60 protein-coding genes, 3 tRNA genes and 1 other annotated feature are annotated in these 50,294 nt (G+C 55.4%); of the genes, 51 read left to right on the forward strand and 12 right to left on the reverse strand.

The window, feature by feature from the left end; all coding sequences use genetic code 11:
* The 33 genes from H5T67_09920 to rpsI form a co-directional block, all read left to right on the forward strand.
* On the forward strand, positions 1-96 hold a 96-nt coding region (locus H5T67_09920), incomplete at its 5' end, for a hypothetical protein (protein MBC7245630.1).
* Positions 97-165: 69 nt separating this feature from the next.
* On the forward strand, positions 166-477 hold the full coding sequence (gene rpsJ / locus H5T67_09925; GenBank protein ID MBC7245631.1) for a 30S ribosomal protein S10: 312 nt from the start codon (positions 166-168) through the stop codon (positions 475-477).
* 140 nt (positions 478-617) lie between these two features.
* Positions 618-1,244 (forward strand): 50S ribosomal protein L3, encoded by a 627-nt coding sequence (gene rplC, locus H5T67_09930; GenBank protein ID MBC7245632.1) that lies wholly within the window; start codon positions 618-620, stop codon positions 1,242-1,244.
* 44 nt (positions 1,245-1,288) lie between these two features.
* On the forward strand, positions 1,289-1,909 hold the full coding sequence (rplD, locus tag H5T67_09935) for a 50S ribosomal protein L4 (protein MBC7245633.1): 621 nt from the start codon (positions 1,289-1,291) through the stop codon (positions 1,907-1,909).
* Positions 1,910-1,944: 35 nt separating this feature from the next.
* Positions 1,945-2,232: a 50S ribosomal protein L23 gene (rplW, locus tag H5T67_09940; protein MBC7245634.1), complete on the forward strand. Its 288-nt coding sequence runs from the start codon at positions 1,945-1,947 to the stop codon at positions 2,230-2,232.
* A gap of 58 nt (positions 2,233-2,290) precedes the next feature.
* Entirely contained in the window at positions 2,291-3,130 is an 840-nt protein-coding gene (gene rplB, locus H5T67_09945) for a 50S ribosomal protein L2 (GenBank protein ID MBC7245635.1), read from the forward strand.
* A gap of 51 nt (positions 3,131-3,181) precedes the next feature.
* The gene (gene rpsS / locus H5T67_09950) at positions 3,182-3,460 is read left to right on the forward strand and encodes a 30S ribosomal protein S19 (GenBank protein ID MBC7245636.1); all 279 of its coding nucleotides are present in this window, start codon (positions 3,182-3,184) and stop codon (positions 3,458-3,460) included.
* Between the two features lie 69 nt (positions 3,461-3,529).
* Positions 3,530-3,883 (forward strand): 50S ribosomal protein L22, encoded by a 354-nt coding sequence (gene rplV, locus H5T67_09955; GenBank protein ID MBC7245637.1) that lies wholly within the window; start codon positions 3,530-3,532, stop codon positions 3,881-3,883.
* A gap of 36 nt (positions 3,884-3,919) precedes the next feature.
* Positions 3,920-4,597, forward strand: coding sequence for a 30S ribosomal protein S3 (gene rpsC, locus H5T67_09960; protein MBC7245638.1), 678 nt, complete (start codon positions 3,920-3,922; stop codon positions 4,595-4,597).
* Positions 4,598-4,639: 42 nt separating this feature from the next.
* The gene (gene rplP, locus H5T67_09965; GenBank protein MBC7245639.1) at positions 4,640-5,074 is read left to right on the forward strand and encodes a 50S ribosomal protein L16; all 435 of its coding nucleotides are present in this window, start codon (positions 4,640-4,642) and stop codon (positions 5,072-5,074) included.
* A complete protein-coding gene (rpmC, locus tag H5T67_09970; protein ID MBC7245640.1) occupies positions 5,074-5,280 on the forward strand; it encodes a 50S ribosomal protein L29 in 207 nt (68 codons plus the stop codon). The genes rplP and rpmC overlap by 1 nt, the downstream gene beginning before the upstream one ends.
* Before the next feature lie 5 nt (positions 5,281-5,285).
* Positions 5,286-5,537, forward strand: coding sequence for a 30S ribosomal protein S17 (gene rpsQ / locus H5T67_09975; protein ID MBC7245641.1), 252 nt, complete (start codon positions 5,286-5,288; stop codon positions 5,535-5,537).
* A complete protein-coding gene (gene rplN / locus H5T67_09980) occupies positions 5,534-5,902 on the forward strand; it encodes a 50S ribosomal protein L14 (protein ID MBC7245642.1) in 369 nt (122 codons plus the stop codon). The genes rpsQ and rplN overlap by 4 nt, the downstream gene beginning before the upstream one ends.
* Before the next feature lie 52 nt (positions 5,903-5,954).
* A complete protein-coding gene (gene rplX, locus H5T67_09985; protein ID MBC7245643.1) occupies positions 5,955-6,329 on the forward strand; it encodes a 50S ribosomal protein L24 in 375 nt (124 codons plus the stop codon).
* Positions 6,330-6,362: 33 nt separating this feature from the next.
* A complete protein-coding gene (gene rplE, locus H5T67_09990; protein ID MBC7245644.1) occupies positions 6,363-6,905 on the forward strand; it encodes a 50S ribosomal protein L5 in 543 nt (180 codons plus the stop codon).
* A gap of 39 nt (positions 6,906-6,944) precedes the next feature.
* On the forward strand, positions 6,945-7,127 hold the full coding sequence (locus H5T67_09995) for a type Z 30S ribosomal protein S14 (protein MBC7245645.1): 183 nt from the start codon (positions 6,945-6,947) through the stop codon (positions 7,125-7,127).
* Positions 7,128-7,167: 40 nt separating this feature from the next.
* On the forward strand, positions 7,168-7,566 hold the full coding sequence (gene rpsH, locus H5T67_10000; protein MBC7245646.1) for a 30S ribosomal protein S8: 399 nt from the start codon (positions 7,168-7,170) through the stop codon (positions 7,564-7,566).
* A 75-nt stretch (positions 7,567-7,641) separates the two neighbouring features.
* Positions 7,642-8,193, forward strand: a complete 552-nt coding sequence (rplF, locus tag H5T67_10005) for a 50S ribosomal protein L6 (GenBank protein ID MBC7245647.1) — start codon at positions 7,642-7,644, stop codon at positions 8,191-8,193.
* A gap of 42 nt (positions 8,194-8,235) precedes the next feature.
* On the forward strand, positions 8,236-8,604 hold the full coding sequence (locus tag H5T67_10010; protein ID MBC7245648.1) for a 50S ribosomal protein L18: 369 nt from the start codon (positions 8,236-8,238) through the stop codon (positions 8,602-8,604).
* An 88-nt stretch (positions 8,605-8,692) separates the two neighbouring features.
* Complete coding sequence (gene rpsE / locus H5T67_10015) at positions 8,693-9,253, forward strand: 30S ribosomal protein S5 (GenBank protein MBC7245649.1); 561 nt, start codon at positions 8,693-8,695, stop codon at positions 9,251-9,253.
* Entirely contained in the window at positions 9,246-9,452 is a 207-nt protein-coding gene (gene rpmD, locus H5T67_10020; GenBank protein MBC7245650.1) for a 50S ribosomal protein L30, read from the forward strand. The genes rpsE and rpmD overlap by 8 nt, the downstream gene beginning before the upstream one ends.
* A gap of 24 nt (positions 9,453-9,476) precedes the next feature.
* The gene (gene rplO, locus H5T67_10025) at positions 9,477-9,923 is read left to right on the forward strand and encodes a 50S ribosomal protein L15 (protein MBC7245651.1); all 447 of its coding nucleotides are present in this window, start codon (positions 9,477-9,479) and stop codon (positions 9,921-9,923) included.
* A 71-nt stretch (positions 9,924-9,994) separates the two neighbouring features.
* Positions 9,995-11,278, forward strand: coding sequence for a preprotein translocase subunit SecY (secY, locus tag H5T67_10030; protein ID MBC7245652.1), 1,284 nt, complete (start codon positions 9,995-9,997; stop codon positions 11,276-11,278).
* 25 nt (positions 11,279-11,303) lie between these two features.
* On the forward strand, positions 11,304-11,954 hold the full coding sequence (locus tag H5T67_10035) for an adenylate kinase (protein MBC7245653.1): 651 nt from the start codon (positions 11,304-11,306) through the stop codon (positions 11,952-11,954).
* Between the two features lie 45 nt (positions 11,955-11,999).
* Entirely contained in the window at positions 12,000-12,113 is a 114-nt protein-coding gene (gene rpmJ, locus H5T67_10040; protein MBC7245654.1) for a 50S ribosomal protein L36, read from the forward strand.
* 49 nt (positions 12,114-12,162) lie between these two features.
* Positions 12,163-12,546 (forward strand): 30S ribosomal protein S13, encoded by a 384-nt coding sequence (gene rpsM, locus H5T67_10045; protein ID MBC7245655.1) that lies wholly within the window; start codon positions 12,163-12,165, stop codon positions 12,544-12,546.
* Positions 12,547-12,578: 32 nt separating this feature from the next.
* Positions 12,579-12,986, forward strand: coding sequence for a 30S ribosomal protein S11 (gene rpsK / locus H5T67_10050; protein MBC7245656.1), 408 nt, complete (start codon positions 12,579-12,581; stop codon positions 12,984-12,986).
* 60 nt (positions 12,987-13,046) lie between these two features.
* Positions 13,047-13,682 (forward strand): 30S ribosomal protein S4, encoded by a 636-nt coding sequence (gene rpsD, locus H5T67_10055; protein MBC7245657.1) that lies wholly within the window; start codon positions 13,047-13,049, stop codon positions 13,680-13,682.
* 94 nt (positions 13,683-13,776) lie between these two features.
* Complete coding sequence (locus H5T67_10060; GenBank protein ID MBC7245658.1) at positions 13,777-14,784, forward strand: DNA-directed RNA polymerase subunit alpha; 1,008 nt, start codon at positions 13,777-13,779, stop codon at positions 14,782-14,784.
* A 62-nt stretch (positions 14,785-14,846) separates the two neighbouring features.
* Entirely contained in the window at positions 14,847-15,188 is a 342-nt protein-coding gene (rplQ, locus tag H5T67_10065) for a 50S ribosomal protein L17 (GenBank protein ID MBC7245659.1), read from the forward strand.
* On the forward strand, positions 15,185-15,985 hold the full coding sequence (gene truA / locus H5T67_10070) for a tRNA pseudouridine(38-40) synthase TruA (GenBank protein MBC7245660.1): 801 nt from the start codon (positions 15,185-15,187) through the stop codon (positions 15,983-15,985). The genes rplQ and truA overlap by 4 nt, the downstream gene beginning before the upstream one ends.
* Positions 15,986-16,048: 63 nt before the next feature.
* Positions 16,049-16,477, forward strand: a complete 429-nt coding sequence (gene rplM, locus H5T67_10075) for a 50S ribosomal protein L13 (GenBank protein ID MBC7245661.1) — start codon at positions 16,049-16,051, stop codon at positions 16,475-16,477.
* Between the two features lie 119 nt (positions 16,478-16,596).
* Positions 16,597-16,989 carry a 30S ribosomal protein S9 gene (gene rpsI / locus H5T67_10080; GenBank protein ID MBC7245662.1) on the forward strand — a complete coding sequence of 131 codons (393 nt, stop codon included), beginning with the start codon at positions 16,597-16,599 and terminating at the stop codon, positions 16,987-16,989.
* Between the two features lie 238 nt (positions 16,990-17,227).
* Here rpsI and H5T67_10085 read toward each other — a convergent pair whose 3' ends face one another.
* From H5T67_10085 to argF, 3 genes are all read right to left on the reverse strand, one after another.
* The gene (locus H5T67_10085; GenBank protein ID MBC7245663.1) at positions 17,228-18,463 is read right to left on the reverse strand and encodes a hypothetical protein; all 1,236 of its coding nucleotides are present in this window, start codon (positions 18,461-18,463) and stop codon (positions 17,228-17,230) included.
* Positions 18,460-19,314, reverse strand: a complete 855-nt coding sequence (locus tag H5T67_10090) for a TIGR00159 family protein (GenBank protein MBC7245664.1) — start codon at positions 19,312-19,314, stop codon at positions 18,460-18,462. The genes H5T67_10085 and H5T67_10090 overlap by 4 nt, the downstream gene beginning before the upstream one ends.
* A 67-nt stretch (positions 19,315-19,381) precedes the next feature.
* Positions 19,382-20,308 carry an ornithine carbamoyltransferase gene (argF, locus tag H5T67_10095; protein ID MBC7245665.1) on the reverse strand — a complete coding sequence of 309 codons (927 nt, stop codon included), beginning with the start codon at positions 20,306-20,308 and terminating at the stop codon, positions 19,382-19,384.
* 263 nt (positions 20,309-20,571) lie between these two features.
* Positions 20,572-20,819: a binding site (T-box leader), on the forward strand.
* Between the two features lie 40 nt (positions 20,820-20,859).
* On the opposite strand from argF, the gene serS reads away from it, so the two are divergent.
* The 4 genes from serS (at position 20,860) to H5T67_10115 (ending at position 22,561) form a co-directional block, all read left to right on the forward strand.
* Entirely contained in the window at positions 20,860-22,128 is a 1,269-nt protein-coding gene (gene serS, locus H5T67_10100; protein ID MBC7245666.1) for a serine--tRNA ligase, read from the forward strand.
* 103 nt (positions 22,129-22,231) lie between these two features.
* Positions 22,232-22,317, forward strand: a tRNA-Ser gene (locus tag H5T67_10105).
* A 23-nt stretch (positions 22,318-22,340) separates the two neighbouring features.
* A tRNA-Ser gene (locus H5T67_10110) sits at positions 22,341-22,432 on the forward strand.
* Positions 22,433-22,485: 53 nt separating this feature from the next.
* Positions 22,486-22,561: transfer RNA gene (locus tag H5T67_10115), tRNA-Arg, on the forward strand.
* Positions 22,562-23,177: 616 nt separating this feature from the next.
* On the opposite strand, the gene H5T67_10120 is transcribed toward H5T67_10115, so the two are convergent.
* A complete protein-coding gene (locus H5T67_10120; protein MBC7245667.1) occupies positions 23,178-23,678 on the reverse strand; it encodes a rubrerythrin family protein in 501 nt (166 codons plus the stop codon).
* Positions 23,679-24,133: 455 nt separating this feature from the next.
* Between H5T67_10120 and H5T67_10125 the strand changes: the two genes are divergently transcribed.
* Positions 24,134-25,975 (forward strand): DNRLRE domain-containing protein, encoded by a 1,842-nt coding sequence (locus H5T67_10125; protein MBC7245668.1) that lies wholly within the window; start codon positions 24,134-24,136, stop codon positions 25,973-25,975.
* Between the two features lie 132 nt (positions 25,976-26,107).
* On the forward strand, positions 26,108-27,859 hold the full coding sequence (locus H5T67_10130) for a DNRLRE domain-containing protein (GenBank protein MBC7245669.1): 1,752 nt from the start codon (positions 26,108-26,110) through the stop codon (positions 27,857-27,859).
* Between the two features lie 114 nt (positions 27,860-27,973).
* Here H5T67_10130 and H5T67_10135 read toward each other — a convergent pair whose 3' ends face one another.
* Positions 27,974-28,915 (reverse strand): DUF1028 domain-containing protein, encoded by a 942-nt coding sequence (locus tag H5T67_10135; GenBank protein MBC7245670.1) that lies wholly within the window; start codon positions 28,913-28,915, stop codon positions 27,974-27,976.
* 280 nt (positions 28,916-29,195) lie between these two features.
* Here H5T67_10135 and H5T67_10140 point away from each other — a divergent pair, with 280 nt between their 5' ends.
* Together H5T67_10140 and H5T67_10145 are read left to right on the forward strand one after the other, a co-directional pair.
* Entirely contained in the window at positions 29,196-30,353 is a 1,158-nt protein-coding gene (locus tag H5T67_10140) for a putative C-S lyase (protein MBC7245671.1), read from the forward strand.
* An 11-nt stretch (positions 30,354-30,364) separates the two neighbouring features.
* A complete protein-coding gene (locus H5T67_10145) occupies positions 30,365-31,015 on the forward strand; it encodes a YdcF family protein (GenBank protein ID MBC7245672.1) in 651 nt (216 codons plus the stop codon).
* On the opposite strand, the gene H5T67_10150 is transcribed toward H5T67_10145, so the two are convergent.
* The 3 genes from H5T67_10150 to H5T67_10160 form a co-directional block, all read right to left on the reverse strand.
* Complete coding sequence (locus tag H5T67_10150; protein MBC7245673.1) at positions 31,012-31,884, reverse strand: ABC transporter permease; 873 nt, start codon at positions 31,882-31,884, stop codon at positions 31,012-31,014. The genes H5T67_10145 and H5T67_10150 overlap by 4 nt on opposite strands.
* A gap of 53 nt (positions 31,885-31,937) precedes the next feature.
* Positions 31,938-32,957 carry an ABC transporter permease gene (locus tag H5T67_10155; GenBank protein MBC7245674.1) on the reverse strand — a complete coding sequence of 340 codons (1,020 nt, stop codon included), beginning with the start codon at positions 32,955-32,957 and terminating at the stop codon, positions 31,938-31,940.
* Between the two features lie 72 nt (positions 32,958-33,029).
* Positions 33,030-34,610: an ABC transporter substrate-binding protein gene (locus H5T67_10160; GenBank protein MBC7245675.1), complete on the reverse strand. Its 1,581-nt coding sequence runs from the start codon at positions 34,608-34,610 to the stop codon at positions 33,030-33,032.
* Between the two features lie 434 nt (positions 34,611-35,044).
* On the opposite strand from H5T67_10160, the gene H5T67_10165 reads away from it, so the two are divergent.
* The 5 genes from H5T67_10165 to H5T67_10185 all read left to right on the forward strand — a co-directional run bounded on the left by H5T67_10165 (position 35,045) and on the right by H5T67_10185 (position 39,494).
* The gene (locus H5T67_10165) at positions 35,045-35,752 is read left to right on the forward strand and encodes a DUF5058 family protein (GenBank protein MBC7245676.1); all 708 of its coding nucleotides are present in this window, start codon (positions 35,045-35,047) and stop codon (positions 35,750-35,752) included.
* Positions 35,753-35,766: 14 nt separating this feature from the next.
* Entirely contained in the window at positions 35,767-36,468 is a 702-nt protein-coding gene (locus tag H5T67_10170) for a hypothetical protein (protein MBC7245677.1), read from the forward strand.
* Positions 36,469-36,546: 78 nt separating this feature from the next.
* A complete protein-coding gene (locus H5T67_10175; GenBank protein ID MBC7245678.1) occupies positions 36,547-37,722 on the forward strand; it encodes a M20 family metallopeptidase in 1,176 nt (391 codons plus the stop codon).
* Positions 37,723-37,851: 129 nt separating this feature from the next.
* Positions 37,852-39,252, forward strand: coding sequence for an amidohydrolase (locus H5T67_10180; protein ID MBC7245679.1), 1,401 nt, complete (start codon positions 37,852-37,854; stop codon positions 39,250-39,252).
* 74 nt (positions 39,253-39,326) lie between these two features.
* The gene (locus H5T67_10185; GenBank protein MBC7245680.1) at positions 39,327-39,494 is read left to right on the forward strand and encodes a hypothetical protein; all 168 of its coding nucleotides are present in this window, start codon (positions 39,327-39,329) and stop codon (positions 39,492-39,494) included.
* A gap of 139 nt (positions 39,495-39,633) precedes the next feature.
* On the opposite strand, the gene H5T67_10190 is transcribed toward H5T67_10185, so the two are convergent.
* The gene (locus H5T67_10190; GenBank protein ID MBC7245681.1) at positions 39,634-40,173 is read right to left on the reverse strand and encodes a peptidylprolyl isomerase; all 540 of its coding nucleotides are present in this window, start codon (positions 40,171-40,173) and stop codon (positions 39,634-39,636) included.
* Positions 40,174-40,868: 695 nt separating this feature from the next.
* Here H5T67_10190 and H5T67_10195 point away from each other — a divergent pair.
* The 4 genes from H5T67_10195 to H5T67_10210 are packed head-to-tail and all read left to right on the forward strand — an operon-like array spanning position 40,869 to position 47,008.
* Positions 40,869-41,795, forward strand: a complete 927-nt coding sequence (locus H5T67_10195) for an ATP-binding cassette domain-containing protein (GenBank protein ID MBC7245682.1) — start codon at positions 40,869-40,871, stop codon at positions 41,793-41,795.
* Between the two features lie 59 nt (positions 41,796-41,854).
* Positions 41,855-44,746: a Gldg family protein gene (locus tag H5T67_10200; protein MBC7245683.1), complete on the forward strand. Its 2,892-nt coding sequence runs from the start codon at positions 41,855-41,857 to the stop codon at positions 44,744-44,746.
* Positions 44,743-45,696 carry a DUF4340 domain-containing protein gene (locus H5T67_10205; GenBank protein MBC7245684.1) on the forward strand — a complete coding sequence of 318 codons (954 nt, stop codon included), beginning with the start codon at positions 44,743-44,745 and terminating at the stop codon, positions 45,694-45,696. Before H5T67_10200 ends, H5T67_10205 begins: the two co-directional genes overlap by 4 nt.
* Before the next feature lie 34 nt (positions 45,697-45,730).
* Positions 45,731-47,008 carry a hypothetical protein gene (locus tag H5T67_10210; protein ID MBC7245685.1) on the forward strand — a complete coding sequence of 426 codons (1,278 nt, stop codon included), beginning with the start codon at positions 45,731-45,733 and terminating at the stop codon, positions 47,006-47,008.
* Here the strand turns inward: H5T67_10210 and amrS are convergent.
* Positions 46,986-48,005, reverse strand: coding sequence for an AmmeMemoRadiSam system radical SAM enzyme (amrS, locus tag H5T67_10215; protein ID MBC7245686.1), 1,020 nt, complete (start codon positions 48,003-48,005; stop codon positions 46,986-46,988). The two genes, H5T67_10210 and amrS, sit on opposite strands and share 23 nt — an antisense overlap.
* Positions 48,006-48,421: 416 nt before the next feature.
* On the reverse strand, positions 48,422-48,775 hold the full coding sequence (locus H5T67_10220) for a hypothetical protein (GenBank protein MBC7245687.1): 354 nt from the start codon (positions 48,773-48,775) through the stop codon (positions 48,422-48,424).
* Positions 48,776-49,294: 519 nt separating this feature from the next.
* Here H5T67_10220 and H5T67_10225 point away from each other — a divergent pair.
* Positions 49,295-49,789, forward strand: a complete 495-nt coding sequence (locus tag H5T67_10225; protein ID MBC7245688.1) for a permease — start codon at positions 49,295-49,297, stop codon at positions 49,787-49,789.
* Positions 49,790-49,844: 55 nt separating this feature from the next.
* Here H5T67_10225 and H5T67_10230 read toward each other — a convergent pair whose 3' ends face one another.
* Positions 49,845-50,183, reverse strand: coding sequence for a hypothetical protein (locus H5T67_10230; protein MBC7245689.1), 339 nt, complete (start codon positions 50,181-50,183; stop codon positions 49,845-49,847).
* Positions 50,184-50,294 lie beyond the last annotated feature (111 nt).

The following is a 50,294-nucleotide window of genomic DNA, read 5'->3' on the forward strand; positions in this document are numbered from 1 at the left end:
ATCGTGCCTGTGGCATTGGAAGCGGGATCACACTTTGCCATCCGCGAGGGTGGGCGCACCGTTGGTGCTGGTGTGGTCACCAAGATTCTGGGGTAGGAAGTGATGGGTAATGAGTGAGGAGTGAGGACCACTCGTCGCTCATTACTCGTCACTCACGGAGGTTTTATGGCCAAGCGACAGCGAATCAGGATCAAGCTCAAAGCATACGATCATCGGCTTTTGGATCAATCAGCGCGGCGTATTGTGGAGACGGCAGAGCAGACGGGGGCTGCAGTAATCGGCCCGGTGCCCTTGCCGACCAAAATCGAAAAGTTCTGCGTGATGCGTTCGACTTTCATTGACAAAGACTCGCGCGAGCAATTTGAGATTCGAACCCATCGGCGTCTGATTGATGTGCTTGAGCCGAATACCAAGACCATTGAGACTTTGATGAAGCTCAATCTGCCGGCTGGTGTGGACATCGAGATCAAGATCTAGCCGAAAGCCTGATTTAGCTGTAGACAGATCTCGGATCTATGAGAAATGACCTGGATTGCAAGTGATGGCATGTGCGTAAAGTGCCTTAGCATTGGTATGGTTCGAGACGGTAGACCGAGTTTCGTATTTCTGGAGTGAACATGGCAACAAGAGAAGGATTATTGGGACGGAAAATCGGCATGAGCCGCATTTTTGATGAGCGTGGCGAGGTCGTGCCCGTGACCGTGATTGAGGCCGGACCTTGCTATGTGACGCAAATCAAAACTGTGGAAAAAGATGGCTACAATGCCATTCAGTTAGGGTTTGGCACAGCCAAGGGCTTGAACGAGCCAAGCCGTGGCCACCTAAAGAACCTGCCGCCCTTGCGGCACTTGCGCGAATTGCGCACAGATGACATCGCTCGGTATAAGGTTGGTCAGGTGCTGGATGTCAGCTTGTTCAAAGTGGGCGAGCGGGTGGACGTGATTGGCATCTCGAAGGGCCGAGGCTTTGCCGGCGTGATGAAACGCCATGGATTCAAGGGTGGGCCTGCAACTCGAGGACAATCGGACCGACAGCGTCACCCTGGGGCCATTGGTGCCAGCAATACGCCCGGATGGGTGGAAAAAGGCCGGCGTATGGCTGGGCACATGGGCAATGCGCGGGTTACGGTGCAGAATCTCCGTGTGGTGATGGTTGACCCGGAGCGCAACGTGTTGGCGGTTGAAGGAGGAGTACCGGGTGCACCAAAAGGTCTGTTGTTCATCCGAAAGGCTATCAAGCAATAGGCCATGGCAATTTGACCATGCATCCGTCTTTGAGGAGACACGAAATGCAAGTCAGTGTGCGCAATATGGCCGGTGAAACGGTCAGTCAAATTGAATTACGGGATGATATTTTTGGTCTAGAGCCGCATGAAGCGGTTATGCACCAAGCAGTGCTGCGGCAACTGGCCAATGCACGTTTGGGCACTGCGGATACCAAGACCAGGGGAGAGGTCAGCGGCGGTGGCAGGAAGCCATGGCGGCAAAAGCATACGGGTCGCGCCAGACAGGGCAGCATCCGTGCCCCCCATTGGAAGGGTGGTGGGGTGGTTTTTGGCCCACATCCACGTTCCTATCGCATGCGTATGCCGCGCAAAATGCGCCGCTTGGCCTTGAAATCGGCTCTCTCGGTCAAGGCAGCGGAGAACAACATTGTCTTGCTGGATGAGTTGGCCATGGAGGCACCCAGCACCAAAGACATGCTGGCCCTTCTGGACAATCTGCAAGTTGAATCCAGCGCATTGATTCTGCTGCCGGAACGAGACGAGAACGTGGAAAAATCTGCCCGCAACATCCCTGATGTGAAGACTTTGCATGCTGGCTGTCTCAACGTGATGGATATCCTGAAGTACGATACGTTGATCCTGCCAGTAAAGGCCCTCAAGCTCATCGAGCAGCATCTGGGCTGATACGGGCAGAAGCGATAAGGAGAGTTGGAGCCAAGATGGACATTTATGAAGTGCTCAAGCGTCCCATTGTGACAGAGAAATCGGGCAAACAATCGGAGTATCACCATCGCTACACCTTTGAAGTGGATGCTCGGGCGAACAAGCAGCAAATCAAGGAAGCGGTGGAGCAGATCTTTAACGTGCAGGTCCTGGACGTGAATGTCATCAACATCCGCGGCAAACAACGTCGCTGGGGTAGGATTATCGGACGCACGAAGGATTGGAAGAAGGCGATCGTGACCCTGGCTCCGGGTCAGACCATCCAATTCTTCGAAGGCGTGTAGTTGGTTGTGGTAGGAGCGCTGTCTTGAGGTACAGACGAGTTTTGAGGAATGGCGTATCATGGCAATAAAGACGTATAAACCCACTTCGCCCGGTCGCCGGGGGATGACCGGCTATCTTTTTGAAGAGATTACTTCTACGGAACCAGAGGAGTCGTTGCTTGTTCCGCTGCGCAAAAAAGCAGGACGCAATGTGCGTGGCGTTGTTACCGTTCGTCACCAAGGCGGCGGACATAAGCGTATGTACCGTATTATTGATTTCAAGCGCGACAAGATCAACATACCGGCGCGGGTGGAATCCATTCAATATGACCCGAACCGTTCCGCGCGCATTGCATTGCTCACGTATGCAGATGGCGAGAAGCGTTATATCATCGCTCCGCTGGAGGTGAAAGTGGGCGATGTGTTGATGTCTGGGCCATCTGCCGAAATTCGGCCAGGCAATGCCATGCCCATTGAGCGCATCCCGCTGGGCACGTTGATCCATAACATTGAACTACAACCCGGTCGGGGTGGACAGTTGGTGCGTGCTGCTGGTGCATCCGCGCAGTTACTGGCAAAGGAAGGCGACTATGCTCAAGTGCGCATGCCTTCTGGTGAGGTGCGGCTGATTTCCATCCGTTGTATGGCCACAATTGGCCAGGTTGGCAATACAGATCATGGCAATATCAAACTGGGGAAGGCTGGTCGTTCCCGTTGGTTGGGCATTCGTCCATCCGTGCGGGGTTCGGCGATGACGCCCCGTGACCACCCTCATGGTGGAGGGGAAGGGAAGGCGCCTATTGGCATGCCTTCGCCCAAGAGTCCATGGGGCAAGCCGACCTTGGGCGCGAAAACCCGCCGCCGCAAACAAACGGATAAGATGATCATCCGCCACCGGCAGAAGAAGAAACGCCAGTAAAGTCATGCCGCTGTGGCAGATTATTCATGTGTGAGGTGAGGAGTCTGAGACATGTCCAGATCACTCAAAAAAGGACCTTATGTAGATCAGAAGCTTTTGCGGAAGATCGAAGCCATGAACCGCTCTGGAGAGAAGCGCGTTATCAAAACGTGGTCGCGTGCTTCGACCATCTTTCCGCAGATGGTTGGGCATACCATTGCCGTGCACGATGGAAGGCGGCATGTGCCTATCTACATTACGGAGAACATGGTTGGGCATAAACTGGGGGAGTTTGCTCCCACGCGCTATTTCCGCGGGCACACCACTAAGGAGAAAAAAGTCAGAGCATAAGGCAAGAGACGGCACGGTTGCTCTGGGCATTGCTCCATTGTGGCAAGCATTGTTTGGGGAGAGTTGTGGATGGATCTTCAAGTGAGAGCTGTGGCGAAGTATATCCGTATGTCGCCGCGAAAAGTGAAACTAGTAGTGGACTTGGTGCGTGGCAAGCAGGTAGCTGAGGCATTGACCCTGTTGAAGTACTCCACCAAGGCAGCCGCGCGCCCTGTGGCGAAGGCGATCCAATCGGCAGCGGCCAATGCTGAGGACAAGTTTGGCCTTTCGCCGCAAGAATTGTACATTGCGGAGATCTATGCGGACGAGGGGCCTACTTACAAAAGAGGTCGCTTTGGCGCGCGAGGCCGGTTCAAACCGATCTTGAAACGGAGCACGCACATTACCGTCGTCCTAGGTGGTCTGGGACAGGGCTCGGAGTAATGTCTGGTAAGAGCGAATGGGATCAAGGAGGCATTAGTGGGGCGAAAGGTACACCCGTTAGGCTTTAGGCTTGGTTACAACAAAGAATGGTACGCACGCTGGTATGCAGAAGGCAAAAACTATGTGGATTTGTTGCACGAGGATCTAGCCATTCGGCGCATGATCCACGAAACCCTGGGACAGCAAGCCGCTATCTCGAAGATCGAGATCGAGCGCTATCCCAAACAGATCCGCATCACTATTCACTCTGCCAAGCCAGGCGTCGTCATCGGGCACAAAGGTAGAAATGTGGGCATCTTGCGCGACCAATTGGAGGAATTGACGAAGAAAAAGGCCTGGGTGGAGGTTTCGGAAATCGAGCACCCAGAGCTAGAAGCAGCATTGATAGCGGATAGCATTGTCGAGCAGTTGGAAAAACGCGTTTCGCATAAGCGGGCGATGAAACAGGCCGTCATGCGTGCGATGAGAGCGGGCGCCAAGGGCATTAAGATCCTCTGCTCTGGGCGGTTGGCCGGCGCGGAAATGGCGCGCAGCGAATGGGTGCGCGAGGGTCGTGTGCCGCTGCAGACACTGCGTGCGGATATTGATTATGCTTGCCGCGAAGCCTTGACTGTGCTGGGACGCATTGGGGTTAAGGTTTGGGTGTACCGTGGAGACCTACTGCCCGAAGGCAAGGAAAAAGTAGAGGTACCAGCATTTGTCGCTGAGGCCTAAAGGCTTACACCAGGCAGTCATTTTAGTTCAGGAGATTGCACTATGTTGATGCCCAAGAGGGTGAAATATCGCAAAGCTCAACGAGGCCGGATGAAGGGCCGCGCAACAAGGGGGAATACCGTAGCCTTTGGTGAATACGGTTTGCAGGCTTTGGAGCCACATTGGATTACCAGCCGCCAACTCGAAGCAGCACGGCGGGCTATTGTGCGCTTCGTCCGTCGTGGTGGCAAGTTGTGGATACGCGTTTTCCCGGACAAACCGGTGACTGCCAAGCCGGCAGAGACCCGCATGGGCGGTGGCAAGGGCGCTTTGTCCCATTGGGTGGCGGTGGTCAAACCTGGCCGCATCCTGTTCGAAATTGCTGGTGTGCGGGAAGAGGTTGCGCGAGAGGCCTTTCGCTTGGCTGCGAACAAACTTCCCATTCGGACGCAATTTGTCAGCCGGGAGGACCTGGCTACGGGAGGTGAGTCATCGTGATCTCTGCCAAGGATTTGCGGACGCTGACGGATGCCGAGCTGAACCAAAAGCTGCGCGAGGCGTATCAAGAACTGTTCAACTTGCGCTTCCGTCACGCAACGAAACAGATTGAGAACACCAGCCGCATTCGCATCGTGCGGCGGGATATTGCACGTATCCGAACTATTATGCGCGAGCGCCAACTGCAAGCGGAACAGGAGGGATAGCCTAGATGAAAAGGCAACGGAAAAGCATGATTGGGCGTGTGGTGAGCGATAAAATGGATAAAACAGTCGTTGTCGCCGTGGAGACGCTCAAGCGTCACCGCTTGTATGGGAAAACGCTCAGGCAAGTAAAACGTTACAAAGCACATGATGAGAACAACGCCAGCCATAGCGGTGATCTCGTGCGCATTGAAGAGAGCAGACCGCTGAGCAGGGAAAAGCACTGGGTTGTGGTGGAAATATTGGAGCGGGCGCAATGATTCAGACATTTACCAGGTTGAAAGTTGCCGATAACACCGGCGCACGGGAAATCATGTGTATCAAAGTGCTTGGGGGCACCCGCAAGCGCTATGCACAGGTGGGCGACATCATTGTGGCTTCCGTTAAGGCAGCCACACCTGATAGTGTGGTCAAAAAGGGCGAAGTGGTCTATGCGGTGGTCGTGCGCACTGCCAAGGAATATGGTCGCCCGGATGGCTCTTATATCCGCTTTGATGAGAATGCGGCTGTGATTCTCGATAAAGAACGCAATCCCAGAGGGACGCGCATCTTCGGCCCTGTCGCTCGTGAGTTGCGCGAAAAGGGGTTTATGAAGATTGTTTCCCTTTCACCCGAAGTCCTATAGCGGACGAGCCAACAGTGGGATGCGTTGCCTGACTTTGTGAGGTAAGTAGAAGATGAAGATTCGCAAAGGTGATACAGTTGAAGTAATTGCTGGGGATGACAAAGGCTTGCGGGGAACGGTACGCCGCGTCATTCCGGGGCGCGAAGTGCTGCGCCGCCGGGCCCAAAAGGGTCAGCGGCGCGCCGGGATGGATCCCAATCGCACGCGCGTGTTAGTCTCCGGTATCAATCTGGTGAAAAAACACCAGCGACGCACCGGTGATGTGCGCACGCAAGTGGGGATCATCGAGCGCGAGGCTCCGATCCATATTTCGAATGTGGCGCTGGTGTGCCCGCACTGCCAGAAAGCAACGCGAGTGGGCTATCAGGTGCTGGAGACCGGTGGCAAAGTTCGTGTCTGCAAGCGTTGTCACCAGACCATTGATTAATCGGCTTGTGAGGAGAGCAAGCGAATGCCAGAAATGCCGAGATTGAAAGAGCGTTATCTAAACGAAGTGATTCCAGCCATGCAGAAAGAATTTGGCTACCAGAACGTGATGCAGGTGCCACGCTTGGTCAAAGTCGTGGTGAATGTCGGCTTGGGCGAGGCTCTGCAAAACGCCAAGGCTCTCGATGCCGCAGCAAAGGACATCGCGACTATCACGGGGCAGAAACCCATCATCACCCGAGCCAAAAAATCCATTGCTACTTTCAGGTTGCGGGCGGGCAATCCCATAGGTGTCAAGGTCACGCTGCGTGGAAAGCGGATGTACGATTTTCTGGATCGCCTGTTCAACATTGCCCTACCACGAGTGCGCGATTTTCGTGGCGTCTCTCCGGATTCGTTCGACGGCCGGGGAAGCTATACCCTTGGGCTACGTGAACAGTTGGTCTGGCCGGAAATCCACTATGATTCGATTGACAAGGTCCGCGGCATGGAGATTACCATCGTGACCACGGCCAAGACCGATGATGAGGCACGCCAATTGTTGCGCTTGTTGGGCATGCCCTTTAGAAAAAGTTGAATCGCGTGGAAATAGTGAGCATAGTGAGGGAGAACGAAATTGGCTAAAAAGTCCATGATCGCACGAGAAACCAGACGTAAGTATCCAACGCGTGTCCGCAATCGTTGTCGGAAGTGTGGACGCCCTCATGGCTATATGCGCAGGTTTGGGCTGTGTCGGATTTGCTTCCGCGAGATGGCGGCCAGTGGCCTGATACCTGGCATCACCAAATCTAGTTGGTAATATTTAATCGCCTGATTCCAGTTTGGGTAGGAGAGTGTTGATGACCGTAACCGATCCGATTTCCGATATGTTGACGCGGATCAACAATGCCATAGCCGTGCGCAAGCGCTATGTCGTGGTCCCGTCCTCGAAATTGAAGGTGGAGATCGCACGTGTATTGAAGGCGGAGGGCTACATTGACCATTATGATTTGACCAAGGACCGCCCTCAACCCATGTTGCGCATCCAACTCAAATATACCAAGGATAACGAGCCTGTATTGACGGGTATGCGACGCATCAGCAAGCCAGGTCGTCGCGTATATACCAAGCGCGATGACATTCCGCTGGTGCTGAGTGGCATGGGTATTGCCGTGCTCTCTACGCCGCGCGGAGTCATGACCGGCAAAAGAGCGCATCGGCTAGGGCTCGGTGGCGAAGTGATTTGTTACGTCTGGTAGGCTGTGGGGATGCAGACAGGACGGGCCACAGAGCAGAATCGCATTACTGGTGAGTAGTACTTTGGAGGAAGAGAAGTGTCACGCATCGGTCGTTTGCCCATAACTCTACCAAAGGGTGTCCAGGTGACGGTTGATGGCCATTCGGTCACCATACGAGGCCCTAAGGGAGAGTTATCTCGTGGATTTGATCCACGCATAGGAATTGAACTGCAGGATGGTAAATTGATTGTGACCCGTTCCAGTGACCAGCCGAAGGTACGGGCTTTGCACGGTTTGACACGTGCCTTGTTGGCGAACATGGTGGAGGGAGTATCCACCGGCTTTCGCAAGTCATTGGAGATAGTAGGCGTTGGCTATCGAGCTGAAGTGCAGGGACAGGATCTAGTGCTGCAGGTTGGGTATTCCCATCCTGTCCGATACACGCCTCCACAGGGTATTGCCCTCACGGTGGAACAGGGAAACCGCATCATCCACGTGGATGGCATTGACAAAGAGTTGGTTGGTGAAGTGGCAGCCCAGATCAGAGCCGTGCGCGGCCCAGAACCTTATAAAGGGAAGGGAATCCGTTACCTTGGTGAGCAGGTGCGGCGCAAGGCTGGCAAAGCGGGCAAGGTATCGACAAAATAACTGTTCCTCGATGCATCTGTTTCAGTGAGGTTAAGGATAAGAATGACGGATAAGAAGGACACGGAAGCAGCGCGTAGAAAAAGACATGAAAGAATTCGAATACGAGTGCGTGGTACACCAGAGCGACCTCGGCTGAATGTATTTCGCAGCCTGCGGCATATCTATGCTCAGGTAATTGATGATAGCCAGGGCCACACGATTGCCTCTGCCTGCACACTGGATGCAGAGATTCGCCAGCAGATTGGCGAACTGAACAAAACGGAGCAGGCCAAACTGGTGGGGCAGGTATTGGCAAAACGCGCCCTGGAAAAGGGTGTGAAGCAGGTGGTATTTGATCGTGGTGGCTACAAATACCACGGGCGTGTCAAAGCGCTTGCCGAAGCAGCCCGAGCAGGTGGGTTGCAATTCTAGCTGTGTTCAGCAGTATGGGATTTTGTAGCCTGCTGGCTTCAGCGAAGAAATGACGCTGGAAATCGGGTAGGGCAAAGAAGGGGGATGGATGACAGACGAGTTTGAGCATGAGTTGACAGAACCCGGAGCGGTGGAAGAAGCCGCAGCGGAACAACTGTTGCAGGAACGGCTCATTCATATAGACCGTGTGGCGAAGGTGATCAAGGGCGGCCGCCATTTTGGGTTTCGGGCGCTTGTCGTGGTCGGCGATGGCCAAGGCGGTGTAGGTGTTGGACTGGGTAAGGCTCGCGAAGTCCCAGATGCGATCCGCAAAGGGGTTGAACGGGCCAAGAAGAACATGGTCAAAATCCCGCTGATTGGCACCACGATCCCACATGAAATCGTATCCAAGTTTGGCGCGGCGCAGGTTTTGCTCAAACCGGCTTCGCCTGGTACGGGGGTGATTGCGGGTGGCAGTGTGCGTGCGGTTCTGGAAGTAGCCGGCATTAAGGATATCCTGACCAAATCCTTGGGCAGTTCCAACGCACTTAATGTCGCGTATGCGACCTGGCATGGACTGAGGAAACTGAAGGACATCGAGGCCGAAGCGCAACGGCGTGGCAAGAAAGCAAGCGACCTCACAGCACCATGGAGGAAGTCCGATGTCTAGGAAGAAGAAAGTGAGCAGGAAACTGCGTGTCATCTATGTCAAAAGTGCGATTGGCTACTCGCAGAAGCAGAAGGGCACGATCCGAGCCCTTGGGCTGAAGCAGTTGGGCGATATAGTGGAGCATGAAGACACGCCTGTTATACGTGGTATGGTGGACAAAGTACGACACCTGGTGCAGGTAGAGGAGATCGAAGCCTAACAGTTGCTTAGGAGCGTGAACGAGATGAAGTTGCATGAATTGCGACCCCCGGAGGGGGCTAATAAGAAGAAAAAACGAGTTGGTCGTGGCACTGCCTCCGGGCACGGCAAATCGGCCGGGCGCGGGACGAAGGGGCAGAACGCGCGCACGGGTGGTGGCGTCAGGCCGTACTTCGAGGGCGGCCAGTTGCCATTGGTGCGGCGTCTCCCTCACAAGCGCGGCTTTACGAACATTTTCAAAGTACAGTATAGCATCGTCAACCTCGATCGCCTGGCTGAATTTGGTCCGGGCAGCAAGGTTGACCCCGAGACGCTGGCAGCGGCGGGCATTATCAAGTCTGCCAAAGAACCGGTCAAAATTCTGGGGCGAGGTGAATTGAAATGCGCGCTGACCGTAGCAGCGCACAAGTTCTCGGACAGTGCCAAGCAAAAGATCGAAGCGGCAGGAGGCACAGTTGTGGAATTGGAGTAGGCTGGCAACGCCTTGTCCTTGCCATTTCTCTGGCGGGCTGAGCCGTTGCAGCAGGATGTGATGGAGGAGCTATGCTGCGAGCTATATCAAACGCTTGGAAATTACCAGACCTGCGGCGAAAGTTAATTTTCACTTTCGTTATCCTGGTGATCTTTCGTCTGGCAGCGCACGTGCCTGTTCCTGGCATTGACCCGGAAGGGTTGCGCCGGATTTTCGAAGCCAACCAGTTGCTAGGGCTGTTGGATATGTTTTCAGGTGGAGCCATGTCCAATTTCTCGGTGATGGCCATGGGCGTTTATCCTTACATTACAGCATCCATTATCTTGCAGTTGCTGCAGCCGTTGATCCCTGCGCTGGATGAACTGAGCAAAGAAGGCGAAGCTGGCCGCAACAAACTGAATCAATACATGCTCTTGTTGACCATCCCGCTGGCAGCGCTGCAGGGATTTAGTCAGGCAACCCTACTACAACGAGGCGGGGCTCTGACCAACTTTGGATTTTCCCGTGCCACGTTGCTGCCTTCCCTGGCCACGCTGGCCACACTGACGGCAGGCACCATGTTCGCCATCTGGTTAGGCGAGTTGATTGATGAGCAGGGCATTGGCAACGGCATATCCTTGATCATCTTCAGCGGAATTGTGGCTGAGATTCCGCAAAGGGTGGGAGCACTGATTCTGGGCAATTTGCCCGGGCTGTTCTTCTTCCTGGTGATCACAGCGGTGACCATCGTCGTTATCATTTTCATTCAAGAGGGGCAACGGCGCATCCCAGTTCAGTATGCCAAGCGGGTACGCGGGACCAAGATCTATGGCGGTCAGAGCACGCACATTCCATTGCAAGTGAACTCCGCCGGCATGATCCCACTCATTTTTGCGGTTTCGATCATGCTGTTGCCGGGCGTGGTGTCCAGTTACTTTGTGGATTCTCAGATAGCCTGGCTAGCGCGTATTGCCAAGGGCGTTTCCTCGTTGTTCAATTCCGAGGGAGCGTTCTACTGGGTCTTGTACTTTATGTTGGTCATAGGCTTTACCTATTTCTATACCGATATCGTTTTTCAGCAGCAGAATCTGGCCGAACTGCTGCAACGACAAGGTGGTTTTATCCCCGGCATTCGCCCGGGGAAACGCACTGCGGATTATCTGAATGGTGTGCTACGGCGCATCACTCTAGTCGGTGCGATCTTCCTAGGCGTGGTAGCCATTTTGCCGTTTTTAACTAGGGGGCTTGTTGGGACGGGGCAAATGCTGGTCACCAGCACAGGCTTGTTGATCGTGGTCGGTGTGGTCTTGGATACGATGAAACAACTCGAAGCGCAGTTGTTGATGCGTCATTATGAGGGCTTCATCAAGAGGTAAGAAGGGTAGCAAGGAAGCACAGCACATGTTTGTAGTGTTATTGGGGCCTCCTGGAGTGGGGAAAGGGACGCAGGCCGAGTTGCTGGAGAAGGAATTGGGACTGCCCCATGTCTCCAGCGGTGATCTCTTCCGAGAGGCGATCAAGAACGAAACCGCGCTGGGAAAGAAAGCCCAGAAGTATATCGATCAGGGCAAGTTGGTGCCCGATAAGATCACTATTGCGATGGTGGCGGAGCGCTTGAGCCAGCCTGACTGTGCCAAGGGAGCCATATTGGACGGGTTCCCACGCACCATTGGTCAGGCGAAAGCGCTGGACAAAGCGCTGGCACAAAGGAACACCGCTTTGAACTTGGTCGTCTATATGAACGGCTCTGTTGAGACGTTGATGAAGCGTCTTAGCGGGCGGAGGACTTGCCGCAATTGTCAGGCTGCTTATCACATCCTGTACAACCCGCCTAGAGAGCCGGGCAAATGCGACATTTGCGGTGGTGAACTGTATCAGCGCGAGGATGATACGGAGGAGACCCACCGCAAGCGCATCGAAGTGTATCTGGAGCAAACTGCTCCTCTTGTGGAATATTACCGCAAGCGGGGGTTGTTGGTAGAGATCAATGGAGAGCTGGATATCCAGGGAGTCCGGGCAGAATTGCTGGCAGCGCTGGATCACATAAGGTAGAATGCTGTATCAAGTTTTTACTACAGGTGCGATTGGGAGATTATCATGAAAGTGAAACCATCTATTAAGAGGCGTTGTGCCAAATGCAAAATTATCAAGCGGCGAGGCGTGGTGCGCGTGATTTGCGAAAATCCGCGTCACAAGCAGCGTCAGGGCTAACGGCTCGGTTGTGCTGCTATAGGCGATTGTCTGTTAGAGGAGGATGACGGTGGCGAGAATTGCGGGAGTAGACCTGCCCAGAGACAAAAGGGTCGAGGTTGGCTTGACCTATATCTATGGCATTGGCCCGAGCAGAAGCAAGCAGATCCTTCAGGCAACGGGAGTCAATCCCGATACGCGGGTCAAGGATCTAACGGAGAGCGATATTACCCGCATTCGGGAGTATATCGAACGGGAATTCAAAGTCGAGGGCGATCTGCGACGCGAGGTGGCGATGAACATCAAGCGCCTGACGGAGATCGGTTGTTACCGAGGTATCCGTCATCGCCGAAACTTGCCTGTGCGTGGTCAACGCACGCGCACCAATGCGCGCACCAAGCGTGGCCCGCGCAAGACGGTTCCAGGGCGAAAGCGTTCACGGGCCAAGAAGTAGTGAGTGTCTATTCGTAATGAGTTGGAGGTAAGATGCCAGAGGCAAAACGGGCTGCAAGACGATCTGGACGGCGACGCGAGCGTCGTGTGACGCCGCATGCTCGGGCCTATATCCAAGCGACGTTCAACAATACCATCATTACATTTACCGATCCTGATGGAAATGTCATACTCTGGGGAAGCCCCGGGTCACTTGATCCCCCATTCAAGGGTTCTCGCCGCAGTACTCCCTACGCTGCCCAGATTGCAGCGCAAACCACCGCCAAAAAGGCGATGGATCAGGGGGTGCGGGAGGTAGACATCTATGTCAAGGGACCTGGACCAGGACGGGAAGCAGCAATACGTTCTATCCAAGCAGTGGGCTTGAAGGTGCGCTCCATCACGGATATCACACCTATCCCACATAATGGCTGCCGTCCACCGAAGAAACGTCGCATCTAGCGTGACGAATGCACGGACAGTTGGTCATCTAGATTTGGTCATTGGGATTTTGGAGGGTTAATGGCAAGGTATATTGAGGCAAAGTGCAAATTGTGTCGGCGAGAAGGCGAAAAACTCTTCCTAAAAGGAGAGCGTTGCTATTCTCCGAAATGCGCCTTCGAGCGTCGTGCCTACGTTCCAGGCATGCATGGGCGGAAGCGTATCTTTCGCCGTAAGGCTTCCGACTATGGTTTGCAACTCAGGGAGAAGCAGAAAGCTCGCCGTATCTATGGCATTTTGGAGCGTCAGTTCCGCAGGTATTTTGAAGCCGCGCTCAAGCACAAAGGAATGACGGGTGCTAACCTGTTGCAGACGCTAGAGCGACGCCTGGACAATGTAGTGTATCGCTTAGGGTTTGCTACTTCACGGGATCAGGCACGTCAACTGATTTTGCATGGCCACTTTGAACTGAACAACAAAAAAGTTCGCGTGCCTTCTTTGCTGGTGAAACCCAACGATATCATTGCCGTGTCTGAACCTAGCCGCAAGAAGCCGTATTTCAAGGATTTATCCAAGTCACTGGAACATATCACGACGCCAGAATGGCTTGCGCTTGATTCTGCCGAGCTGAAAGGGCGCGTGTTAACGCTACCCTCACGGGAGCAGATAGATGTACCGATTCAGGAACAGTTGATTGTGGAGTACTATTCCCGGTAGGAACGGGGCATAAGCGGGAGGTTGCCTATTATGCATCGCTTTACGCGCCCCACTTTGCCCGCTATTGCCTGTTACTCAATTGGAGGGTGTGCCATTGCTAAAATTTGTTTTGCCCAAAATTGAATGTGAAGCAACGACAAAGAGCTATGGTCGGTTCATCATCAGCCCACTAGAGACGGGCTATGGCGTGACCATTGGCAATGCTTTGCGCCGAGTGCTTCTTTCCTCTTTGTCTGGAGCGGCGGTGACCTCTTTGCGTGTCAGTGGCGTATATCATGAGTTCTCGGACATTCCCGGCGCCAAAGAGGATATGACGACGCTCATTCTGAACGTAAAGAAACTGCGTCTGCGCTGCTATTCCGGAGAACCGGTGCGCATGCTGCTCAGTGCAAAGGGCAAATCGGAGCTAACTGCTGCCGATATCGAGGCACCGCCGGATGTGGAGATCATTAACCCAGAACTGCACCTCTTGACACTCGATTCTTCCGACTCAGAACTGGATATCGAGTTCATTGTGGAGCGGGGCAGGGGTTATTCTCCCGCAGAGGAAAGAGGCAAGTTGCCCATCGGGCAAATCCCTGTAGACGCTATTTTCAGCCCGATTCTGAAGACTAGTTTCTCTGTCGAACGTACTAGGGTGGGCCAGGTGACCGATTATGATCGCTTGATCTTCGAGATCTGGACGGATGGAACCATCCGTCCAGCAGAGGCATTGAGTACGGCGGCACAGATCCTAGTACGGCACATGAACGTCATTGCGGCTTTCAGAGAAGTGCCGCTCGAGGAAATGAAAGAGCCTGAACCGTCGTCCGTGCGCATTCCCAGCCAGATTTACGAAACGCCAATCGAAACACTGGGACTGTCCATGCGCGCTTATAACTGCCTCAAACGGGCAGGAATCACCAAAGTTGGTGAGGTTTTGGAGAAACTAACTAAAGATAATGCAAGCGAGTTGATGAGCATTCGCAACTTTGGGCAAAAGTCCCTGAAGGAACTGAAAGACAAACTGCGTGAAAAGGGCTATTTGCCCGCAGAAGAGGAAGGCTCTGCTGCCGACCAACTCGATCTGTTGGAAGACTTGGGTGAGGATGAAGATGAGTAGTCTTCGCCCGCACCCGATGATTATTTTGCATTGAAAGGAGGCCCTCCACCATGAGGCATCGTGTGGCAGGCCGACATCTAAGCCGAGATACCGGCACGCGTCGAGCGCTGTTTCGAAATCTGCTCAGCGAGTTGATCCGCCATGAGCGGATTCAAACGACGGAAGCGAGGGCGCGTGCTATCCGGGGTGATGCAGAGAAGATGATAACGTTGGCCAAGCGCGGGGATTTGCATGCCCGGCGGTTGGTCGCGCGCACGATCAGCGACCCAGAACTTGTGAAGAAACTGTTTGATGAGGTCGCTCCGCGTTATGCGGATAGGCCAGGAGGCTACACGCGGTTGATCAAGCTGGGGCCAAGGCAGGGCGATGCCGCCCCTTTGGTCTTGCTGGAATTGGTGAAATGAGCATGAGCGAGGCGCAGGCCATTGAGCCCCCAACCGGGGCCAACGACCAGCGTCACACGCCCAATTCGTATCACCTTATGGCCATTGTCGAATACGATGGCACAGACTACCTTGGGTTTCAAATACAGCGTCGTGGCCGCACGGTTCAGGGTGAGATTGAGCACGCTCTGGCTGTCGTCACGCAACAGCGGACAAGGATTGTTGGCGCGGGTCGTACCGATGCCGGTGTCCATGCCAGAGGTCAGGTGATCCATTTCACTGTCTCATGGGGCCATTCTTTGGCTGATTTGCACCGCGCGCTGAATGCTGTTCTGCCTGCTGATGTGGCGATTGTCGCATTGCGCGAGGCTCCGCCGGGTTTTCATGCCCGCTACGATGCCCGCAGTCGTGAATATGTCTATACCATTTACAATGGTGCCGTACGTTCGCCACTTGCTGCGCGCTATGCCTATCACTTTGGCAGGCCCTTGGATGTGCAAGCCATGGACCATGCCTGTGCTTGCCTAGTAGGTACGCATGACTTTTTGCCCTTTGGCTGGCCGCCGAAGGGAGAGAATAGCGTGCGCACGGTCTATCGCGCCCGTTGCTGGCGAGAAGGCGACTTTGTCTATGTGGAACTCGAAGCCGATGCCTTCCTACGCGCTATGATGCGGCGCATCGTCGGCAATCTGCTGCTAGTGGGGATAGGAGATCTGTCGGTCGAGGGTTTTGCACGTCTCCTTTCGTTGAGACATCGCCGCACGCCCGCAGTCGCGGCGCCAGCACATGGGCTTTGCCTAGTGCGCGTGAACTATTGAACTGATTCAACCGGCTTTTCAAAAGCCTGGTTTCTGAAGGTGGGTTAGGAGGATGTAAGGGAAATGAAGACGTATGCCGTGAAAGCAGGAGAGATCGAGCGACGGTGGTATGTGGTTGATGCCGAGGGCAAGTCCTTGGGGCGTCTGGCCACACAAATCGCCCGCATCCTGCGTGGGAAACATAAACCTGGCTTCACTCCGCATCTGAATGGCGGCGATTACGTGGTCGTGATCAATGCGGATAAAATCCAGGTTACCGGACGGAAACTGGATACGAAGTACTATTATCGCTACTCTGGTCATCTGGGCGGACTGAAGAGCGTGGTCCTGCGAGAGCAGTTGCAAAAGCATCCTGACCGCGTTCTCATTCATGCTGTGCGTGGAATGCTGCCAAAGAACCGTCTGGGTCGTGCGATGATAAAGAAACTGAAGGTGTATGCGGGTGGGCAGCATCCTCATCAAGCCCAACAGCCTGAGTTTTTGGAATTATAACGGGTTGGCTGGTCAAATGTCTCAGGGCACTAGCCGATGCACCATCGGCGCTGCCTGACCATTTGGGTCAGGAGGCCCAAGAGGACCAGAGGATTACCTGATTAAGGGAGCACAGTGGAATGTCAAGCAAATATTACTATGGTACCGGAAGACGAAAGAGTGCAGTGGCTCGCGTGCGTCTCTATCCTGGCACGGGTGACATCATTATCAACGAGAAGCCTGCCGATCAGTACTTTTCCCGCGAAGCGGACCGCCTTCTGATCCGCGCTCCCCTGCGCGCTACGAACATGCTGGGGCAATTCAATGTCGTCGTGAAAGTGGAGGGCGGAGGCGTCTCTGGACAGGCAGGTGCGGTGTGCCATGGCATTGCGCGTGCGTTGCAGGCAGCGGACCCAGAGCTGCGCCCGACGCTACGCCAACAAGGCTTTCTTACCCGAGACCCACGTGCTAAGGAGCGCAAAAAGCCTGGCTTAAAGCGAGCGCGCAAGGCCCCGCAGTACACCAAGCGTTAAATTACCTTACAAACTGAATGTCTTGGATCAAAAACCCGGTGGGTTCTGCCTACCGGGTTTTTGTATGGGTTGGTGTGCAGGAATGCTATCCTCTTCCAGAATGCAGGACGCTAGGACTTCAGATCGTCATTGCGAGCGGCCGCAGGCGGCGAAAAATCCCTGGCTAAGAGCGATAAACCCCAACATAGCTTCTCACATCCAGCCAGGAAATGCGTTGTTCCCCAGATGTTCGTTATGGCTACTCAATCGTCACTTCTACAATATCTGGAACAATGCTCTTGACTTCCAGTCCAAACCCTACTGGCAGGATGACTTTCGGAGTGACCTTATGCGTGCCCTTGCTCAGGCCAAAGAGATCTAGGACAACTTGCACGTCCTCTGGCTTTAATTCTTGCAGGGCTGGCAGCGGTCCGGAGAGGATCACGTCCACTGCTGTCGGTGAAGCGATGGCCTGTAACCCTATGCGGAGGTTTTGCAAGGTAAGCTCAGCATGGATGGTCTGTCCGCCCATCAGGGGCTGGATGCTGATTTGCACCAGGATTCCTTCTTTGCCTGCACCCTCCCCAAGCACCAGGATCCCCTCGGGCAAGGCCAGCGCAACACGCTGGATGACATCCTGTTTAGCCCCGTCCACATCAATGGGTTGCGTGTCCAGGTAACCGGGTAGATCTTCGATCACTGTCGGCTGGCCGTAGACAGTAACCAGCGCGGGTTCAACGCGGATGTTGCTAATCCAATAGCCTGGCGCCGGCGAACCTTTCATCAGTGCTCTAACCGTTACATCGCGATAGCCTACTTGACGTTCTATGACCACTTTCACTGTTACCGTCGCTGGTGACACCGACAATCCCGCGATGCGATTCCCCATTCCATCCACTAAGTTAGGAGCTTCTTGCTTGAGTATTGTCTCCCGTGCATTTTTGAGGCTTACTTCGATGACCGCTTCAGTCACCTGAGCGACCAAGTTCTTGGGGCCAGTGAGCGTAACTTGTTCAGGCGTCACCTCCGGCAAGCGTGAAATGTAACCAAGTGGCACGCTCTCTTCATCTAACACCTTCACCTTGACGCGTACCTTGCGCGTTTCCATCTCCTGCAAGTTTATGGTGATGCGTGAGGGTTCGACCGCGAGGATTACCACACTCTTCTCCAGTGGTTTGACGACCACTGGCACTTCATGTTGCCCGGCCTCCAAGTCCTGCAAATCAGCCGTGGCTTCGAAGTTCTCCGGCTGTAGTTTGTCCCAGGTACTGGCAAAGGCACGTATTTTGACCTTTGCCTCGGTTACTACTGGGCCAGTAATTGTCAGTTCCGGACGCAGATTGATGATCTTAATAGGGATGGCTTGCGGAAAAAAGTCCGTGCGCGGTGGAGCTTTCTCGTACACCGCAACTACCCAGACTACCAACCCTAGGAACAGCGCTAGGAGTGCTGAACTGAAATTCGAGAGTAGGACACGCCACACTTTCCCGTTCACAGCTTCAACTCCTTGACCTCTTTCGAGTCGGATCGTTCGCGCCCTCGCAGGCGTATCCAGGAAGATAGGTCAATTTGCAGATAGGGGCGATATAGCCTTTGTAGGATGTTGCGCAGGCGGGTCTCATCCAGGTAGCGAACCATGCGCCCATTATGTGCTACGGAAATCGTGCCTGTTTCCTCAGAGACGATGACGGCGATGGCATCGGTCTGTTCACTGATGCCCAGCGCCGCGCGATGCCGTGTGCCTAGGTAATGATCTGCCAAGGTGCTGTTGGAAAGAGGCAGGACCACGGCTGCTGCCACGATTTCATCTTCACGAATGATCACGGCCCCGTCATGTAGCGGAGTATTCGGGTAGAAGATGGTCAACAAGAGTTCGCTCGATACTTGGGCTTTAATCTCTACGCCTGTATCTGCATGATCCTGCAAGCCAGTATTGCGTTCCAGGACGATGATGGCTCCATAGCGGGATTCAGACAACAGACGGCAGGCCCGCGCAACCTGGCTAATGGTTCGGTTTACAGCAGCCTCGCGCATGGGACGGTCAATCAACCCTCCCGCCCGTCCCAGGCGTTCCAATGCTCGGCGCAGCTCGGGTTGGAAGATGACTGGGATGGCCACCAATAAAGCCGGAATGGCGTTGCCGAGCAACCAGCTAAAGGCAGTCAGCCGCAGCACGTTGCTGAGCAGCACGGCCAGGAAGATGAAGATAATCACTCCGCGCAGGAGTTGAATGGCCTGCGTGCCCCTAAAGAGTTGCAGCACAGCGAAGAAGATGCTGGACACTAGCAAAATGTCAATGACATCGCTGAAACTGATGTGTGAAAAGACCCAAAGGATATCCGACACGTGTTTCCCCTTGTCTCACCCAACCAAAACCCAGCACGAATAATCTCTCTGTGCTGATTTTCTTCCTCTACTTGTTCGCTAGTAACACTGCCAGCAATCCTTTTTGAGCATGCAGGCGATTCTCGGCCTGGTCAAAAAGCACAGAGTTGGGGCCATCAGCCACCTCATCGGTGATCTCTTCCCCCCTATGTGCTGGCAAGCAATGCATGACGATCACATCTGGCTTGGCCTTGGCTACCAAAGCAGCGTTTACTTGATAAGGCGGAAACACTCTGCGCCGCCGCTCCTGCTCTGCCTCCTGACCCATGCTTGTCCAGACATCGGTGTAGATGACATCGGCATTGTGCACTGCAGCCTGTGGATCATTCCCGACCTCCACGTTGCTTCCGCTCTCCTTAGCGAAGCGAAGAGCCAGTTCTAGTACCTCACTCGCGGGTTCATAGCCCGGGGGTGTGGCTACAGCAATCTCCATCCCGAGCTTGGTGCCGCCAAAGAGCAGAGAAGTCAACACGTTGTTGCCATCTCCCACCCAAGCCAGTTTCAGTCCGTGCAATCCGCCCTTCTTCTCCAGGATGGTGAAGAAATCTGACAGCCCCTGGCAGGGATGGCTGTAATCGGAGAGTCCATTGATCACGGGAACACGGGAATAAGCCGCCAGCATCTCCACGTCTTTATGGGCAAAGACCCGTGCCATAATGCAATCCACATAACGACTCAATACGCGGGCTACATCAGCGACGCTTTCGCGCTTGCCAAGCTGGATTTCCTCCGGCGATAAGTACAATGCCTCCCCACCGAGTTGCAGCATCCCGACTTCGAAGGAAACCCGTGTGCGCAAGGAGGGCTTTTGAAAGATCATGCCCAGGGTCTTGCCCATCAGAATAGGCTGATTGCCTCCCGCTTGCCATTCCTCTTTCAGTTCCTGGGCCACGTTCAGGATATGCCAAATTTCTTCGGCAGAGAGATCAGCCAGGCTCAGTAGGTCTTTCTTCATCGAAGTACCTCCTTGTTGTATTTGCGGTTGAATTATAGCACAAGAAGCCGTAATGAGCCAATCAGACAGACGTCAAATAGCCCCCTAAAAGTTCCAGAGTTGCTATACGAGCCTTTTTCTCTAACCGCCAAGTGGCCGTAATTGCGGCTTTTCTAAGAGAGTCCATTCCCTGGCTGAAGGCGAAAAATCCTTAAGGAATTGGCCTTTCCACACAGTAACGCACTGCATTTGACAACATGCATCTCCCATGCTACAATGATACTGTACTGGCTGTGATGGAGGCAAGTAGGCACTGCTTCGGCCCAGCAGAGAGCCGCCGCTGGTGGAAAGGTGGCGGGCAACAGCGCTGAAATCCACTCCGGAGCCGCGGGCGAAAACAGAGCTTTGAGCGTGCGGCACAAAGCATCTGGTTAAGCCATGCCGGGTTGCTCCCGTTAACGAGCCCAGAGGCTTTGGAGCATGGCTCCAAAGCGAAGAAAGGTGGCACCACGAATGCCCCCTCGTCCTTTCAGGGCAGGGGGCATTTCTATTCTCATACTGGGAGGTGCATGATGATTGACCTGAAACTCATCCGTGAGAGGCCCGACTATGTGCGCCAGGCGATTGCGACATTGCAACTCAGCGCACCTATTGATGAGATCCTGGATTTGGACGAGCAGCGCCGCAACCTGCTCAGCCAGGTAGAGGCTTTGCGTGCCCGTCGCAACGAAGTCTCCAAGGAAATTGGTCGCTTGCGTGGTGCTCCCGAAGCCGAAGCGCTTAAGGAAGAAATGCGCCAAGTCGGAGAGCAGATCAAGGCTCTGGACGAGCGGGTAAAAACGATCGAGGAACAACTTAGGCAGGCATTGCTCGAGGTGCCCAACCTGCCTCATGAGAGCGTGCCTGTGGGCAAAGACGAAAGCGAAAACGTCATTGTGCGCACCGAGGGTGAGCCGCGGCATTTTGATTTTCAACCGCTGACCCATTGGGACCTAGGCCCAACCCTGGACATTATTGATTTCGAACGCGGAGTCAAGATGTCGGGCTCCCGTTTCTACATCCTCAAAGGATTGGGCGCGCGGTTGCAACGCGCTTTGATCGCCTGGATGCTTGACCTGCATGTTCAGCAGCATGGCTATACCGAGATCTATCCCCCATTCATGGTGCGCGAAGAGTGTCTGTGGGTGGATGGCAAGCTGCCCAAGTTCCGCGACAATGTGTACCACGATGCAGAGGAGGATTTCTGCTGGATCGGCACCGCCGAGACGCCGCTGACCAATCTGCATCGCGACGAGATTTTGCCAGTTGAGAAGCTGCCCTTGAATTACGTGGCCTATTCGGCTTGTTTCCGCCGCGAAAAGATGAGCGCTGGGCGGGATGTGCGCGGCATCAAGCGCGGGCATCAGTTCGACAAAGTGGAGATGTACAAATTCACCACGCCAGAAACCAGTTATGATGAACTGGAGAAAATGGTCGAACACGCCGAGGATGTCGCGCGCCTGCTGGGCATCCCCCATCGCGTGGTGCTGATGTGCACCGGAGATTTGGGGTTTGTCGCTGCCAAGAAGTACGATGTCGAGATGTGGGCACCAGGTTGTCAGGAATGGCTGGAGGTATCGAGCATTTCCAACTGCGAGGATTTCCAGGCGCGCCGTGGCAACATCCGCTTCCGCCGCGAGCGTGGTGCCAAGCCAGAGTACGTACACACGCTCAATGGCTCCGGGCTGGGCTTGCCGCGCACGCTCATCGCGGTCATGGAGAACTATCAGCAAGCCGATGGCAGCATCGTCGTTCCCGAGGTGCTGCGCCCGTACATGGGCGGCGTAGAGGTCATCCGCTGAGCCAATCAGGAAGAAACCAGTTTTCTCCCTCATGTACTGCGTTTGACTTTCGCAGCGCTCTGCGCTATACTAGAAACACAACGAAATCCTTCATCGCTCTATTGGAGGGATGGCAGAGTGGACTATTGCGGCGGTCTTGAAAACCGTTGTGGGCTTGTCCCACCGGGGGTTCGAATCCCTCTCCCTCCGCAGTTGAAGCGGTTGTGCCTGCTGGGGAGATGCCAGAGTGGACGATCGGAGCCGCCTGCTAAGCGGTTGAGGGGGTTAGAAACCTCCTCCCTGGGTTCGAATCCCAGTCTCCCCGCCTGAAAAAGCCGATCAGCAGCGGCTCCGACGCCGCTAGGTCATATATAACATGCCCCCGTAGCTCAGGGGATAGAGCGCAGCGCTGCGGACGCTGAGGTCACAGGTTCGAGTCCTGCCGGGGGTGCCAGATCAAATCCCGCCTCGACACGAGGCGGGATTTGGCTTTTCCGACGTTGGTCGTGGACAAGAAGCAGTGTCAGCTATTTGTCTGCTCTCTTTCAGGAAAAAGGGCGCGCGTTCGTGTATATTTTTGGATGAGAAATGGACAAAAGCAATCGCCGGATAGGCAACGGGAAGGAGCGCTTGAGCGCTGCACTTGTAGCGAGGAGGTGGACAATGTTCTGGTGGTTCAGACCTTGGCGAAGACGTTTCTGGCGGCCATATCCTTATCATCGCCCTGTGGGCTGTTGGCCTTGCGGATGCTTGTGGTTTGTGATGGTGCTTATCCTGCTCTTGATGGTTTGGGCATTCTTCGTGGCCTGTACGCGCATGTATTGACGAGGGCATAGCGAGGGAGCGGACTGCCTGTTTCGACCAAACCAACCGCAAGATTTGTGGAGGGAGACGTGGATTGCCACAACTCCCTCCGCTTTTGTGCAAAAGAATTTTCAGGGGTGGTTTCCGGTTTTATTTGGTGTTCGCAATATGCGCTGTATGGCTTATGGGCAGGGAAAAAACCTCCAGTGCGCATGCAGCGCTAAAGCGCTCACTGCGAACTCTTCAGCATCCTTTTGTAGCGCAGTTCAGGATACCTCGAAGAAGCGCTCTTTCTTTGCGCCGCAGACAGGGCATTTGTCCGGCGCCTCGCCGCTGACTGTATAGCCGCATACATCGCAGACAAAGATGGGCGCCTTGGGTAGGTCCTTGCCTGCCTTGAGCGTCTCTAGAGCCTGCGAGTACAGGTTGTAGTGGACTTTTTCTACTTCCATAGCGTACTTGAAGCTGTTTGCTGCGGCTTTATTGCCTTCCTTCTCCGCCTCGGCCAGGTATGGAGGGTACATCTCCTTGAATTCAAACCCCTCGCCATCAATAGCAGCCTGCAAGTTCTCGGCTGTAGACTTGATGCCACCCATCACACGCAAATGCGCATGAGCGTGGACGGTCTCTGCCTCGGCTGCGGCTCGGAAAAGTTTGGCAATTTGAGGATACCCTTCCGCCTCTGCCTTCTTCGCGAAAGCCAGGTACTTTCGATTCGCCTGACTCTCCCCTGCAAATGCTGCTTTCAGATTGTCCAATGTAGCCATACTCCAATTCTCCTTTGGTGTTATCTATGAGTTTTCACTGGTGCAAGCATGGCCATTGCTGGAACCTGACACAATGCATGTGGCTCTGTTCCTCTCGCATCAGGCGCTGCTCAATTGTAATTATAATATAAGCATGACAAAGCAGCCCAATCGCCATTCTCCACTGATTCCAAAAGCAATTAGATTTTACCAGAGCGTATTCTTTGTAAACTTTGCAATTTGGGTAGTCGCTATACCCTCTCTCTGAGTATAGTTCAGCTTCGGGGGCGAACATGGCCTACGCATATGGACACGAATAAACGAAGGCTCAACAACTTGCCCCCAAGTTGAACTACACCTCCTCTCTCCTTCTGAATTGACAGAGCCTGGTTTTAATATATAATATGAGTAAGCCCGCTGCTCTGCTCATCCAGACAGGCCTGTAGTGGTAGGCTATAACGCTCAAGGAGACTATGATGAGTAATAAAACTGTTTTTTGCATTCGGCTTGCTTTCATCGCGCTTTGTCTCTTGACAGGCCTATTGGTCGAGCAACAAAGAATGCCCAGCAAAGCTGACCCCATTTGGAAGGACTCTGCTTCCCTGATAGCCAATGCACACATGGGTCAAAATCCTGCTAATCCCGCGACGGTGAATGGGCTCTGGTTGCCTTGTGAAGGAACCCCAGAACCAGGTGCAAGCCTGCTGGTTTTTCAACAGGGCATGGATGGCTATGCCGGGGCTGAGGACACAACGCTCGCCCGATATGAAGGGAATCTCTCCGATAAATGGTTCCTGCGCGTTGGCTACAAAAACCAGAACAGCGCCTTGATCCGCTTCGATGTATCGAGCATTCCGCCTGGCTCGCGGGTCATTTGCGCTGCCCTGTCATTATACGCGGAGATGTGGGGCGGGCCGCCATTCGAACTGGCTGTTGGAGCCTATTACGTGAAGCGTGACTGGGTCGCCTCCGAGGCTACTTGGCATTTGTCCTCCGCTCAGACTCCCTGGCAAGTGGGGGGATGCAACGGGAGTAACGATCGTGCACAAGTACCCGCATCGGTCATCACCATCAAGAACATCCGTACATGGTATCATTTTGACTTGACGCAGGTGGTAGATGGCTGGGTGAATGGCTCTTTGCCAAACTATGGCGTATCCCTGCAGCCTATGGATGCGCTCGATTTGGATTTGATCTGGTTTGCTGCTTCGGACGATGTGGACACCTTTGGCTCGATTGCGAATCGCCCCAAATTGATCGTGCTGTACGTTCCGCCACCCACTCCTACTCCCACGCCGACGTTCACATCAACCGCGACGCCCACAAGCACTCCTACGGAAACAGCTATCCCAACCGATACGGCCACGCCGATAGTCCTGCCTACAGAAACGGCCACGCCTACCCTGCCTGTTGTGCCCACAGAGACGGCCACACCAACCCTGCCTGTCGGGCCCACAGAGACGCCTACCCTGCCTATCGAGCCCACAGAGACGGCCACGCCCACTCTACCGGTTGCACCTACAGAGCCCCCCACGCCTTCGCCGACAGCTACGCCTATCACCCCTGTCGCGCCCACCGAGACCCCCATGCCCACGCCAACCACGACACTGGTTGCGCCTACCAGCACACCTATGCCTGCTCCATACCGTCTTTTTATTCCCGTGCTATGGAGAAACTATTCTATGCGCTGTGTAGCATGGGGCTATAGCTTTGCTGAGGAGTTCAATGACCCTACGCTCAGCAGTTGGTCAGGGAGTCTGAATGGCGGCCGGCAGGAGGTGAGTGGTGGTGTGCTCCATCAGTGGACACAACCACCCATAGATCGTTTTCCCTTGCTGTGGCACAACCACCTCTTCGAAGGCGCGGGCAGCGATTTTGCTTTTGAGGTTCGTTTTCGCTACTCGAATTTCGCCGCCTATGGTACCACGATTGCCTTGAACTCAGCGCCTGTGGATGGCAATCGAATCATATCGCCACTGCCACTGGCCCCAGGCATGGAAGATGTATTGAATATCCACCATGTTGTGGATACGGCTGGCAATGTGTACCGTTTTGACATCTCCTTATTCAAAGGCCGCCTCACATGGATTGGCGCCCCAGGGGATACGAGTTGGCACGAGGTGCTCATCACTGTGGAGCGCGGAGAGATATATACACTGTACGTGGATGGACGACTGGTCGGCTCCATCCGATCAACGACGCGACCGGCAAGCATATACATTGGCAACCCTACTATTCAAACTTGGCCGGGTGCCTGGACGCAATTGTATGTGGATTACGTACGCATCTCACGCTGCATGAGCTGGGGGCTGGATTAGACGAGGACAAAACCAGGCAAGGCAGTTCCCATCCTGCCAGTGTACAGAGCGTGGGGCTGGCTTGCTGAGGTTCGAGCCGTGGGTATGCCGCGGTTCATTCAGGTATTCTAAAAACCACATCGGAGGACCAACATGAAAACATTTGCTCCCTGGGTGCGTATACCCTTGACCCTCGCTCTCATTTTAACGGGACTGGCAGCCACATTCCTCGTTGAGCAACAGGACCTCCATAGCGAGGCGCAGGCTCATCAAGACATCATGGCCCGCTCCTATAGCGGCCAACATGGCTATCTTGCAGGCGCTCATGCCGGCGTTCCCTGCGCGGGCACTCCAGAGCCTGGCGCAACTTTGATCGTATTGCAACAGGGTGTTGATGGTTACACTGGTGCCGAAGATACGACACTCCATAGAGATTTCCCCGATGACAACTTTGCAGACAAATGGTATCTCCGGGTGGGCATGCGACGTAAAGATAGTGCGTTGATTCGCTTCGATTTGTCGGTCATCCCACCTGGCTCCCGCATCGTTTGCGCGGTGCTGTCGCTGTATGCGGAACGCTGGAGTGGAGCCCCGTTTGAGCTGGATGTTGGTGTTTACAATGTGAAACGCAATTGGATTGCCAATGAGGCTACATGGTCATGGGCCCAAGCCTGGACGCCGTGGGAAGTGGGCGGATGCAATGGCCCTAGTGACCGCGAACAGACGCCAGAGTCAGAAGTAACGGTTACGAACATCTTCACATGGTATGACTTTGACCTGACTCGTGTAGTGGATGGTTGGGTAAATGGCTGGCTGCCCAATTACGGTGTGTCCATACAGGCTGTGGATGAATGGGATAACGACATCCTCTATTTCGACAGTTCGAACGATGTCAATGATTTTGGTTCGATTGAGCACCGCCCCAAGTTTTTCATCCTGTATGTTCCACCGCCCACCCCAACGCCGACGGATACCCCAACGGAGACGCCAACGCCTACTGCCACGCAGACAGCCACAGCTACATCTACGGCAACGCCTACAGAGACTGCCATACCTACCGAAACACCCACTGCTACGTCTACGGCTACTGCAACCGCCTCCCCAACGCACACCAATACGCCTACCTCCACGCCAACTGATACACCAACAGCCACGCCAACGGAAACTGCCACTCCCATAGCGACCCCCACCGCTACAGCTACACCGACGAGTACCCCCACGCCTACCCCACGCCGACTCTACATACCCGTACTATTCAATAACTACTCCCAACGCTGCGCAGAGTGGGGATACACGTTCCGGGAGGAGTTCAACGATCCCGCATTGAATGGCTGGGCCGTCAGCCTGGATGGCGGTCAACAACTAGTAAGCGGGGGCATACTCTACCAATGGACACAACCATTCATAGATCGCTTCCCGCTGCTGTGGCGCAACGATCTCTTTGTGGGGGCAGGCGATGACTTTGCCTTCGAAGCGCGTTTCCGCTATTCGGATTTCACTGCCTATGGCACGACCATTGCTTTGAACTCGACACCCTTTGATGGCAGTCGCGTGCCTTCCTCCGAGTTATTGCCACCGGGCGTTGAGAACATCCTGAACATCCATCATGTGGTGGACCCGGCAGGAAATGTATACCGCTTTGACATCTCGCTGTTCAAGGGAAGTGTGAAGTGGATGGGCACTCCGGGGGACACGAACTGGCACGAGGTGCGCATCACCTTGGAACAAGGGGATCTCTATACCCTGTACGTGGATGGTCTATTGGTTGGCTCAGTTAGGTCAGCGATACGTCCGACGAGCGTATACATCGGCAATCCTACTATCCAGAGATGGCCAGGAGCATGGACGCGGCTGTATGTGGATTACCTGCGTATCTCACGCTGCTTGAGGTGGGGGCTTGAGTAGATAGGTTCTAAAAGGCCTCTGAGGGTTTGCACCCCAGAGGCCTCTGCCTTGTATTAGGGTCGCTAACCGTTCCGCTTCTCTCACTTGGCGCTGGTTTCGCAGGTTGTGCGCAGATCAGCGCTTTGCCTCGTTGAGAATACGGGTTATCACCTGCTCATCTGCGTGCAGCAGACCAGAGGCCGGTAGACGCTGTAGCAGCAGTGTCAGATTCGGGTCACGAGCAAACACCTCGCGGAAGATGGGCAACGCTTCCTCTAAGCAGCCTAAGTCGGCCAAGGTCACGGCGTGCCAGAATGGTAACTCAGGGATGTCAGGTGCCATCTGCGCAGCGAGGCGGTATTCTGCCAGCGCCTCTTCGGTTCGGTTCTCCCCTAGCAGCGCATCGCCCTGGTTCATGTGCTCGTAAGCCCGATGCAGGTTTAGCAACCGCCGCAATTCCACCAAGGGCTCAGGGTGATCTTCCACACGGAGTTCTACGAGCACGCCTGTCCATGGCTCAGGGGTTGGCTCGCCAGCGACGATGAGCAGGGCAGCGCTCTGCTTGCCGCGCACGTCACCACCAGCATTCTGTGCTGCTTCCAGTGCCGTCAGCATACGCTCAGCCAGGTCTCCCTGCGCCTGTCGGAAGGCATGGGACATAGCTGGCCAGACCTGATTATTGGCCATCATATTGGCTTGGACGCTGAACCCCTCACCAACCTCATGTCCAGCCTCCGCGATGCACTGTGTACCCGTGTGTGCCGCCACACGTCCCTGTGCATCCACCATAGCCACCTGGCGCATCTCCCGCCCCTCATCTGCGGATAAGAGTTCAGCTAACGCTTCGGGAGCAGAAAAGCCTCTGCGCATCCTTTCCAGACCCAGAGGGCCGTAACTTACCTGGACCAAGGCCTGAGTGGCCACTGCTCCCACACCTGCTTCTGCCCAACAGACTAGCCTGCCCACAGAAAACCAGTGTGATTGCACCGCTACGCCGAGCTGTCCCGTCTGGGCATCACGGGCGACGATGGAAAACGTATGTGCGAAATCCGAAGGGTAAAAAGCTTTGGTATCCATTGAACCTCCCGCGTGATGTTTTTCTCTAGACTCCGATTTTTCCACCCGGCTTTATCCATTAGGGCGGCTAGAGAAGTCGCCATACTAGTGTATTCCAAAACCATCCTACGGATTGGTTGATGCCAAAGGAATTTCGGCGATGATTTGCTGGGCGTATTGTACCAAACGTCCTGCAACAAGTTCAAATGGCATCATCTAAGCCATTTTGCTGCTCGTTCTTTCTTGGGGTACAATGTCCACCGATTTTGTATGCACACGATCACAAAGAGGTGGAGTGAGCATGACAACCTGCGACTTTGACCAATTGATTGACCGCTGTGGTACCGACAGCGAAAAGTGGAGCCGTTACCCCCGCGAGGCACTGCCGCTATGGGTAGCGGACATGGATTTCCGCGTGCCCGAGCCGCTGATTCAGGCTCTGCGCCAGCGTGTGGAGCATGGCATCTTTGGCTACGGGCGTGAGCCACCGGAACTGCGCGAGGTCATCACCACGCGCCTGCGCAGGCTATATGGTTGGCAGGTAGAACCGGAGGCGCTGCTCTTCCTGCCTGGTGTGGTCATTGGCTTCAACCTGACTTGTCAGGCACTGACCTCACCGGGCGATGGCGTGCTTGTCCAGACTCCGGGCTATCCTCCTATCCTCCAAGCTCCGCTCAATGCGCGATGCACTCGCGATGAAATGGAATTGACCTGCGGCGCAGATGGGCGGTACACAGTGGATTTCGACCGTTTCGAGGGAAGCATCACCCCACGAACGCGCGTCTTCATTCTGTGTAACCCACACAATCCTGTGGGACGGGCATTTTCGCAGGAAGAACTGGAGCGTATGGCTGAAATCTGCTTGCGGCATAACATCGTGATCTGTTCGGATGAGATTCACTGCGATTTTCTCTTTAGTGGCACCCGCCATTTGCCCATCGCTTCATTGGCTCCGGAGATAGCCAAGCGGACTGTTACTTTGATGGCTCCGAGCAAGACGTTCAACATACCGGGCTTGCGCTTCGCAGTGGGCATCGTGCCGGATAAGGAATTGAGAGAGAAGCTGTGCGCAGCCAAGAGGGGTCTGGTAGGCGAGCCAGACATCATGAGTTATCTCGCCGCTTTGGTCGCGTACCGTGATTGCCAACCCTGGCTGGAGGAATTGTTGCGTTATCTAGAGGCCAACCGTGACTTTATCCTGCAATACGTGCATCAGAACCTGCGTGGGATCAAAATGACCAAGCCGGAGGCTACTTACTTGGCTTGGTTGGACTGCCGTCAGTCGGGAATCCCAGGCAACCCCCAGCAGTTCTTCCTGGAGAAAGCACGGGTTGCACTGAACGACGGCCTAGATTACGGCCGAGGCGGTGAGGGATTTGTGCGGCTCAACTTTGGCTGTCCGCGCAGCACCTTGACCGAAGCACTGCATCGCATGGAGGAGGCTCTCACTACACTGTGAACTGGCTTCTAGTGGTTAAAAGAGTGAAAGCGGGACCCTGGCTTGCTCTGCTCACTGTCATTGTGGGCTCTACCCTGGTAGCCTTTCCCACCTGGACGCTGACCGCGCGCTATGAGCAGCGCATCTATCACAGTGTCGAGGAAGTGCCACCAAAGCCTGTGGCTGTGGTCTTTGGCGCAGGATACTGGCCGGATGGTACGCCCAGCGATGTGATGAAGGATCGCGTCGAGGCAGCCATTGCGCTGTACCGCTCCGGACGCGTGCGCAAAATCCTTTTCAGCGGTGACAATCGTTTCGTGCACTACAATGAACCAGCCAAGATGCGGGAATATGCACTGAGCCTAGGGCTGCCCGATGACGCCATTGTTCTGGACTATGCCGGGCGACGTACCTATGACACCTGCTACCGTGCTCGGGATATCTTTGGCTTGCGCGATGTAGTGCTGGTGACACAGCGTTACCACCTCCCGCGCGCTTTGTACATCTCCGAGCGCCTGGGTTTACATGCCGTGGGCTACGTTGCGGATCACAGGACTTATCCTCACATCCGTGAGTACTGGCTACGTGAGGTTCCTGCGCTCTGGATGGCATGGTGGGATCTGAGTGTGACCTATCCCATCCCTGTATTGGGCGACCCCATTCCCATTGTCACGGATGGCTAAACGCCTCGCAGACGCGGATCAAACGCATCGCGCAATCCATCGCCGAGGAAATTAAAACCCAAGACCACGCTGAGCACAGCCAGGCCAGGGAATGTAGTCAACCACCATTGGTAGAATTTGAAACGGCCTAGCGAGATCATCGCTCCCCATTCCGGCGTGGGCGGCACGGCTCCCAATCCAATGAAACTGAGAGCAGCAATGTTCAGAATTGCGCTGCCGGCATCCAGCGAGGCTTTGATGATAATGGGAGCGCTCGTGTTGGGGATGATGTGTCGGCTCAGAATGCGCTTCTGAGGCACTCCAATTGCCTGTGCAGCCATCACGTAGTCATTATGCTTCACACTGAGCACTTGTCCACGCATCAGACGTGCGTACTCTGGCCACCATACCAAGATCATGGCAATTACAGCATTCTTCAGGCTGGGACCGAGCACTGAAGCGATAGCCAGAGCCAGCACGATGGAGGGAAATGCCAGCGTAATATCTGCCACGCGCATGACCAGCAGGTCAAAGATGCCGCCAAGGTAACCAGCCAGTGCTCCCACGAAAGCACCCATGAGCATCGAAAACAGGATTACCACCAAACCCACTGGTAGCGAGATGCGCGCTCCATAAACTACACGGCTGAACACATCACGACCCAGTTCATCAGTGCCAAAAAGGTGCTGTGCCGAAGGTGGACTCAGTCGGTCTTCGACCTTCTGTGCCAGGGCGTCGTAAGGGGCAATAAGTGGCGCAGCGATAGCGACAATGGCCCAGATGAAAATCACCGCTGTCCCAAACATGGCCATGCGGTTGCGTACAAACATGCGCAGTCCGCTTACCCAAGGCGATTGGGAAGAAAGCCGCTGCCGGAGTCGCTCCGTCATGAACGATGCCCTTTGGGTGTGCGTATCCATGTCACTCCTCACCTTGCACGATCTTACGCCTCTCGAATGCGTGGGTCGATCACACCGTACAGGATGTCCACAATGAGGTTGACAAAGATGTAAATCAGGGCAATAAGCAGGGTTGTCCCCAGCACAGCCGGGTAATCCAAGTTCACTGCCGCCTCCACGGCATAGCGTCCAATGCCGGGCCAGGCGAAAATGGTCTCGGTCATGATGGCGCCGGTCATCAGCCCGGCAAAAGCTAACCCCATGGTAGTCAGCGTGGGGATGAAGGCATTGCGCAAGGCATGCCGTAGCAGCACCACACGCTCGTGCAACCCCTTGGCACGAGCGGTGCGGATGTAATCCATGCGCAACACTTCCAGCAGAGAAGAACGGGTGATACGGCAGATGATGGCCAAGGTGAACCAACCCAGGATCACCGATGGTAGGATGAGATGACGCAAGGCATCGGCAAAGGCATTCGTGTCGCCGAGCAGGAAGGTATCCAGCAAGTACAATCCGGTGATTCCATGTGGAGTGGCAGCGCGGGCATCAATACGCCCTGGACCTGGCAGAATGCGCGCTTTGAAATAAAACAAGAACAATGCCATCAACCCGGACCAAAATGGGGGCATGGATGCTCCGAGCAGGGAGATAAAGCGAGCCAGGTGGTCTATCCAGCTACCGGCTTTGACTGCCGCTAAAATCCCCAACGGCAGCCCCACTGCCGTGGCAAAGAGCAATGAGGCCACAGATAATTCCACGGTGGCTGGCAGGTACTGTGCCAGGTCCTGCGCTACTGGCCTCTTGGTTTTGAAGGAAACACCCAGATCACCATGTGCTAGGTTCCACACGTAGTACAGGTACTGTTGGGGCAGAGGTTTATCCAATCCCCATTTGCGGATCGCGGCTTCCACGATGTCTGGGTGGTCCAATGCCTTTTCGCTGACAATGACCACGAGAGGATCCGCTGGCACCACACGCGAAACGAGAAAAGTCAACAAGGTCACGCCAATCAGCATTGGAATAACCAATAGCAGACGGCGGATGATGTGCGTAGATAGACCCATTGAGCCAATCCTAATGACGAATTGCGATGAGCCCTCCCGCAGACACTGAAGCCTGCGGGAGGGTTTGCTTGGTTATTTGCTAAGGTCAAAGAAACTGACAAAGTGCACTGGATGATAGGCAAAGCCCTTCACAGCTTTGTTCATCGCCACGATCTGTTGGTTCTGGTAGAGCATAGTGAATGGCATGTCATCCATGAGCACTTTCTGCAGATCTTTGATCGCTTGTTCGCGCTTGGCTGGATCGAGTTCGGTGCCGACGATTTTGGCATAGCGTTCAGCCTCTGGGTTATTGTACCACATGCGTTTGGCTATGCCGCGGTCGTGGTAGGAGAAATAATCGGTCCACATGGTGGGGTCAAGGTAATCAGGGGTCCACCCGCCGAAGCAAAAGGCTAGCTTCTGAGCACGCATCTCGCTCAGATAGACACTCTGTTCCATGGGCTTCAAGTTGACCGTGATGCCTACTTCAGCCAAATCGCTCTTCAATTTGGCAGCGATGGTCTCGCGCACCGGGTTCGAGCCATAGCAGAGCTCCACTTCGAAGCCCTTCTCATAGCCCGCTTCCTTGAGCAACGCTTTGGCTTTTTCCAGGTTACGGCCTTGGGTCATGGCTGGATCCACACCCAGGATGCCCAGCGGGATAATGCTGGGCGCCCGACTGCCGTAGCCACGGAGCAAGGCTTTGATCAACCCGTCGTAATCAACGCTCAGGGCAATAGCCTGTCGCACCCGCTTATCCGATAATGGCTTAGATAGCTCTGGATTGGAGGTCATGGCCAAGTAGTTCTGGTTCAAGGTCTGGCCAATGATTACCTGAAGGTTGGGGTCTGCCTTGGCCTGCTCCACCAGGTCAACGTCCAGGCTCTCCACCATATCGGCATCACCGCGCTGCAGCATTTGCAGGGCGGTAGTGGGATCAGCCACGTGCTTGATAATCACCTTGCCCAGTTTCGGTTTGCCCCGCCAGTAGTTCGGATTGGCTTCCAGGATGATTTCTGCTTTTGGTGTCCATTTGGTAAGGATGAAAGGGCCACTGCCGGCTGAATTCTGGTCCAGCCAATCCTTGGCCTTATCGGTTTGATCGGCATCAGCCGCATCTGTTCCGCCATGTTCCTTGACCACTTTGCTGTCCACAATGCACATCGCAGGCGCGGCGCAAATGGCCAAGAATGCCGGCGAAGGCTCGGTCAAGATGACTTTCACGGTGGTGTCATTCACCACCTGGACATCAGCGACAATGTCAGCATAAAAGGCAGGGTTGTCTTTGATGTTCTTCAGGCGCATCCACGAGAAGCGCACATCCTCAGCCGTGACTGGATTGCCTGAAGTGAATTTGACCCCTGGGTGTAAGTAGAAGGTATAAGTCAGTCCATCTGCAGAGACCTCCCATCTGTCGGCTAGGCGTGGAGCTACTTTGGTCAGGTCGCCGGCGCGGAATTCGACTAGGGTGTCGTAGGTGGAGTTATGAATCATCAGGTTAGTTGTTTCATAAGCGTGGTGGGGATCTAGCGTCACGACATCATCCATGTTCATGACCATGACCAAAGTGGGCAACGGGACAGGAGTAGGGGTTGCTCTGGGGGCACATGCGGCCAGGGTTACGACCAGCGCGGTCACGAGAATAAGAGTTAGGCTCAAGCGTACGAATTTCATCTTCTCCTCCTTTGGGATCAGGGTAAAAAATGAGAAGGATGAGGGTGTGTTGTTGACCACAGTATACCGAGCATTCCCGTGCTTGTCAAATATCCCGTAGCGATTCGTTTGACATTTTCACGAAATCTCGTTACAATAGCAATAAATTCTGCAGCCGAATATATTCTGGGAGGTTCCAGAGTGCGAAGCAGAGATGGCTTCTATCGAAGAAGACCAAACCGCGCAGCAGTCCTATGCAAATAGGGCTTGTGTTCGTGCGGTTTTTTGTTGCTTTGCGCATGAGCAGAAGCCAATCCGTGGTAGAAGGAGGTAGCAAGGAGAGGAGGTGATGCGTATCGGGTAGCGGAAAGCGTGCTTCTAAAAACTTGTTCTGGCTAACTGCAATGGGCGGTTTGCCGCTCAATCCATTCACATTACTTGAGGAGGGAAACAAAATGGACTGGAAAGCAATAGCCAATGCTCCTTGGCTTTGGTTCTGTGGGTTCGTTCAGGCTGCCATTGGTGTTGGCCAGGCCTGGTATTTCTTGAGGCTGGCGACCAGGCTTCTGGAAAAGCACGGGGGCTACAAGTCGAAGGACATCACGGCCATCGTCCGAGGAGCCCTTATTACGGCCTTCGGTCCCATCATGGCGGAGATCTTTGTCATGATGGCCCTAATCATCGCCATCAGCCCGGCCTATGCCTGGCAGCGCGAAGGAGTGGGGGTTGGTTCAGTCTTCACTGAGTTGGTTCAGGTGTCCAATGCGGCTGTCGGCGTCGGACAGGAGTTTGGACAGCCCAGTTTCAACATCATTGGATTCGCTGCAGCCATGGTCGTGGTCAATATCTCCTGTATTGGTTGGTCCCTAGGGGCAGCACTCTTCACTCCTTACCTAGGCAAGGCTCGTGACAGGCTATCAGGAGGCGATCCTCGCCTGCTGGCGGTTATCAGCGTTGCCAGCACGCTCGGAATCTTTGGTTACTACGCCGCCAACGAGATAAAGAAAGGAGGCGGACGCCCTACAGCAGTGGTTGCTGGCGCGCTGCTCTCCATGTTCCTGTTCAAACTGGCTGATTGGCTCAAAGTGCCACGTCTGAAGGAATGGGCACTGGGCATTGCCATGTTTGGCGGCATGTATATTGCTCATCTTTTGGGAAGCTAAGGAGGAATGGTCAAATGGCACCGAATGAAGGATTTGTGGATCTCCCTGCTGAGCCGTTCGAGAAGGAATATCTCGCACCGGTTCATCGGGTAGGGTTCTGGACCTGCATCGCGATTAGTGCAGCCATGTTCTTGCCGCCTATATTACTCTATTTGCTCTATGGCGCTTCCGCTCCTTGGTCGGGTGTTATGGCCGGCATGGCCCTTGCGTTGACCTATGCGGTTCCCTTCTTTTTCATCGAGCCCATCAGCTACTACCCCATCTATGGCGATGCCGGCAACTACATGTCCATGACCACCGGCAACGTCTCCAACCTGCGCCTGCCTTGCGCCGCCGTGGCCCAAGCTGTAGCGGGTGTACCGGAGGGAACACGCAAGGGCGCCGTAATTGCCTGTATTGGTATCGCCGTCTCTGTGATCGCAGGAGTAATCGGCGTGTTCTTCGGCTCTCTGGCCGGCGGTTGGATCACCGCTCAGTTCCCGAAGTGGTTGACCGATGCGTTCAAGGTCTACTTGCTGCCTGCTGTTTGGGGTGCGGTGTTTGGCCAGTTTGCCCTGCGCGGACCGATGTACGCCATTCCCGCGCTGATTATTGCATGGATACCACTTGTGCTCGGCTGGAAAGCCTATTTCATCATCCCCACCGCCGTGTTTGGCACTCTCCTGGTGGGCTATGCGCTGTACAAGTGGCGCAACATTGCTCCTAGGGCTGGCTAACGAACAGGGCTGCGACCTCCGAGGTCCGCTGCGACTTCGGAGGTCGACTATTCTTTTAGAGAGGAGAGGGAAATAAGAATGAAGCAAGACACAGAGCTCCTGACCAAAATCAAGGAGGACGAATTGGTGCGCCTTTGCCAGGACATGGTGCGCATCAAGACAATCAACCCGCCGGGCAACGAGCGCGAGAACGCTGATTACGTGGCCGATTTCCTGCGCAAGGCTGGCCTTGAGGTTGAGATATTATCGCACACCGAGACCAGGGCTAGCGTCGTGGCGCGCTTGAAAGGCAGTGGAGAGAAGCCAGGCCTTCTTTATTCTGGCCACCTCGACGTGGTGCCTGTGGGGGCGCAGGAGTGGCTGCATGACCCCTTTGGCGGCGAAGTCATCGAAGGCAAGTTGTGGGGCCGTGGTGCTTCGGATATGAAGGGCGGCGATGCTGCGATCCTGATTGCAGCCAAAGTGCTGGCAGAGTCTGGCATACCGCTGAAGGGCGACCTCATCCTCAACTTCAATGCTGGTGAGGAGGGCGAGCAACTAGGAGCGAACGCAGCCGCCGCGCACTTGTCCGGTGAGCGGGTACAGGCTGTGGTCATCACCGAACCCAGTTCCAATGATGTCTACATTGCGGAGAAGGGTGCCTTCTGGCTAGAGTTGACCACGTATGGCAAGACGGCGCATGGCTCCGCGCCTCACCTAGGACAAAACGCGATCATGATGATGGTGGCGCTTTTAAGCGAACTGGATCGCCAGGTTGTGCCGTACCAAGAGCATCCATTGTTAGGCGGCTTTACCCGCAGCGTTAACACTATCACTGGTGGCGTCAAGACCAATGTGGTACCTGATCAGTGTACGGTAACCGTGGACCAGCGCACTGTGCCTGGACAGGATCACCAGGCTATCCTGCGCCAGGTGAAAGAACTCATTGCAGACCTGAGCCGCCGCATTCCCAACTTTAAGGCTTCGGTCAAGGTGATCAACGACCGCATCCCAGTAGCCAGTGCGCCGGATGAAGCGACTGTGCAGCACTTTTTCGATGTCGTGGCCGAGGTAGTTGGCAAGCGCCCTGAACCCAAGGGCGTGGCCTACTATACTGATGCGGTGTCTTTGATACCAGCACTCAAAGCACCGCTGATCATCTGTGGGCCGGGCGAGGCCAGCTTGGCCCATCAGCCGAATGAATATGTCGAGGTAGCCAAACTGGTTGAATCAGCCAAGATCCTCACCTTGGCTGCTGTTCGTTTGCTTACCTGACAGTCGCCCATTCACAGCATACGAGAGATAGGCGGGGTTTTCCCGCTTTCTGGTAGCCCCGCCTATCTTTGTCTATTGAGGGAGCCTGTGATCCCCCTCTGAGCAATATACCCGATGAAAGGAATAGCGATGACTGCAAAAGAAAACGCGTTGCAGTGCCTGGAAACGAACCAAAACAAATGGATAGAATTGGCCAAGGATATCTGGGAGCATCCGGAACTAGGCCTGCAAGAAACTCGTTCCTCCAAACTGCTGGCAGACGAACTGGAGCAAGCTGGTTTCTCCGTCCAGCGCGGCGTGGACCAATTAGCGACTGCTTTTGTGGCTTCGTGGGGGGACGGAAAACCCATCATCGGCATCTTGGGCGAGTATGATGCCTTGCCTGGGCTTTCGCAAAAAGTCTCTGCGGCCCGCGAGCCGGTGCAGGAGGGAGCTCCAGGGCATGGCTGTGGCCACAACCTCTTCGGCGTTGCTTGCCTAGCTGCCGCGCTGGCGGTCAAGGAAGCCATGGAAAAGGCAGGCATCAAAGGGACTATCCGCTACTATGGCTGTCCCGCTGAGGAAACCATGGTTGGAAAACCCTTTATGGCCAGAGCCGGGGTTTTCGACGATTTGGATGCGGCTATTACCTGGCATCCTTTCTATGTCAACAGCGTATGGTGGAGCTCGTTTCTGGCCATGAATTCCTTCAAAGTGAACTTCCATGGCGTCGCGGCCCACGCTGCGGCTGCGCCACACGAAGGACGCAGTGCGTTGGATGCCGTGCTGCTCATGGACATTGGTGTCAACTTTATGCGCGAGCACATGCCTGAAAAGGCTCGTGTCCACTGTGTGATCACGAAAGGCGGCGAGGCTCCCAATGTCGTCCCTGCTTATGCCCAGGTGTGGTATTATGTGCGTGCTCCGTTGCGAGAACAGGTAGAAGCGATTTACGCACGGATAATGGACATCGCCAAGGGGGCCGCGCTCATGACGGGCACCACCTATGATGTGGACTTTCTCACTGGCGGCTACGACATGCTGCCCAATGACACCCTCTGCGAACTTTTGCTGGAGAAGTTGAAGGAAGCCGGCCCACCCCAGTTCACCGCTGAGGAAAAAGAGTTTGCACGGAAGTTGCAGGCTACCTTGCCGCCCAACGCAATTGAGGATGCCTTGCGTTCTTACGGGCTGACCCGGGAACAGGTTGGTGACCCGCTGTGCGAAACCATCGTGGAGCCATTTGACAAGGGCAGGGTGTTGCCTGCCTCCACGGATGTGGGCGATGTGAGCCACATCGCGCCAACAGCGCAGATCACCACCTGTTGTCATGCCCTTGGCACTCCCCTGCATAGTTGGCAGAATACCGCTTTTGCTGGTTCGAGCATTGGCTTCAAAGGGATGATGGTTGCTGCCAGGACGCTGGCGCTGGCAGCGTTGGACCTGTTGACCAGACCTGACCTCGTCCAGGCGATTCGCGCGGAATTCGAGCAGAAGCGGGCAGGCAAGAAGTACGTCTCGCCGTTGCCCGAGGGCGCGACGCCGCATTAGCATAAGATCCTAAGGGTTTTCTAAACCCTTAGGGTCTTATTCAAGAGCTATCTGCGCAGAATGGGAAGGTGCAATTGCCGGTGCAGATAGACCCAGACATCCGCGTCGCCGGTATAATTCACCGTACCTGCATACAAGTTGCCGTTGTACACGGCAACGGAATCGTCGTAGTAGGTCGAGCGGTTGGCTGCGTTGCCAAAGCCATCGAAGCCGACCTGTTCCCATTCGGTTCTGTGTTCTGATTAGTCAACTAAGTACGACCCGATACCGGTCGCCATCGTGAACAACAAGTTCTGCTATCCCACAGGGACAGCTCCACGGCCGCCCCGGGGCTCAGCCTAGCGCCCTGGCGCTTGACAGTTGTTGACTAGAACCCAACACCTATTCCGCTGTTCCGGCAAAATGCACCAGGGTCTCTATTTCTGCTTTTTGGAACTCCGCTTCGAACCATTCCTGGAAGTTGTATTCTTGGATTTGCGCCAGTATTTCTGGATCCAACGGACGCACTTCTTTGCCTAACACCCGGATGATATGATAGCCGTAAGAGGTGGACACCAGGTCGCTGGTTTCCCCTGGGTTCAGGGCGAAAGCAGCATCCTCGAACTCGGACACCATTATACCGCGGGGGAACCAGCCCAGATCGCCGCCTTGGTCTTTGCTGCCGGTATCAATGGAGTACTCCGCTGCCAAGGCCGCAAAGTCTGCGCCTGCTTTTAGCTTCTCCAGGACCTTTTTGCCTGTTTCCTCGCTCTCTACCAGGATGTGTGCGGCATGCACCTGTTCCACTTCCTCTGGCCCCCCATGGGCTTTCATGAGCATCTGAAAGAGCAGGTAGGTCGTGAGCTGTTCGTCCATGGTCTCTGGAGTCCATCCCATCTCAGCTAAAAAGTCCTCCCAAGTCGCGTATTGCCCGCTTTGCATCACATCTTCCTGAATGCTGGCCAGTTCAGCCGCGTGCTGCTCTTTGTCTACAACCAAGCCTTCGGCAGCGGCTAGTTGCCGCCCCAGTTGCTCCTGGATCATCTGTTGCAGCACCTGATCCTGAAATTGGGGGATGAGAGCCTGCATTTGCTCATCGTACCAATCTATGCTGTATTGTGCAGTAACCGCATGCAATTGCTGCAATAGCTCTGCCAAGTATGCCTCTGCGGTGATGTCTATGCCATTGACGCGTGCCACTACGGCTACTCCTGGCTTAATTACGTGCTCCCAAGCCACGTCTACCCCTCCAATGGGGCGTGGAGTGGCGGTCGGGATCGCTTCGGTGGGTGGCTCGGCGGTCGGTTCCGGGGTAGGGGTCGGTGTCGCGGGCTGACCACATGCCGTCAACAGCAGGGCCAACAGCAGGGTTATTGATGTAACCAATCGAAATTTCTTCAAAAATCACCTCCATTCGTTGTAAAAAGAAAAGCGCCCGGTGCTAGATTGTGAATAGAGCACTGGGCGCTTGCGAGACCATGCTCAACCAATCTAGAGCTATATATTATTATACTACAATTCGCTCCAAACGTAAAACCGGTCAGTTCTACACACGGAAAGTCTCTTGTCTTGACAAATTGCTCAGATTGGATAATATTGTCTGTGCTTCAAATCCATCAGGCTTGGGAGGAAAGCAAGTGATTGATGTCGTTGATGTGAAAAAGTCCTATGGCCTCATTGAGGCTTTGCGCGGGGTTTCTTTTCATATTGACGAAGGCGAGATTGTGGGCTTGCTCGGTCCCAATGGTGCTGGCAAGACCACGATGATGAAGATCCTGACCGGCTTCTTGCAACCAGATGAAGGCACCGTGCACATCGCTGGCCTGGATGTCCTGACGCAGCCGCATCAGGTTCAGGCATTGCTCGGCTACCTGCCCGAGAATGCCCCGCTCTATCCAGAGTTGTCCGTCCAGAGCTATTTGCGCATGATGGCCGACCTGCGCCAGATCCCGCCGAATGAACAGCAAACCCTCCTGTCAGAGGCGATCTACGCCACGGGGTTGCAGGAACACTTGACTCGCCCCATCGGCGAATTGAGCAAAGGCTTCCGACAGCGGGTGGGGCTGGCCCAGGCCATTCTGCACCGTCCCAGGCTGTTGATCCTAGACGAGCCCACGCTCGGCCTCGACCCCACGCAGGTCGTGGAGATCCGCCGCCTGATCCGTCGTTTGGCCGAGCAAAGCACGATCCTCTTCTCGACGCATATCCTCTCTGAAGTGGAGGCGCTCTGCGATCGGGTGATTATCTTGATGAACGGCCGCATCAGGGCCGACGCCCGGCTTTCGGAGCTGGCTGCCACCCCGGATGCAGTACTCGTGCTCTCTGACGCTGCCGCAGATGTGGAGCGCATCCTCCGCGAGTTGCCTGGCGTGAGAGGCGTGGAGGCCCTGCGTTCGATGGATGGTTTCCCAGCTTACCGCATCCTAGGCAAACGACGTGGTGCGAAAGACCTCTGCCCCGCCATCTACGACCTGGCTCGCCAGCACAACTGGCCATTGCGTGAACTGCGACGCGATGTCCGCACGCTGGAGACAGTCTTCAACGAACTGGCTACGACTGCTTGAGTGCGCTGGGTAGTCCAGCCTTCCCAACTCCCATCTGAACTAATGCAAGAGGTGTAGTGATGAAACAAGCATTGGTAATCACGCGAAAGGAACTGCAAGGTTATTTCACTTCGCCAATGGCGCTGATCTTCATTGGTACTTTCTTGGCGATCACTCTCTTCTCCTTCTTTTGGGTGGAAACCTTCTTCGCACGCGGAATCGCCGACGTCCGGCCGCTATTTCGCTGGATGCCGGTGCTGATGATCTTTCTGGTGTCGGCGCTGACCATGCGCCAGTGGAGCGAGGAACAGCGCTCAGGCACGTTGGAGATGTTGCTCACCCTGCCTGTTTCGCCAGTGCAGTTGGTGCTGGGCAAATTCCTGGCAGTGCTGACGCTCGTGGTGGTTTCGCTGCTGCTGACCCTTTTCCTGCCCTTTACCGTCTCCTTACTGGGCAATCTGGATTGGGGCCCAGTGATCGGTGGCTATCTGGCGGCCCTCTTGCTGGCCGCGGCTTATGCCGCGATTGGGCTTTTTATCTCTTCGCGCACCGATAACCAGATTGTTGCGCTCATCTCCACTGTAGTGCTCTGCGGCTTGCTCTACCTGCTAGGGTCCGGGGGAATCACCAGTTTTTTTGGACGCACCTTAGGCGAGATACTTCGCGCCATGGCACCGGGCAGCCGCTTTGAAAGCATCGAACGCGGTGTGGTGGATTTGCGTGACATGCTCTATTACCTCTCCCTCAGTGGTGTTTTCCTCACGCTCAATGTGCTCTCTCTGATCAGCAAGCGCTGGAGCCAGGGCGAAGGCGCGCGTCCGCAGCGCCGTGCCGCAACACTGACCTCGCTGTTGCTGGTGCTGAACCTAGTAATGGTCAACGTCTGGGTCTATCCCTTGCATGGCTTGCGCTTAGATCTCACTGAACAGCGGGAGTACACCCTGTCCCAAACTACGCGCGAGTTGCTCAGCAACTTGCAAGAGCCTCTGCTTATCCGTGGCTATTTCAGCGAGAAGACGCATCCTTTGCTTGCTCCGCTGGTGCCTACTATCCGCGATATGTTGCAGGAATACCGCGTGGCTTCAGGTGGCAAGGTACAGGTGGAGATCATAGACCCGGCCAAAGATCCGGAGAAGGAAGCAGAGGCTAACCAGATTTACGGTATCCGTCCCACACCGTTCCAGATCGCTGGTCGCTATGAGTCCGCCATTATCAATTCGTATTTTGACATCCTGATCCGCTATGGCGATCAGAGCGAAGCACTGGGCTTTCAGGACCTCATCGAGATCGTAGCCCGCCGCGATGCCATGCCAGATGTGCGTCTGCGCAACCTGGAGTATGACCTGACCCGCTCCATCAAAAAAGTGGTCTATGGCTTCCAGAGCATAGATGCGGTGCTGTCCGCACTCGATGAGCCAGCCAAATTGACCGCCTATATCACGCCCAATACTTTGCCGGATGTCCTCGCCGATGCTCCCAAGACCATCGAGAAAGTGGCCAATGACATACAGAAGCAAGCACCGGGCAAATTCACCTACAGCATGGTGGACCCCGATGCGCCGGGCAGCCCGGTCTCCAGGCAGACGCTGTACGAACGCTACCGCCTGCAACCCATTGCTTTCTCGCTCTTCTCTCCCGAAACCTACTACCTGTACATGCTCCTGGAGATCGGGGATCAAGCGCAGGTAATCTATCCTACCAGCGATTGGAGCGAAGCCTCCGTGCGCACGGCCATCGAATCGGCGCTGAAGCGCGCCTCGCCTGGCTTTCTCAAGGTAGTAGGACTGTGGACACCACCACAAGAAGCAACGCAGAACGCATGGGGACAGACGCAGCAGCCGCTTTCCACTTGGCAGGAACTCTACAGTTATCTGGCTCAAGAACAGGAGGTACGGACTGTCTATCTGGAAGGCGGCAGTGTGCCAGCGGACATAGATGTCCTCGTTGTGGTTGCGCCTCAGGATCTGAGCGACAAGGAGCGCTATGCCATTGACCAGTACCTGATGCGTGGTGGGGCAGTCATAGCAGTGGCGGGCAATTACAAACTGATCGCTGACCCCTATACCGGCGGTTTGGGCATTGAGGCGATCAAGGATGGCATGCAAGAGTTGCTTGCTAGTTACGGCATCACGGTGGAGCATTCTATCGTGATGGACATGCAGAACGAGCCATTCCCAGTGCCAGTCGTGCGCAACGTGGGCGGCATTAGCATCCGGGAAATTCAGGCCTTGAATTACCCGTTCTTCGTGGATGTGCGGACTGATGGTATGGCGCAGGGGCATCCGATCGTTGCCAACCTGTCTGCTGTGACGCTCAATTGGACCTCGCCCGTCACCATAGATGAGGCCAAGAACGCCAAGAGGCAGGTTACAGTTCTGTTGCGCTCCAGCAAAAACTCTTGGACGCAGACCAGCACCTTCATCCAGCCGAATTTCGAACAATATCCACAACTGGGCTTTGCTGTGGGCGAGGCGAAGCAGAGCTATCCACTGGCGGTGGCAGTGCAAGGCAGTTTCGAAAGCTACTTCAAGGGCAAGCCCTCTCCTTTGCTTGAGACTGGTGAAGGAGAGGCAGCAGCCCAGACGGCAGGCGGCACCATCGAAGTGTCACCCGAAACCGCGCGCCTGGTGGTCATTGGCAGCGCCGCTTTCCTCGATGACATCGTCTTCCAACTCTCTTCGTATCTATCGCAGGATCGCTATTTGAACAGCCTGAAACTGATGCAGAACGCCGTCGCCTGGTGTACCGAGGACCTAGATTTGTTGAACATCCGCGCGCGTGGCACTACCGCTCGTGTGCTCAACCCGCTGAGCGAACGCGCGCAATCCATGTGGGAGGGTTTGAACTATGCTGTGGCTCTGGTGGCACTTCTGGGCGTTGCGGTCGTATGGAATGTGCGCCGCAAGAGCGAGCAGCCAATGGAGTTGTTGCCCGCAAAAGCACTCGCCAAGGCCAAGGAGGTGAAACCATGAACCGTACGCATCAAATCCTGGCCGCAGTCCTGGCCATCCAGATCATCCTGACCATCGTCCTGTATTGGCCGAAGACGGCAACGACCGGGAGCAGCGGCCCGCTCATCCCCGACTTGCAAACCGCGGACATTGTCGCCATGACCATCACCGAGATGGGCGGCGAGACACTGCAACTGCGCCAGGTGACTGGCAACTGGGTCTTGCCCAATGCGGACGATTATCCGGCCAAAGCAGAGCGCATCACACAGGAATTGGACAAGATTGTGGGACTGAACACCCGTCGGTTGGTGGCGCGCACCGAGGCCAGCCACAAACGCTTGCGCGTCGCAGCCGATGATTTCCTGGTTCGGCTCGACCTCGAGACCGCTAGCGGAGCCAAGCACACCCTTTTCCTGGGTTCTTCTCCCAGTTACGGCAATACGCACGTGCGCCTAGATGGCCGGAGCGAGACGTACCTCGCCAGCAACCTGACGCCTTGGGAATTCAGCACTGCTCCCGCCACTTGGGTGGACACCTCGTACTTCACCGTGTCGAAGGATGAGGTCACGAAGATCACGATCGTGAACCCCAAGGGCACCTATACGCTGCAGAAGGATGCCGCAGGTACCTGGACCTTGGCTGACCTGGCCCCCGGCGAAGAGCCCACCAAGGAGACGGTCAACCTGATCGTAACCAGGGCTACCTCCGTGACGATGGTCAGGCCGTTGGGAAGGCAAGAGCGCCCTGAATATGGCATGGACAATCCCATCGCCGTAGTCACGTTGCAGAAAGGCGAGGAGACCATCATTTTGCGCATCGGTGCGCAGGACACCAGTGACAACACCTACGTAATGAAGGCGTCCACGTTGCCATACTACGTCAGGGTGGGTGACTACATGGTCAAACCGCTGGTTGAGTATGGACGCGAGGATTTGTTCCCACCCAAGGGAACACCCACACCGGGCTCATAAATTGGTCGGGTAGCCATTGAGAGGAGAATTGAGATTGAAGCGCCGCATGTTTCAGTTCGGGCTGACCATCTTGCTGATGGTCAGCCTGATTGCGGCTTGTCAGCAGACGGCGGATTTCGATGATCGCCTGAACGAGATTGTCGCTCCCTATCGCTTCCACATCCTGCGTTGGGAATGGCAACACCTGCTGGAGTGGCCTACTTCAGCAAAAGGCAGCCCCCGTTCGCCGAGCGCCAACCAGAGCGAGGTCGAGATAGTACAGGAGTACTTTCGCCTGAACGACGAGATCCGTTTGGTGCAGTGGGAGATCAATGCCATCGCCGCAGGGAACAAGCAGGGGGATTTGGCTGCCAAAGAGGAAGAACTAGAGCGGCTGCAGCAGCGCAAAGAGGAACTGAAGAGCGCCGTCCAATGGATCCTGGGACGGCAGGTGAGGGAAGCGTTCGTGGAGCAGGGGATCTTCAATCCCCTAGACCGCTTTGTCCAGGTGGGGGTTAGTTTTCCTCCCCTCAATTTCCGCCTAGCCCGTCCGCCCAATCTCCTGGTGATTTCACCCCGCGAGCGCATAGAAAGCCTGCGCGAAATCATGCTGGTGCAAGAACTCGATTTGGAAACCATCGAGGACATCGAAGCCCGCGTGGATGCGTTGGGCGTTTCTTCATTGGTGACGGAGTTGGGCGGTTTTGGCGCGACCTACCCTGCCTTTGTCGCGGACGATGCCTCGCTGGGCTGGACGATCGCGACGGTGGCCGAGGAATGGCTGCATCAGTACCTCGTTTTCACTCCACTTGGCTTCATGTACCTGCTGGATTCCATTCGCGTGGCCCCCAATTACGAGATTGCCACGATGAACGAGACGGTGGCGGGGATGGTCAGCGACGAAATTGCCGAGATGGTGCTCGATACCTATTACCGTCCTCGGCAGGCCATGCCGACGCCGCCACCTGAGACTCGTCCCTCGACAGGCTTTGACTTCAACCGCGAAATGCGCCAAATCAGGCTCAGGGTGGATGAGTTGCTGGCTAAGGGAGAAGTAGAGCAGGCAGAGCAGTTCATGGAGGAGCGTCGGCAGTACCTAGCATCCCAAGGATACTACATCCGCAAACTGAACCAAGCCTACTTTGCCTTTCACGGCACCTATGCCGATGAGCCGACGTCGGTTAGCCCCATCGGCACGGAAATGGCCGCGCTGAGAAAGCGCAGCACCTCGCTGAGCGCATTCCTCAACCGTGTGGCTGCGATGACCAGCCGCCAAGACCTCATCGAGGCCCTGTCCACGTCTCGGCTCTCTATGCCCACACTCCTGGGATGACTTGCCCACAGAACTTGCACTTGCCATTCACGATGTGGTTCGCCACCACGGTAAAGCCTTGGCGTTGGATGAGCATTTCGCCACAATGGTGACAGTAGGTGTTATCCCCCGGATGCCCCGGCACGTTGCCAATGTAAGCATAGTGGATGCCCTCTTCCAGCGCGATGTTGCGTGCCATTTCCAACGTCTCCACCGGCGTCATGGGCAAGTTGGTTAGTTTGTACTGGGGGTAGAAGCGGCTAAAGTGCGTCGGCACGTCGGGTCCCAGTTCGTCCATGATCCAGCGACACAGGCCACGCAAATGCTCTTCTTCGTCGTTGAGCGTGGGCACCACCAGCGTGACGATCTCCAGGTGAATGCCTTGTTGCCGAATGGTCTTCATCGTCTCCAGCACGGGACGCAAGGCGCCTTGGCAAACGCGGATGTAAAAATCGGAACTGTAACCCTTGAAGTCAATCTTGATCGCATCCACTGCTTGGCACAACTCGATGAGTGGGGCGGTGTTGATGAACCCAGCGCTGACTACCACGCTGCGTATCTGCTTTTCTCGCGCCAGTCGTGCGGTGTCCAGCATGTACTCATAGAAGACGGTCGGCTCCGTGTAGGTGTAGGCGATGACGGGGCAATCGTACCGCTGAGCCTGAGCCACGACTTGTTCAGGTGGCAAATCCACATAGTCCACTTCCTCCGGACGGCGCTGTGAGATCTGCCAGTTCTGGCAATAGAGGCAGTGCAAATTGCAGCCGGCGGTGGCCAGGGAAAAGGCCTGGCTTCCGGGCAGGTAATGGTAGAAGGGCTTCTTTTCGATGGGGTCTATGTGCACCGCACAAGCGCGTCCGTAGACCATCGTGTAGAGGGTGCCAGCGCGATTTTCGCGCACACCGCATTCGCCACGCTGACCATCAGCAATCGCGCAGCGCCTGGGGCAGAGATCGCACATCACTTGCGTTGAGGCTGATTGCCCGCTGGGCTTCTTGTAGTAGAGAGCGGGGCGCATATAGGATGGAATAGAGATGGGCGTAGGCACAGCAGATGTCGTGAGTGTAGCAACCGCAGCAGGTGCAGTGGACATGGTGGGTGGCAGTGGACTGGGACTGGGCTGCTCTGTGCCCGGTTGGCAGGCTGTCAGTGCTTCACCCGCAAGCAGGCACACGCCCGTATGCAGCAGCGTGTTCAGAAATTGACGCCTGGTAATCCGAGCCATAGTTCAATCTCCTAATAGGGCCGTTTCCAATCACGGCATACGCTTCACTGATGATAATATAGTGTAGCACATTTCCCGATAATGCGCAAAGACCGTTTGTGGCGTCGGGTCATTTCGGGCAACCGCTTCTAAAAATGAAAAGCCCGCGGGCCATTCTAGCGCCTGCGGGCATCTTTTCGGTTGGAGCCGGGGAATTGAGCCCCGGATGTTCACTTCGTCGCCAAGACGACATATTCACCAGCGCCATGGTATTCGTACACCTGGCCATCGGCCACTAGGCGAATGACATAGCCCGGCGTGATGACGGTGAGGTACATCTTGCCTGGCTCGGGCACGCCCAGGCTGCTATCGGAGAACTGCACTGCCTCCACGCTCTGCACGTGGATGTCGTCAGGCTGTGCGTTCAGGCGCTGTGCTAGATCTGCTTTGGCCAGGTCCACCAACGGCTGCGCTTCCGCCCAGTTCTTCTGCTCCAACCGCGCCCCCGTGGAGACGAAACCGCTGACCAGCAAGACGCTCACAGCGAGCAAAATCCCCCAGAGAATCAGTTCGCGTCGGTTCATTTTGCCTACTCCTTTCTCTTTGTGTTTCCCTTTTGATCATTCTTGCCTAGTGGCAAGTCCTCTCATAGACGCATTGCCCAGGACAAAAGTTCCCCTTGCTTCGGCACTGGGCGCAGCAAACTGCACACTGCGCACTTCTTCCTCCTTTGCCAGGGCTGGCCCCCAATAAAAAAGAGACCAAGTTTCTGGGAGAACCCTGGTTTCTCGCGCTATTATTGACAGCCCGCTGCGAATATGCTATCCTTAGCGTGGGTCTGGTAGGAGGGGAGCCATGGCGCGGGACATCGCGCGCGAGATTAACGACCGCGCAGGCGAGGCCAACTGCCTGAGCAATCTGAGTCGGGTCTATGAGAAACTAGGCAACCTGGCACAGGCAATCGCCTGCCAGCGCCAAGCAGTGGCCACCCTGGAGGAACTGCAATTGCTGCAACTGGAGGAGGCGCGCAGGCGCCTCACCGAACTCGAACGCGCGCCACTTCCATCGCCCACCGCCAGCCACAACTGCGATAGGAGGGACAAATGGATAGCGCTACTTTGGTCATGGCGGCGATTGCCTTGGTCTTGCTGGTGCTGGCTTACCTGCGTGGCAGCAGCGTTTGCGTCGCAGGGGTCAAAGCGGGCGCGCAGATGCTCTGGAACGTGCTGCTTCTGCTGCTGCTCTCCTTTCTCGTGGCCGGGCTAATGCAGGTGCTCCTCCCCAAGGAGCAAATCCGGCGCTGGTTGGGGACTGAATCTGGACTGCGGGGCATCCTGCTGGGGTGCCTTGCCGGTGGCATCGTGCCTGGCCCGCCCTATGCCGTCTTCCCCATCGTCGCCTCTCTGCATCGGGCGGGGGCGGGCATCGGCGCGGTGGTGGGCTTTGTCAGCGCCTGGTCGCTTTGGTCGGCCAGCCGCTTCCCCACCGAATTCGCCATCCTCGGCCCGCGCGTTGCCCTCATCCGCTTCCTCTCCACGCTGCTCTTTCCGCCCATCGCGGGCTGGCTTGCCCAATTCATCTTGGCCAGGCTCGCTTGACAACCCGTTCGTAGTAGGTGCTTTAGCGCTGAGCACAGTAAACTGCGCTACGCGCCTATTCCTCCCCGACAATGCGGAACTCCCGCGGGGCAGCCTCCACCGCATGCGCGTGGTAAGGCGGCAGGAGTCCATTCGGCGCTGGCGTGCCGCCCTGGATGACCACCACCGGCGGATAGGCGCCGTAGCGGCCACCCTGCCCGTAGGGCGGCTCCTCCATTTGACGCTCTCTGCGTGTCATGATCACCATCAACAGCACGCTCATGGGAATCCCTGCCGCCACGCCGCACACCACCCCTACCACCACCGCCATCGCTTCCGCGCTCATGCGCTGCCCCACCACCACTGCCAACGTCACGGCAAAAGCCAACGCCACTGCTATTGCCACTCTACGCATCCTTCACCTCCGACTGAAATCAAACGTAAAACGGAATACGGAAAACGTAATACGTAATACGGAACACGCAATACGCACCACGCACCACTTCTCCCTCCTCACTCCTCACTC

The organism is Chloroflexota bacterium, from assembly GCA_014360905.1.
Classification (GTDB): Bacteria; Chloroflexota; Anaerolineae; order UBA2200; family UBA2200; genus JACIWX01.

What these genes read in the sequence shown, in the direction of transcription:
- rpsJ (MBC7245631.1), top strand. Translation starts at nt 166, where the DNA reads ATGGCCAAGCGACAGCGAATCAGGATCAAGCTCAAAGCATACGATCAT.
- rplC (MBC7245632.1), top strand. Translation starts at nt 618, where the DNA reads ATGGCAACAAGAGAAGGATTATTGGGACGGAAAATCGGCATGAGCCGC.
- rplD (MBC7245633.1), top strand. Translation starts at nt 1,289, where the DNA reads ATGCAAGTCAGTGTGCGCAATATGGCCGGTGAAACGGTCAGTCAAATT.
- rplW (MBC7245634.1), top strand. Translation starts at nt 1,945, where the DNA reads ATGGACATTTATGAAGTGCTCAAGCGTCCCATTGTGACAGAGAAATCG.
- rplB (MBC7245635.1), top strand. Translation starts at nt 2,291, where the DNA reads ATGGCAATAAAGACGTATAAACCCACTTCGCCCGGTCGCCGGGGGATG.
- rpsS (MBC7245636.1), top strand. Translation starts at nt 3,182, where the DNA reads ATGTCCAGATCACTCAAAAAAGGACCTTATGTAGATCAGAAGCTTTTG.
- rplV (MBC7245637.1), top strand. Translation starts at nt 3,530, where the DNA reads ATGGATCTTCAAGTGAGAGCTGTGGCGAAGTATATCCGTATGTCGCCG.
- rplP (MBC7245639.1), top strand. Translation starts at nt 4,640, where the DNA reads ATGTTGATGCCCAAGAGGGTGAAATATCGCAAAGCTCAACGAGGCCGG.
- rpsQ (MBC7245641.1), top strand. Translation starts at nt 5,286, where the DNA reads ATGAAAAGGCAACGGAAAAGCATGATTGGGCGTGTGGTGAGCGATAAA.
- rplN (MBC7245642.1), top strand. Translation starts at nt 5,534, where the DNA reads ATGATTCAGACATTTACCAGGTTGAAAGTTGCCGATAACACCGGCGCA.
- rplX (MBC7245643.1), top strand. Translation starts at nt 5,955, where the DNA reads ATGAAGATTCGCAAAGGTGATACAGTTGAAGTAATTGCTGGGGATGAC.
- rplE (MBC7245644.1), top strand. Translation starts at nt 6,363, where the DNA reads ATGCCGAGATTGAAAGAGCGTTATCTAAACGAAGTGATTCCAGCCATG.
- rpsH (MBC7245646.1), top strand. Translation starts at nt 7,168, where the DNA reads ATGACCGTAACCGATCCGATTTCCGATATGTTGACGCGGATCAACAAT.
- H5T67_10010 (MBC7245648.1), top strand. Translation starts at nt 8,236, where the DNA reads ATGACGGATAAGAAGGACACGGAAGCAGCGCGTAGAAAAAGACATGAA.
- rpsE (MBC7245649.1), top strand. Translation starts at nt 8,693, where the DNA reads ATGACAGACGAGTTTGAGCATGAGTTGACAGAACCCGGAGCGGTGGAA.
- rpmD (MBC7245650.1), top strand. Translation starts at nt 9,246, where the DNA reads ATGTCTAGGAAGAAGAAAGTGAGCAGGAAACTGCGTGTCATCTATGTC.
- rplO (MBC7245651.1), top strand. Translation starts at nt 9,477, where the DNA reads ATGAAGTTGCATGAATTGCGACCCCCGGAGGGGGCTAATAAGAAGAAA.
- secY (MBC7245652.1), top strand. Translation starts at nt 9,995, where the DNA reads ATGCTGCGAGCTATATCAAACGCTTGGAAATTACCAGACCTGCGGCGA.
- H5T67_10035 (MBC7245653.1), top strand. Translation starts at nt 11,304, where the DNA reads ATGTTTGTAGTGTTATTGGGGCCTCCTGGAGTGGGGAAAGGGACGCAG.
- rpmJ (MBC7245654.1), top strand. Translation starts at nt 12,000, where the DNA reads ATGAAAGTGAAACCATCTATTAAGAGGCGTTGTGCCAAATGCAAAATT.
- rpsK (MBC7245656.1), top strand. Translation starts at nt 12,579, where the DNA reads ATGCCAGAGGCAAAACGGGCTGCAAGACGATCTGGACGGCGACGCGAG.
- rpsD (MBC7245657.1), top strand. Translation starts at nt 13,047, where the DNA reads ATGGCAAGGTATATTGAGGCAAAGTGCAAATTGTGTCGGCGAGAAGGC.
- truA (MBC7245660.1), top strand. Translation starts at nt 15,185, where the DNA reads ATGAGCATGAGCGAGGCGCAGGCCATTGAGCCCCCAACCGGGGCCAAC.
- rplM (MBC7245661.1), top strand. Translation starts at nt 16,049, where the DNA reads ATGAAGACGTATGCCGTGAAAGCAGGAGAGATCGAGCGACGGTGGTAT.
- rpsI (MBC7245662.1), top strand. Translation starts at nt 16,597, where the DNA reads ATGTCAAGCAAATATTACTATGGTACCGGAAGACGAAAGAGTGCAGTG.
- argF (MBC7245665.1), bottom strand. Translation starts at nt 20,308, where the DNA reads ATGAAGAAAGACCTACTGAGCCTGGCTGATCTCTCTGCCGAAGAAATT.
- serS (MBC7245666.1), top strand. Translation starts at nt 20,860, where the DNA reads ATGATTGACCTGAAACTCATCCGTGAGAGGCCCGACTATGTGCGCCAG.
- H5T67_10120 (MBC7245667.1), bottom strand. Translation starts at nt 23,678, where the DNA reads ATGGCTACATTGGACAATCTGAAAGCAGCATTTGCAGGGGAGAGTCAG.
- H5T67_10125 (MBC7245668.1), top strand. Translation starts at nt 24,134, where the DNA reads ATGAGTAATAAAACTGTTTTTTGCATTCGGCTTGCTTTCATCGCGCTT.
- H5T67_10130 (MBC7245669.1), top strand. Translation starts at nt 26,108, where the DNA reads ATGAAAACATTTGCTCCCTGGGTGCGTATACCCTTGACCCTCGCTCTC.
- H5T67_10135 (MBC7245670.1), bottom strand. Translation starts at nt 28,915, where the DNA reads ATGGATACCAAAGCTTTTTACCCTTCGGATTTCGCACATACGTTTTCC.
- H5T67_10140 (MBC7245671.1), top strand. Translation starts at nt 29,196, where the DNA reads ATGACAACCTGCGACTTTGACCAATTGATTGACCGCTGTGGTACCGAC.
- H5T67_10150 (MBC7245673.1), bottom strand. Translation starts at nt 31,884, where the DNA reads ATGACGGAGCGACTCCGGCAGCGGCTTTCTTCCCAATCGCCTTGGGTA.
- H5T67_10155 (MBC7245674.1), bottom strand. Translation starts at nt 32,957, where the DNA reads ATGGGTCTATCTACGCACATCATCCGCCGTCTGCTATTGGTTATTCCA.
- H5T67_10160 (MBC7245675.1), bottom strand. Translation starts at nt 34,610, where the DNA reads ATGAAATTCGTACGCTTGAGCCTAACTCTTATTCTCGTGACCGCGCTG.
- H5T67_10165 (MBC7245676.1), top strand. Translation starts at nt 35,045, where the DNA reads ATGGACTGGAAAGCAATAGCCAATGCTCCTTGGCTTTGGTTCTGTGGG.
- H5T67_10170 (MBC7245677.1), top strand. Translation starts at nt 35,767, where the DNA reads ATGGCACCGAATGAAGGATTTGTGGATCTCCCTGCTGAGCCGTTCGAG.
- H5T67_10175 (MBC7245678.1), top strand. Translation starts at nt 36,547, where the DNA reads ATGAAGCAAGACACAGAGCTCCTGACCAAAATCAAGGAGGACGAATTG.
- H5T67_10180 (MBC7245679.1), top strand. Translation starts at nt 37,852, where the DNA reads ATGACTGCAAAAGAAAACGCGTTGCAGTGCCTGGAAACGAACCAAAAC.
- H5T67_10190 (MBC7245681.1), bottom strand. Translation starts at nt 40,173, where the DNA reads ATGCAAAGCGGGCAATACGCGACTTGGGAGGACTTTTTAGCTGAGATG.
- H5T67_10200 (MBC7245683.1), top strand. Translation starts at nt 41,855, where the DNA reads ATGAAACAAGCATTGGTAATCACGCGAAAGGAACTGCAAGGTTATTTC.
- H5T67_10205 (MBC7245684.1), top strand. Translation starts at nt 44,743, where the DNA reads ATGAACCGTACGCATCAAATCCTGGCCGCAGTCCTGGCCATCCAGATC.
- amrS (MBC7245686.1), bottom strand. Translation starts at nt 48,005, where the DNA reads ATGCGCCCCGCTCTCTACTACAAGAAGCCCAGCGGGCAATCAGCCTCA.
- H5T67_10220 (MBC7245687.1), bottom strand. Translation starts at nt 48,775, where the DNA reads ATGAACCGACGCGAACTGATTCTCTGGGGGATTTTGCTCGCTGTGAGC.
- H5T67_10225 (MBC7245688.1), top strand. Translation starts at nt 49,295, where the DNA reads ATGGATAGCGCTACTTTGGTCATGGCGGCGATTGCCTTGGTCTTGCTG.
- H5T67_10230 (MBC7245689.1), bottom strand. Translation starts at nt 50,183, where the DNA reads ATGCGTAGAGTGGCAATAGCAGTGGCGTTGGCTTTTGCCGTGACGTTG.